This window comes from Streptomyces sp. NPDC086549, assembly GCF_044746205.1.
In the GTDB taxonomy this organism is placed as follows: domain Bacteria; phylum Actinomycetota; class Actinomycetes; order Streptomycetales; family Streptomycetaceae; genus Streptomyces.
On record NZ_JBIVBS010000014.1, the window covers coordinates 216,835 to 272,567 of the forward strand.

The following is a 55,733-nucleotide window of genomic DNA, read 5'->3' on the forward strand; positions in this document are numbered from 1 at the left end:
GGTCCCGGTTGACGTGAGGTGAGGTGCCGCCGGGCCGCCCCGGGTCTTGGGTCGTCGGGCGCCGCCCGTCATCGCCGTGGTCCGGCCCCGGGACGGGGGCCGGACCTCGGCGATGACGGGCGGCGCGCGGGACCGGACGGCGTCGACGCCTGCCGCGACTGACCGGCGCGGCAAGACCGCTGGCGCGCGGAACGACCGGCCGCCGCACCGGACGGCTCAGTGGTGTCGGCCGCGATCCGGGTGAGCAGGCATCCGGCGCAGCGGAATCCGCCGGGCTGCCCTACCGGCCGACGGAATGTCGACTGGTGGGCCCCCGATCCTGGCTGGCTGCGGTACTGATCCCCCCTCCGCGGCCGGCACGGTACCGCCTGGTCGGAGGGTGCTTCTGTGGCCGGACCTCTGCGCGAAAGTGTTTCGTAACCAAGGAATTTCCCCTCCTTGTCCCGGCTGTGAATTCCGTGCCAGTGTCCCGGTCCAGCAGGCAGGCAGTCCGCGGTGATGGCGTGCGAAAGGGTTTCGTACAGGCCGCTCAACTGCCTGGCGTATGAGTACGGCACGCCGAGAGACGAGAGGCAGACAATGCGCAGATTCCCTGGACCCGGAATGGGGTGCGCGAGCACTACGAGAACGCGGCGCGGTATCGGTGTCGCGGTCACCCTGACGGCGGCCCTGAGCCTTGCCGCGTGCGGGACCTCGGGGCCTGCCGGCTCGGCCTCGGGGTCCTCGTCCAAGGGCCTGACCATGTGGGCGCTGACGGACCAGACGATCCTCAAGGAGTCCGTGGACGCCTACAACAAGGACCACCCGGACCAGAAGATCACCCTCCGGCTGTTCGCCAACGACGACTACAAGCAGAAGCTGCGCGTGGCCTTTGGCGCGAACCAGGCCCCGGACCTCTTCTTCAGCTGGGGCGGCGGCGCGCTGGACGACTATGTCGAGGCACACAAGGTGGACGCCGTCACCGACGCCCAGGTGGACCTGCTGCGGTTCACCCCCAGCGTGCTGAAGAGCGCCACCTTCGACAGCCAGGTCTACGGCGTCCCGGCCAACGGCCTCGCACCGGTCGTCCTCTACTACAACAAGAAGGTCCTGAAGGACGCGGGGGTCCAACCCCCGAAGACGTACGACGACCTGCTCGCGGCGGTGAAGAAGCTGAAGGGCGACGGCGTCACCCCGATATCCCTCGCCGCCAACTCCAAGTGGCCGACGCTCATGTACCTGGAGTACCTGCTGGACCGCGAGGGCGGCTCCACGGTGTTCGACCGGATCGCCTCCGGTGACCCCGCCGGCTGGAAGGACCCGGCGGTCACCGCCGCCAACACCCGCCTCCAGGAACTCGCGAAGGCCGGTGCCTTCGGCGACAACGCCTCCTCCGTCAACTATGACCAGGGCGCCTCCACCGCCCTGCTCTACACCGGCAAGGCCGGCATGGAGCTGATGGGCACCTGGGAGTACGCCAACCTGGTCAAGGCCGCGCCGGACTTCGTGAAGAAGGACCTCGGCTACGTCGCGTTCCCGTCCCTGTCGGGCGGAAAGGGCGACCCGAAGAGCATCGCCGGCAACCCCTCCAACTTCCTGTCGCTGAACTCGGCGAGCAAGCACAAGTCCGCCGCGCTCACCTACCTCAAGAACTACGTCATGAACGATGACCAGATCGACGCCTACCTCGCGGCCGGCAGCGTGCCGCCGGTCAACGGGCTGGACTCGAAGCTGGCGTCCGCGAAGTCGGACGACAAGGCCTGGCTGACCTTCGTCTACAAGCTGGTGCAGAACTCACCGACCTTCCAGCTCTCCTGGGACCAGGCCCTGCCCTCGGACCAGGCCGACCCGCTGCTGACGAACGTGGACAAGTCGTTCCTGCGGCAGATCAAGCCGGAGGAGTTCGGAACGAACATGAGCAAGGCGGCGAAGTAATGGCCACCGTGGTTCGTACGTCGCGTCCGGCCGTGTCCCACAGGGCGCGGCCGGGCACGGCCCGTGGTGGGCGCCGCCGCCGTTTCAGCGGTCTGCTGATGGCCGCGCCCGCCCTGCTCCTGTTCGGCCTGTTCGCCCTGGTCCCGCTGGTCGGCGCGGTGGGGCTCAGCCTCGCCCGCTGGGACGGTCTGGGCTCCCTGGGGTGGACCGGTTTCGCCAACTGGACGACGGTCCTGACGGACGGCACCACCTGGCAGGCGGTGTGGCTCACCGTCAAGGTGATGGTGGTGAGCTGGCTGGCGCAGACTCCGCTGGCCCTGGCACTCGGTGTCTTCCAGGCCCCCCGGGGACGGCTGCGGGCGCTGTTCGCCGTGCTCTGGTTCCTGCCCCTGCTGCTGTCCGCCGTGGCGATCGGCCTGACCTGGCAGGCCCTGCTGGACCCGTCCTTCGGTATCGGCGCCACGCCCGGGCTGCACTGGCTGGCCCAGCCCCTGCTCGGTTCGCCCGACCTCGCCCTCTACACCGTCATCTTCGTGATCGCCTGGCAGTTCACGCCGTTCCACGCGCTGCTCTACCAGGCCGGGATGCGGCAGATCCCGGTCTCCCTGTACGAGGCGGCCGCGATCGACGGCGCCGGACCCATGACCCGCTTCCTCCGCATCACCCTCCCGCAGCTGAAGTACACCTTCGTCACGTCGAGCACGCTCATGCTGGTCGGCTCGCTCACCTACTTCGATCTGATCTACGTCCTCTCCGGAGGCACCGGCGGCCCCGGCACCGCGACCCGCGTGCTGCCGCTGGCCATGTACATCACGGGTTTCCAGGAGCACGACATGGGCCGGGCCAGCGCGATCGCGACGCTTCTGGTGGTCTTCGGCCTCGCGCTGTCGCTGCTCACCACCCGACTGTCCGGCTTCACCCGGATGGACAGCCAGCAGGAGGGCCTGTGAGCACCGTCGTCACGACCCTGCGCCGCACCGTCACCGGCGGTGCCACGCTCCTGTGGACCGCACTCGTCGTCGTACCCGTCTACTGGCTGGTCGTGACCAGCCTCCGGGGCAGGGGTGACTTCACCACCGACAGCCCGCTCGCCCTTCCCGGCCATCCCACCCTGGACAACTACCGGACCGTCCTGGCCGGCGACTTCACGACCTACCTGCTCAACAGCGTCGTGGTCACCGCGGCGGCGGTCGCGATCACCGTGGTCGTCGCGCTGATGGCGGCCTTCTCCATCGTCCGCTACACCAATCCCTGGTCCCGCCTCTCCTTCCGCCTCTACCTCCTGGGCCTGGCGATCCCCCTGCAAGCGGTGATCATCCCGGTCTATCTGCTGATCATCCGGCTTCACATGTACGACAGCCTGCTCGCGATCGTGCTGCCGTCGGCGGCGTTCGCGCTGCCGGTCACCGTGATGATCCTGGTCAGCTTCCTGCGCGACGTGCCGCGTTCGCTGTTCGAGGCGATGGTCGTCGACGGCGCAGGCGACTGGCGCATGCTGTTCTCCCTCGCGGCACCGATGGCCCGCCCCGCACTGGTGACGGTCGCGGTCTACGACGGCCTGCAGGTCTGGAACGGCTTCCTCTTCCCGCTGATCCTCACCCAGAGCGGCGACAAGGCCGTCCTGCCCCTGGCCCTCACGCTCTACCGCGGCCAGTTCGGCATCAACGTGCCCGCGACCATGGCCGCGGTCGTCCTCTCCACCCTTCCCATGCTGGTCGTGTTCGTCCTCGCCAGGCGCCAGTTGGTCGCCGGACTGACCGCCGGATTCTCCAAGTAGCGGACGCCGAAAGGGAGTCGGCCGGGGCGACGAGGCCGCCGGCCTCCCTCGGCATGCCCTGAACAACCCCCACGAGGAGTCGTGTATGACGACCACCACGCCGGACCACGCCGATCTCTCCCCGGCGGACGACGAACGCCCCTGGTCCGACCCCGCCCGCCCGGTCGAGGAACGCGTCGAGGCACTGTTGGCGAGGCTCACCCTGGAGGAGAAGGTCGCCCAGCTCGGCAGCGCTTGGGAGGACGTCGAGCCGGCCGGCCCCGAAGTCGCCCCCGGCACCAACCTGTTCGGCCGGGTCGGCGACCTCGACGAGACCGCCCGGCACGGCCTCGGTCAGCTCACCCGCCCCTACGGGACGCTGCCCCGCCCCGCCCTGGAACACGCCCGTCTGCTGGCCGAGCGCCAGCGGCAGATCATCGCGCAGAGCCGCTTCGCCATCCCGGCGATGGCCCACGACGAGTGCCTCACCGGCTTCACCGCCTATGGCGCCACCATCTACCCCACCTCGCTCGGTATGGCGGCCACCTTCGACCCCGCCCTGATCCGCCGGGTCGGCGCCGCCATCGGCGCCGACATGGCCGCGGCCGGAGTCCACCAGGGCCTCGCCCCGGTCGTCGACGTCATCCGCGACTACCGCTGGGGCCGCTGCGAGGAGACGTACGGCGAAGACCCGTACCTGGCCGGTGAGATGGGCGAGGCGTACGTCCTGGGCCTGCAGAGTGCCGGGGTGTACGCCACCCTCAAGCACTTCGCCGGCTACTCGGCCTCCATGGGAGGCCGTAACCATGCCCCCGTGGGCATGGGCCGGCGCGAGCTCACCGATGTCATCCTGCCGCCCTTCGAGAGGGCCGTCGCCGCCGGCGTGGGCTCGGTGATGAACTCCTACGCCGAGATCGACGGCGAGGCCCCCGCCGCGAGCCGCCGGCTGCTGACCGGCGTGCTGCGCGAGCAGTGGGGCTTCGAGGGAACCGTCGTCTCCGACTACTGGTCGCTGCCGTTCCTGGTGACAGCGCACCGGGTGGCGGCCGATCTGTCGGCCGCCGGAGCGCTGGGCCTGGCGGCGGGACTGGACGTCGAACTGCCGGACCAGCGCGGCTTCGGCCCGGCCCTGGTCGAGGCGGTACGGTGCTCCGAGGTCACCGAGGCCGAGGTCGACCGGGCCGTGCGCCGGGTGCTGCGGCAGAAGGTCGCGCTCGGGCTCCTCGACCCCGACTGGAGCCCCGAGCCGCCCGCCCTGCGCGCCGGTGAACTGGAGCTGGACAAGCCGGTGAACCGGCAACTCGCCCACGCCGTCGCTCAGTCGAGCGCGGTACTGCTGTCCAACTCCGGCGGCCTGCCCCTCCCCTCCGTCGGCCGGATCGCCCTGATCGGCCCGTGCGCCGACGACGTCCGCACGATGTTCGGCTGCTACAGCTTCCCCAACCACGTCCTCGCCGACCGCGACGACCTCGGCAACGGGGTGGAAGCGCTGTCGCTGCGCGCTGCGCTCGCCGCCGAACTGCCCGGCGTGGACTGGGCGTTCGCGCAAGGCTGCCCGATCCGCGAGGAGGATGGATCGGCCATTCCGGCTGCGGTGGAGGCGAGTCGCGCCGCCGACATGACCGTCCTGGTCGTAGGTGACAAGGCCGGCATGTTCGGCATCGGCACCTCCGGCGAGGGCTGCGACGTGGAGGACCTTCGGCTCCCTGGCGTACAGGAGGAACTGGTCGAGGCGGTGCTCGCGACGGGCCGGCCGGTGGTGCTGGTGGTCAGCAGCGGGCGGCCGTACGCCGTGGGGCGGTTCGTGGCCGATGCGGCGGCCATGGTGCAGGTCTTCCTGCCGGGGGAGGAGGGCGGTCGCGCGGTCGCCGGACTCCTCTCCGGCTCCGCGAACTTCAGCGGCAGGCTGCCGGTCCAGATCCCCAACTCGCCCGCCGGACAGCCGTACACCTACCTCCACCCACCACTGGGCGACCGGCAGAGCTGGCTGTCCAACCTGGATCCGACGCCCGCGTTCCCCTTCGGCCACGGACTGTCGTACACGACGTTCGAGATCGACGGGCTGGCGGTCGATCGTGAACTGGTGCCCACCGACGGCCGGTTCACGGTCTCGGTGCGGGTCCGGAACACCGGTGCCGTGCCCGGTGCCGAGACGGTCCAGCTGTACTACACCGACCCGGTCGCCCAGGTCACCCGGCCGGTGCGGGCACTGCTGGCGTACGCCAAGGTGCCGCTGGAACCGGGGGAGGAGACGACCGTCCGCTTCGACGTCCACACCGACCGCCTGGCCTTCACCGGCCTGGACGGCCACCGGATCGTCGAGCCGGGCGAGATCCTGTTGTACGCGGGTTCCTCCAGCCGTGCCACACCGAACGTACTGAGCGTTCAACTGGTCGGTGAGCAGCGTGATGCGACGGTCATCAGGCATCACGGAGTGCCGGTGGCGCGGACGTAGAGGTCCGCAGGACCAGCTCCGTTGCGAGTTCGATGCGGGGGGAGGCGGGCGGGCGGCCCTCGGCCACCGCCAGCAGCACCCGGGTCGCCTCGCGCCCCAGCTCCTCGAACGGCTGGCGCACCGCGCTGAGCGGCGGGGACGCCATCGCCGCCACCAGGGTGTCGTCGAAGGACATCACCGCCAGGCCGTCCGGCACACGCAGTCCGTGCTGCCGGGCGGCCTCCAGCACGCCCAGCGCCTGCGCGTCGCTGGCCGCGAAGATCGCAGTCGGGGGGCGCTCGCCGCGCAGGATGTGCCGGCTTGCGCTGAGCGCCTCGTCGTAGTCGAAGTCGGTGGAGCGCACGATCGCCGGGTCGTAGTCGATCCCGGCCTCCTCCAGCGCGGCCCGGTAGCCGTGCAGCCGCGCCGAGCCGGCCAGCGAGTGGGAGCGGCCCGCGACCATGCCGATACGGGTGTGGCCGAGGCCGAGGAGATGCTGCACGGCCTCCCGGGCGCCGCTCCAGTTGGTGACACCGATGCTCGGGATGTCGGCCGACGGCGCACTCAGCGGGTCCACCAGCACCACCGGGAGATGCTGCTCGACGATCCGCCGCTGGTCCTCCTCGGACAGCATCGAGATCACGATGACCAGCCCGGCGGCACCGAGCGCCACGCATTCCTCAAGCCACTGGGCTATGGATCGCCGGTTCGTGGTCCCGGTCACCACGTTGACGCCGAGCTCGCCGGCGGCGTCCACGATCCCGCGCACCACCTCCAGCGTGTACGGGCCCGACAGGTCCCGGAAGACCGCGATGATCTGCTGTGACGCCGGGGTCTCCTGGTCCCACGGGCGGACGTACCCGTACCGCTCCAGCAGCTCCTCGATCCGGGTCCGGGTCTTCGCGCCCACGTCGCGGCGCCGGTGCACCACCTTGGACACCGTGCTGAGCGACACGCCCGCCTCTTGGGCGATGCTCGTCAGCACGCCGTACTGCGCGTCCAGCTGTCCCTTGTCCTGAACGGTCACTGCCCTCGTTCTCCCACCGGCCCCTGACCTGGCACTCCTTCGCAAGCCAACAGCAGCGGGCGCCGGCAGACAAGCCTCCGGCACCCGCTGATGCGACCACTAACCTCTGCTCCACTGTTGGGTGGCGTTGCCCAGGCCGGTCCACAGCTCGACCTTCGAACCGTTGGACGTGCCCCAGTTGGTGACGTCGATGACCAGTCCGTTGGATCGGTTGACGATGGTCTTGTCCAGACGGAACGACCACTTCTGGCTGCTCTTGCCGTTGCAGGCCCACAGGATCAGCTGGGTGCCCGCCGTGGTGCCGTCGCCGTTCGCGGCCAGGCACTTCCCGGAGACCCGCAGCTCGCCCGCGGTGGTCTGGGTGATGCTCTGGTTGGCGTTGCCCGAGCAGTCGTAGATCTGCACCTGGACACCGGTCTGGCCGTTCGGGACGTCGAGGCAGCGGCCGGAGTAGCCGCCCTTCAGTGTGAACGTCGAGTCCGTGGGGAGCGGGTCCTGGACCAGCTGCCAGTCCTGCGAGCCGTCGGAGGTCGACGCGGCCACGGTGACGGAGCCGCCCGCGGTCGCGCCCGTCATGTAGAGGCCCGTGTTGAGCACCGAGCGGAGCTTGTAGTAGCCGCTGGTCGAGGAGGAGACCAGGGTCCATCGCTTGTCGGTGGCGCCGTCGTCGACCCACTGGGCCAGCTTCTGTCCGGCCGTCGCACTTCCGGTCCAGATGGCGACCGCGCGGCCGCCGGCCTTGTTGAGCAGGGTGATGTCGGAGCCCTTGGCCGTGGTGTGCCAGCGCTGGGTGTCGTCCGAGGCGCTCACGGCGCTCGTGACCAGGTCGGGGACGTTGCCGGTGAGGTTGGCGTCCTGCGTCTTGCCGGAAGCGGGGGCGAGTGCCTGACCGGTCAGTCGGTTGACGAGGGTGTAGTAGGCGCCGTCGGACCGGCCGAGATCGACCTCGGCGTACTTCACGGGGCCGACGCTCGTGCCGCTCCAGGACGCCTGGAGGACCAGCACGCGTCCGGTCCCGTCGACGTACTGGAGGTCGCGGCTGTACCCGGCGGCGATCGGCGTCTGGTACTGCTTCCAGGTGCCGGTGCTCAGCCCCGACTCGTTCACCCATACGCTCCCGCTGCCGGCCGCGTTGTAGACGATCCGTCCGTCGGGCATCGGGAGGAGTACCGGACTGCCGCCCGTCGACAGCGTGTTGCCCCCTGAGGGCACTGGCAATGAGGTGATCGCCGCGTCCGTGCCCGCGTAGAACTTCAGCGGGTCGTCCGCGATCCGGTACCGGACGTTCGTCCCGCCGCCCCAGTACTCATACGTCATGATCCACTTGCCGTCGGTGGTGGGCGCGACGGTCGTCATACCGGGGCGTCCGCCGCCGATCTCCGTCTTGCCGCCTCCCATGTCCACGGTCGAGCCGGGAACGTCGACGACCGGACTGCTCCAGGACGACGTGCTGGTGCCGCCCCAGGTCCGGTGCATGAGGACCTGGCCGCCGGAGTCCGTCGCCGTGTCGTTGGCGGGGTCGAGGGTCGGGGCTCCGGTGCTCGTGTTGTAGCCCGTGTAGTCGTTCTCGTCGGAGTAGTAGGCGATCAACTGTCCGTTGTGGGCCAGCAGATGCGGCTCCCACACCGGGTCGACCTGCTTGTAGGTGTTGGCGGTCGCGGTGCGGCCGAGGTTGCCCGCGCTACCGCCCTGCCAGCCACCGACGGCGATGATGTTCTGGAAACTCCAGGTCGCCCCGTCATCGGTGCTGGAGTACAGGGCCAGCGCCACGTTCTTGCGGTCGCCGTCGCTGGTCGGCGTCCAGCTGGAATTCGCCGCCTTCTGCTCCTGGTAGTAGTAGTCGTCCCCCGACACGATGCTCGCGAGAAGGAGCGTGCCTGCGCTCAGATTCCCGACGTTCTGCGGAAGAACATAGAGATACGGGTTCGTCCAATTGCTCGTGAACTTCGCGTACGCGGAGTCGGTGGACAGGTAGGCGGGCGCTTTGACATCGGCGAGCTTCGCCCAGGTCGTGCCGTAGTCGTCGCTCTTGTAGATGGGCATCGTCTGCCCCACCGGAGCGGTCTCGCTGTCCTCGAAGGTCGCCACGATGCGCCCGCTCGCCAACTGGGCCGACTTCGGGTAGAGCACGCAGGGACTCTTGTTGCAGGCAGCGGAATTCGTCGCCGTATAGAGGTTCGCGGGGCTCGGCTGATATGCCGACGCACCCGTCGCGGCGGCGATGGTGAATGCAACACCGATGCCTGTGGCTGCTGCTGCCCCGAGCACCTTTTGCATCAACGTACGCATCAAATCGGTTCCTTTGGGCGGTTCCTCTGGCGGGAATGGGCGGGACGCAAATGTGAGGACAGTATTGGGATGCGGCAGCGGCGTGTCACGGGCAGGTTTCCGAAAGTGTTTCGCGTACGGGCTGTGACCGGGTCTTGACGCGGCAACCGCGTGTGCCGCGGGGTGCCGCGGGCCGGCGTCGGCTGCCGAGGGTGCACACGAGATCTCCGTGCAGACCGAGGCCGGTTCGCTCCGGATCCGCCCGGCGGAGCCGGGGCCGGTTCCGGGAGGGCTGCCGTGCTGCCGGGGCGGCGTCAGCGTGCTGACCGGCCGTCGAGCGGGGCCGGGCGGAAACGCGTCGTCCTGCCGGGCCATGACGAGTTCGCCGGTGAAGCCGCCTCCGGTTGCCGTGTCCTTCTCCGTGCCCGATCGGTGCACTGGTGCGCCCGCAGCGGACGATCTACGCGGAAAGCGATCCGCAGCTCGCCCTCCGCCCGGCCGGGCAGTATGTCGCCGGTGAACTCGTCATCGCCCGGCCGGCAACCGGACCATGAGGACCGAGAGAGCACGAGACCAATCCCTTGTCCTCCCTTTTCCAGGTCATGGGTTTCGCTCCGGCTTCCGGACCACGGGTTTCGCTCCTCTTTCCAGGCCATGGGCTTCGCTCCGGGGACCGGCCCTCCTGGCCGCGGCCGGCCTGATCCGGCCTGCCGTCGTCCCGCCGGGACCAGCCACTCCTGGTGCGAATTCCAGACTTCATGACGGACGGTGGGCTTCACGGGAAGCGACCTGGCCGCGGGCGGCACGCCCCGAGTCCGACGGGGACATCCAGGGGTGCCTGCGTCGACGGCGCCGTCGAGCCGTACGCGGGAATCCGTGGCGACGCTCCCGACGGGAACGGGAACGGGAACGGCAACGGGAACGGCCGCGGCCCTGGCGGGGACGGCCGAGGTGCGCGGCACCTCGGCGGCACCTCCGTCGCCCGGATCGGCGATATCGGTGACATGGATCGCCGTAGTGCCGCTTCTCAGGGCTCGGGTCGTCAAGGCATCCGACAGTCTGCGGAAACTGTGAATTCATCCTGTGAGTTTGCGCTGTATTCCGTGTGATGCGATCGGGTGGGTTGTCGGCGTGCGTCCGACCGGTGTTCCTGCCGACCATGACGAGAAGGCTCCCTACGAAATCAAGCCGTCGATACCTGCTGTGAAAGCTGAGCTTGCGTCCCGCGAATTGCTGTTTCCTGGAACCGCTGTGATGCTTCCTCGGTGTTATGGCACCGCTGCCGGCGCACGCCGAGCCAATCGGCCGAAAGCGCCGACAGTCGGTTACGGGCCTGTCTTTTTCCTGCGGAGGACTGCGATGTCTGAGCGAAACGAGAACGAGATGGACGAAGCCGGCTTTTCCGGGGACGTGAGCCGCCGCTCGTTCGTCGCGGCGACGACCCTCGCGGTGGCGGCCACGGCCGTCGTGGGCAGCGCGACGACGGCCGGGGCGGCCACGAAGCCGGCGACCGGGCTGAAGGTGGGCGCCGGCAAGGCCGCGTTCACGCCCAGTGCCTCGATCCTGCCCCTGGACAACTTCACCTCGGTGCACGACGACTTGTATGCGCGGGGGTGGATCCTGCTGGTCGAGTCCGGCTCCCGCCGTGTCGCCCTGGCCGTGCTGGACCTCACCTCGATCAGTGCCGAGGCGATCGGGCTGATGCGCGAGGCCATCACCGCGGCCAGCGGCATCGCAGCGGCGAACATCATGGTCACCGTCACGCACTGCTTCTCCGCCCCGCACGTCGCGGACAGCAGCTCGTCGGCGGGTGCGGCGACGTACGTGCAGAACATTGTCACCGCCACCAAGAGCGCGGTCGCCGACGCGGTCAGGAACCTTCAGGACGCCCAGGTCGGCTACGGCCGCGGTGAGGCCGACGTCAACGTCAACCGCAACGCACTGACCGCGGACGGCTACTGGCTGGGCGTCAACGAGCAGGGCACCTCGGACCACGGCGTGTACGTCGCCCGGTTCAACGATCTCGACGGCAACCCGATCGCCGTCCTGACCAACTACAACGCGCAGTCCTGTGTGATGCAGGACTCCGTCATGAGCGACGGCAGCCTGCCGATCACCGCCGACCTGGCCGGCGCCGCCACCGCGCACGTGGAGAGCGAGTACCCCGGCGCCATCGGTTTCTGGCTCGTCGGCGCCTGCGGCGACCAGTTCCCGGCCTACCGCTCGAAGCGGTACACGATCGACAAGAGCGGGGCGTGGACCTACGGCGTCGACCTGCACGACGCCGGCTTCGCACTGCTGACCGCGCAGGGCGAGCGCCTGGGCAACGAGATCGTGCGGGTGTCCCAGGCCATCACCAGGTACGAGAGCGGCAAGGACGTCACGCTGCGTCTGCTCACCGACGACGTCACCACCACCGAGATGGAGACCGACCATCCCACGGGCCCGGTGAAGACCGCGACCTACACCCCCACCGACACCGTCGAGGTGCCGATCTGGATCTTCCAGGTCGGCAAGGGCGTGTTCGCCGGCGTGGAGCCGGAACTGTCCACCAGCACGGCGAACGCCATCCGCAAGGCGTCCCCGTTCGCCAGCACCTTCGTCATGTCGATGTTCGAGGGAGCCGCCAAGAACATGCCCGACCGCTGGAACTACGACAACTTCACCTACGAGGCACGGGACGGCTTCTACGTCGAGGGCACCGCCGAGAAGGTCGCGGCGCGGATCGAACGCCTCGTCAAGGCCCTGAACTGACACCTCCGGAGGGATACGCGAGGGGCGTCGGCCGCCGTCGGGGACGACTGTCGCGTCGTCGACGGAGGCGTTCGCACCGGCCGGCTCCCGTTGCCCGGCCGGCTTGGGGCACGGACGTCGTGCACGCCAGTCACTGGATGCCGTCCCCCGACGTCCTGCTGCCCCCCGTTCACCTTAGAACCGGCTGGGGCGTTGAGCCGCCGCAGGTCGGTGGCGATGCCGATCTTCGCGGCGAGGCAGAGGGCACCGATGGCAAGGTCGCGCCACATCGCCATGGCGCGGTGTGCGAAGCGGGTTCGCAGCCGGGCGGCATCCTCGCCGAGCGCCACGTCTCGGACGCGGTGCAGGGCTTCGATGTCCCAGTGGCCGCGGATCCAGGAGACGATCTGGGCTCCGGTGGCTTCACCAGGTTCCAGGCTGGTGACCGGGTAGACCCGCTCGTGAGTCTGCCGGTCCCCAGGTCCTTTCTCCGACGCACGACTTGGAGGGCCTGGCGGGCGTGGGGCTGGTCGATGTGCGCGAACGCGGCGGACTTCGCGCAAGTCACCAGCGGGTAAACAGCATCATCCCGCCCGGCGGGCGCCGTCCGGACCGCGCTGCACGCGGTCCGGGGCGTCATGCACCACTTCGGCGGAGCAACCGGCCCGGCCAACCCGGGCCCGGGCACCTCTACGACGAGACCGTGCCGGTCGGACTCCCCGAGGACTGAGTGAGCCGGTCAGAAGCCTGCCGCACGGGCCGCCGAGTACACCTCGGCGGCCACGTCATTCAGTTCCTGCGCGTCGCGCGCGGCCCACGAGAGGTCGACCAGGAACTCGTCGAGACCGATCTCCACATACCCCATCAGATCGGTGACGATCTGTTCGACGTCGCCCTGGAAGGGCCGGCGGTCCGGCCCCTCGTACCGTTTGGCGGTGTAGTCAGGGTTCACACGCACCACCGTCCGCAGCGGCCGGGTGCGGCCCCGCTCGGCGGCGAGATCCTGCAACCGGCGCCAGCTCGCGGCCACCTGATCGGGGCCGTCGGCGTACGGCAGCCAGCCGTCGGCGCGGTCGACGAGCCGGCGCATCGCGCGCGGGGTGTTGGCAGGCACCAGGATCGGGATCGGCCGGGCCGGCTTCGGCCCGACAACGGCCGAGGCGATCTTCGTGATCCGGCCGTCCTCGTAGACCACCGGGTCGGGGCCCCAGACCGCCCGGCACGCCTCGAACACCTCGTCCATGACCTTGCCGCGCTCCTCGAACGGGCGCACCCCGGCGGCCGCGTACTCGTCGAGGGACCAGCCGCTGCCGAGGCCCGCGATCACCCGGCCGCCGCTCGCCGCGTCCAGGGTCGCCAGGGACTTGGCCAGCTGGAAGGGGATGTGCAGCGGTGCCGCCAGTACGGCGGTGCCCAGCTCGACCCGCTCGGTGGCCGCCGCCGCGAGCGTCAGTGTGACCAGCGGCTCGGCCACGCCCCGGTAGGCGTCGGGCCAGGGCAGGCCCGGAACTCCGTACAGGGGCTGGGTCTGGGGTTCCGGGAACAGGGCCCGTTCGTACACCCAGAGGCTGTCGTATCCGATGTCCTCGGCGGCGCGTGCCACGTCGGGCACGTCCCTGCCGAGGTCGTACTGCCGATTCTGCGGGAGACCGATTCCGAGCCGGGTCGTCATTCCGGTGCGCTCCTCTGTAATTGGTTGCGCAATCAAGTTAAAGCTATCTCGATGGGGTTGGGGCGAGACTCGGCGGAGGTTGACCTGAACGGATCCGTCAGTCTCAGATCCTCGCGGATGCGTTCCTCCAGTGAGACGAGGAGGTGGCCCACGCGGCAGGACTCGTCCTCCCGGTCGACCGGTTCGCAGTCGTCAGTGGTTGGACAGCATGCGCAGCATGTCGGTGTACTCGCCGCGGGCTTCGGCGAATCTCACCGGTTCGACCGCCTTGACGAGGATCTCATCCGGTTGCTCGTTGGAGCCGAGGATGCTCATGACCTCATCGAGATAGGCGTCGAGGGGCATGGCGGTCTCAGAGTCCTCCTGCCCCATCAAGGCGGTGCGCACCGCCGGGGGCACCAGCTCCAGGACCTCGATGCGAGTGTCCGCCAGCTGGACGCGCAGGCTCTCGGTGAAGGAGTGGATGGCGGCCTTGGTGGCGTTGTAGGTCGGGGTGATCGGCAGGGGGACGAAGGCCAGCCCGGAGGACACTGTCATGATCGTCGCCTGAGGCCGGGTGGCGAGGTGTTCGGTCAGAGCGGCCACGAGGCGGATGGGGCCGAGGAGGTTGGTCGCCACCGTCGCCTCTGCCGTGGCAAGGAAACCACCGCTGTGAAGATCTTCCGGCAGCATCATGCCAGCCATCGCGACCAGGACATTGAGGTCGGGAAAGCGTTGCAGCAGTCGCGCGGTAGCGTCCTGGACGGCGACCGGGTCGGTGACGTCGAGCACGACGGACTCGACGCCGGGGTTCTCCGAGACGATCCGTGCCAGCCTGCCCTCGCGGCGCCCGGAAACGATGACCCGGTTGCCTGCCGCGTGCAGCCGCAGCGCGAGGCCGAGCCCGATGCCGGACGTCGCTCCGGCGACGAAGACGGTGTTGCCTGTGGCATTCAAGGGGTTCTCCGACTGGGGTTGGTGATGAGAGGCAGCGGATGGGGGGAATGACGGTCTTGCACCTGCTGGGAGGAAAGCCGCACAGCCCGGTTCACGCCGGCGTGCCGGCAGTCGAGCTCGGTGGTTGATGCGCGGGTCAGGGCTTGTTGACGGCCGAGGCCCAGTCGAAGTCCACGCCCATGTCGTGGTACATCTTCGAGTACCCGACGAAGCAGTTGAACGTCTTGACCTTGCCGTTCTTCAGGTACCAGAAGTCGGCAGTCGGCGCGTCGACCTTGTGGCCGTTCCCCTTGACGAAGCCGCCCGTCGGCGCCGGGAGTTGCCCGTCGAACGTGCCCTGGATCGACAGCTCAATGCTGATCACGTCGCCGTTCACGGTGATGCGCTTGAGGTCACGGTGCACATTGGAGAAGAGGCCCTTCATGTAGGGCAGCACGTTGCCGAGCGCCTTCCCCCGATAGGCCTGGCCGGCGACCATGTCGTTGAAGACGCCGTCCTTCGTGAAGCTGTTGACGAACGTCGGGACGTCGATGTGACTGCCCTCCGCCACGTAGTAATCGTGCAGGACGACCGCGAGGTTGGCCTTCTCGTGCTTGGTCAGGTGGCGGTCGGTGAGAGGCAGCTTCGCCAGTTGGCGTGCGGTCAGGGTCGGGGCGGCCGTGTTGCTGTGGACCGCCGCCCTGGTGTGGGCGGGGCTTGCGGCCTGTGACGGCACAGCGGCGATGGAGAGACCGCCCAGGACCGCCACTGCGATCGCGGCGGTGATCGACTTCGGGCTGAGCAGCTTCATGAGGTGTTCCTCCAGGTTGGTTCTCAGGATCCGAGATCCGCCGCAACGGTCTCTCGTGCGCTGTTAGTAATTCAAATGCACGATTAACTTTATGAATGGCCCTGTAGGCTGTCAAGCCACTGTTTGAATTCTGTGCTCGCGCAGCCGTCATGGCTGGTCAGGGGCGACTGTTGACAATGTATTCAAGCATCTGCTTGAGTACATTGCATGACACGGGTGGACAAGACGGACCTGCGCCGGGAGGCCGGTCAGCGCACGCGCGACGGGCTGCAGACGGCCGCCCTGGAGTTGCTCGCGCAACGAGGCCAGGAGGGCGTGACGCTCCGCGAGATCACAGATCGCGCCGGGGCCAACGTCGCCGCGGTGAGTTACCACTTCGGGTCGCTGAAGGCGCTGTGCGACACCGCGATCGAGCACGCGCTGGAACGGTATCTGGACGCGCAACTCCTGGAGCTCGATTCCCTACCCTCCACCGCGACACTCCATGACGTGGCGGCGGCGTTCGCCCGGCCGATGGTGCGCGCACTGGCGGGCGGCGGACAGGACCTGGCCGTGATGCGGACCGTGGCGCGCGTCGGCATCGAGCCGCCCCAGGGGTGGGACCGGCTGGGCGGCAAGTTCGACCGGAGTCGCCGGGGGGCGGTCCGGGTGCTGGCACCGAACCTGCCAGGAGTCGACGAGGAGGAACTGATCTTCCGTACGCGGTGCGCGGCCGGCCTGCTGAACTGGCTCGCGCTGGCGCCCATCGGCACCGAGTTGGCCGCCCTGTCCGCCGAGCAGATCGAGCGTCAGCTGGTCCCCGTGGTGGCCGGAGCGTTCCGCGGGGACGCAGCCGTCGGCCGCTGACCGGGCCAAAGGCCAGCGGAATCCAGACAACTCAAACGACTGCCTGCCAAGGAGCGGGTGGCACCTCCCTCGCCCAACTCCGCTGCGACGGCGCGGGAAAGCCGGGCCGCGGTGATCAGGGCTGTTGCAACGTTTCGTGATTTTGGCTCGTTGCTGATCAGATGAGGCCGAGGAGGTCCAGTGGGCGGCGGAAGGGTTCGCAGGACATCTCGAGGAGTCCGGCTGCGATGTTTGTGTGGCCCACCGCGCGGAGCTGGCTGATCGCGAAGCTGTTGCAGGGTGGCCATGTTCTGCGGTCCGTGGTCGGTGCGGACTTTCGAGGCGTCCTCGGCGAAGGTGGTGTCGCAGACGAAGTGGAGCCGGTTCTCGATCTTCCAGTGGCCGCAGATCAGCCGCGCGAACTCGGCGGGTGTGGCTTGTTACGCGGTGAGACTGGTGACGACTCCTGTCAGGGCCAATTGCAGCGCGTCGCGGGCGAAGAGGCCGTCCGGAATCTCGCTCGGGGAACCTGATCGCCGCCGACGTACAAGCTCCGCTTGCCGGACAGGGATTGCCACGTCCTTGGCCTGGGCCTGGACGATCCGGCAGAGGTCGGGCTCGATGATCGTGAGGGGCGATGCCGATCCGGGTCGGCCGGGCGGAGCCCCGGCTCAGGCAGACAGCCGAGCTCGACCATCTGCTGCACAGTTCGGGGGAGTGGAGACGAGGATGCCCGGGTCCCCGGCCTGAGCGGCCCCGGGCAGACCCTCCTGCGCGCCGCTGGGCGGCGAAGTACGGCAGGACACGGCGGCCGGGAAAGGCACCGGTCAGCCACAGGGTGAGGGTGACGGCCGGGTTGAGGTGGTCACCGGAGTGACGGCCCCATGGGCAGGACAGCGCCCACGAGAGCGCCGCCCCGACGCTCACGGCCACGGCCGCGAGCTGGAGGTGCGGTTGCGGCAGGGCCTGGCTGATGGGGGAGGCCATCACCCAGCGGACGACGGTGACCAGGACGAACAGCACGCCGCCAGTGAGGACTCCACGGCGGCCGCGGCCCTGGCGGTCGTGCCGCCCGGGGTCGCGGACCGCCTCGCGGTGCCGGCTCCACCGGTGCCGCCGTCGGACGCCGTGCCCGTGGCCCACCGGGCGGACACACGGGACGAGGCCAGCATCGTCAGCCCCAGGTCATCTCGCCGGTGGCAACCTTGGTGCCCAGGTCCAGGGCCACCAGCAGGCCCAGGTCCGGGTGGCGCTCCAGGATCGCGGCCTTCAGCGCCTCGGAGTCGTTGCCGCTCTTGGCCAGCTCCTCTTCGAACTCGGCCAGGTAGGTGCGGGTGTAGGCGATCACGGAGGCGTCGGTGGCGGAGTCGGCGGAGCGGTGGCCGGCCACCACGAAGCGCGGGGCGAGCCGCTCCATCTCGGCGAGCGTCTCGGCCCAGGCGGCCCGCTCGCGCGGCGTTGGGGTGTCGGCGGTCCACACGTGCAGGCCGGCGAAGAGCAGAACCCCGCCCACGACCGCGCGGTCCTCGGGCTGCCACAGGTACTCGGTGCGCCAGACCAGGTCGGGGTGGCCGCCGCGGAGCTCGAAGTCGTGGCCCTCGATGCTGACGCGGTCCCCGTCCAGCACGTCGGGGATGATCACCTTGGTGGGCAGGTTCTTGCCCAGGTGCGCCCAGGTCTTGAGCTTGCCTTCCCAGCTGCTCTTGATCCGCTCCACGGTGGTGGCGGTGGAGACGATCCGCACCTCCGGGAACGCCTGGCGAATCACTTCCAGGCCGAAGTAGTAGTCAGGGTCGGAGGTGGTGACCACGACGGTGGTCAGCTCCTTGCCGCTGTCGATGATGTCCGCCAGGACCCGGTGCTGCTCGGCCAGTGTGAACTGGCCGTCGACCAGTAGGGCTTCGCGCTCGCCGGTGATCAGGACGGACGACTTGTGCAGGCCGGTGTCGCCGGCGGTGTGGACGGTGTACGTCAGGGTGGACGACATGGGAGTACCGCCTTTCAAAGTGTTGTGAGGGGTGGGTTCAGGCGGCCGTGGCAGCGGCAAGGTGCTGGTTCAGGGCGCGGGTGAGCATGTCGGCCGAGGAGGCCGGGCCGCCCAGATGGTCGGTGCCGTGTGCGGTGTGCAGCAGCAGCGTCGGGTAGCCGTCGACATTCAGACGACGCACATCGATGAAGTCGGCCTCCGCCTCGGCACGGGCGGCGGGCGAGGCGAACGCGGCTGCCACCGCCTCGGCGTCCAGCCCCAGCTCGGCGGCGAGGTCCCGGTAGACCGCGGCGCCGGAAAGGCTGCGGCCGTCGACGTACCAGGCACGTTGCATCGCGGCGGCGGCATCCAGGGCGTTCACGCCCGGCTGGCTGCGCAGCGCGACCAGGCCCGTGGCAGCATCGGCGGAGTCCATCACGACCGTGCCGTGGGCCAGCGCGGCACGGTAGCCGCCGCCGAAAGTGATGCCGGTCAGCTCGGTGATGCGCTCGTTGGCGCCCGGGATGTGCGGGTAGGCCGACACCGGCAAGGCGCGCGAGCCGGTGAACAGGCCGCCGGACAGCACCCGCAGCTCGATCCGGTCCGCGTTGGCGGCGGCGAACTCGTGCAGGGCAGGGCCGAAGCCGTAGCACCAGCCGCAGTAGGCATCGAAGGCGTAGGTCAGTCGAATGCGCTCCACGGAGCTCATCACGTATCGTCCTTTCCAGATTCCGTCACCCGGCTCCCTGGCTCTGCCGGGCTGACACGCTCAAAGCCATGGTCAGAACGCGGGCACACCCGGATACGCAGGCGACTCTCTATGGTGAAAAACCTGACAGCCTGGCGAGTCCCCCTCGATGTAAGTCCCGCCAGACGGCCGCCGTCCCGCCCCGGGCTCTCTGCCTTCGCAGGACGGATCAATCGCCCGCAGGACTGATCAGGAACGGCTGCCCGGGTACATCGAAGTCGTCCGACCGCAACGCGTGAAAAGGCGAGTCGAGGTGGCCCAGGTGACCGCGACGGGATGTCGGTCATCTGTCGGGGCAGTCTGTCCGATGGCGGCGGCTCGTCGGGGGGTTGGCATCTTCCAGAGACGGCCGGCGCTCACCGGGCGGCCCCGGCCCCGAGGCGCCACCATGTACACCCCCGTCAGGATCATCGGTGCCGACTGGGCAGGGCGGCCCCGTCGGCGTGAACAGAGTCACCGCCAGGTCCCGCCCCGACCTGGCGGTCCGGTCCGAGGACCCGTGGTCACGCCGCGGCTTCTGCCTTGGTGCGCAGGTGTCCCCGGGCCATGAGGCGGTCGAGCCGTCGCTGCTCCGCGGCCGCCCAGTGGCCCACCCGCTCGGGGTCGAGGGGCGTGCCGTGGCCGACGTGGAGCTTGGTGGGGCCGAGGGCCAGCATCTCGCGCAGGCTCGCCAGGTTGGCGAGCCGGTCGTCGTGGAAGGGCGGGTTGGCGGGTCGCCCCTTGACGAAGCCCATCAACGGGGTGGCCACGAGGTCTCCGGCCACCAGGTCGCCGTCGTCGGTGAGGACGGAGACGGAGCCGGCGGTGTGGCCCGGAGTGGGCATGATGCGGGCCTCGACACCGAAGTCCGACAAGTGGGTCTCGCCACGGATGAGCACGTCCGGTTCGAACGGCTCGGCGGTTTCGCGCACCATCGAGGTGCGGGCGAAGAGCCGCCCGAGCAGCCCATTGGGCAGGTACGGCTCACTGACCCGGCCCGCTCGGTAGATGCCGAGGTCGGCGATGTGGCCGGCGATCGGTGCGCCGGTGAGTCGGCTGAGTTCTGCGGCGGAGCCGAAGTGGTCGATGTGTCCATGGGTGACGACGATCAGGCGGACGTCCTTGGGGTCCACGCCGTGGGAGGCGACCTGGTCGTGCATCAGCCGACCGCTGCCGGGTGTTCCGGCGTCGACGATGATCGGTTGCCTGCCCAGCAGCGGATAAGCATTGACGGCGTGCCGACCGAGCACGGGAATGGCGATGACCTTGGTCGGAGACATTGAGGAACTCCTCAACAGGCATGGGGGAGTGGCTGGGCCGCCGGGCGATGAGGCGGGGACGCGGTTGGCCCGCAACGGACATCCCTCACAGCATCCTGAACATTGATCAGATGCCCGCTGAGCCCTCGGAGGGGCGGGCGGCCTGTGCTTCCGTGCCCAGGCCGCCCGACGCGATCAGCTGAAGAACGGGTCGTCCACGACGTGGACCCAGCCGCCGCCCGGCTGGCGTCGGAGGATCTCGGTGGTGGTGGAGACCACCGGCTCCGGTCCGGCTCCGATGAGGGTGGCGTGGTTCGACACCAGGGCGACGTCGCCGACCTGTCGGATCTCGCGCGGTTCGAGCCTGAGGCGGGCACCGCTGCCGACCATCTGCTGCATGGCCGTGCGGATGGCGTCCGTGCCCACCAGGTGGGTTCCGGGAGTGGGTACGAAGTGGGCGTCCGGCTCGTAGAGCGACACCAAACCCTCGACGTCGCCGGCCTCCAGGTACTCCATGAACAAGGTCCCCACCTGCTGGGGCGTCTCGGCACGGCGCCGGGCGGTGACGCCGACCGGCTTGTCGCCCCAGCCGGCCGCGTCGATCAGGTCGTACCAGTTGGGATAGGCGCCGTAGGGCAGGTGGCGACGCAGCAGGTCCCCGATGAAGTTCGTCGGGGACGCCTTGTGGGGCTTGGCCACGGCCTGGGTGATGATGAGGTCGCTGAACCCGTGGGCCAGGTCCTGACGCGGCAGCAGGGCGTGCACTTCGTCGGCGAGGCCGGCCGGAAGGCTCTCACGCTGGATTCCGAGGATGTCGGTGGCGATACCCAAGTGGGCCAGCGCCACCTCCGTGCCCTTCCGTGACGCGATGCCGTCCGTGGTGTGCAGAGCGATGGCGTCCCAGGCGACGGCGATACGCTCTTCCTCGACACCCTGCTCGCGGAGGAATGCCGCTGCGAGGTCGGCGCCGTCGACCTCGAAGCGCTGGTCGCCGTTGCTGCCCTCCTCGCTCAGTCCCAAGTCGTGCAGGACGCAAGCGACGAACAGCAGCTCGTCGTCGTAGTCGGTACCGGCGCGCAGACCCTGGTTCTGGGCATGGGCGCGGGCGAAGACGTAGCTGCGGACGCAGTGATCGTGAATGAAGGCAGGCGTGGCCTGTGCCGCAAAGGCGAATGTGTCCCGGGCGAGGCTCGTGTCGGGGAGGCCGAGCTGCTCGAAGACGGACAGGTCTGCTTCGGTGGTCATGATGTGTCTCCTTCTTTTGGGCCCCGGTCCGGGGCAGATCGGCACGGTGGCCGGGCGGCACGCTCACGCGTGCCGGGTATGGGGGGTGCGGCTGCACGCCGTGTGGAGTGACAGCCGATCGCCACACGGGGGGATGTGCGGCAGGAGTGCTGCGCTTACAGCTGGGCGACGAACGCGCCGATGTGCGCGGCCACCTGGTCGGGCACCTCAAGGGGCGAGAGGTGGCCGGTGTCCTTCAGGACGGTCAGCGTGGCGGTCGGGATCAGCGGCAGCAGGTGGTCGGCGAGCACGGTCGGCGGGTCGACCTTGTCGTGGCTGCCCGCGAGAACCAGCACCGGCACCGCGATGGCCGAGACGCCGGCCGACACGTCCTGTACCAGGCCCTGGCGCGGCCACTCGAGACGGGCCTCGTCGCCGCCGCGCAGGCTGTCCTCGACCACCTGCCGACGCAGCTCGGGAGTCAGCCCGCCGTTGGTCAGCATCAGGTCGATGCTCTGCAGAACCGTCTCCTGGCTGTCGTAGGCGTGGGAAACCGTCTCCTGCACCTGCTCGGTCACCCCGATCGGCGCGGGCGGCGCGGGCGCCACGAGGACGACTCCCTTCAGACCGGCGGGCTTGCGTGCGGCCAGTATCTGGGCCACCTTGCCGCCCATGGAGTGCCCGACGAGCACGTAGCGGGAGTGCCCGAGGGCGTCGATGACACGCTGCGCGTCGTCCGCGAGCTGCTCCAGGTCGTAAGGTCCCGGCACGCTCGTGGAGTCGCCCCATCCACGCTGGTCGTAGGCCACGAAGCCCTGCCCGGGGTCCAGACGCCGCAGCACCGGGATCCAGGTGCGCCGTGAGCCTCCCCAGTAGTGCAGGAAGATCAGCGCCGGGCCGTCACCCTCGCGGACGTGGGCGTACACCTGGCCGCCCTGCACGTCGAAGAAGCGGCCCACCACATTCTGCAAAGTCATTGCCGGCTCCTCGTCCACGGCCGGGGCTCTCGGACCGCTCCACCGGTGTGTGGAGTCGGCTGCCCCGCGCTCGCTCTTCGATCCTGCTCCGGAACCTCCCTTCCAGGCCACGGCTCATCTGCCACCATGCGCATCTTTTGGGCCAGAACGGTTCGGGTGAGCCACTGCTTTCCGGTCACACGATAAGCGGCTAGACCAGGGAATTTATCCCGGAAACAGCCCTGGGTCAGGGCACGGCGACTCCCTGGCCCTCCCTGCACCATTGATGTCAGACGTAATATTGCGGCCATGAACAAGCATCGGGTCATGGTCCTGGCGGTCGACGGCGTGCTGCCCATGGATCTGGGGATCCCCACGCAGATCTTCAACGCCCGTCCGAACACCCCCTACGAGCTCACCGTGTGCGGCGACACCGAGGAGGCCGTGACCACGAGCTCCGGTTTCACCCTCGGGCTGACCGCGGGTCTCGAGGCGCTCGCCGAAGCGGACACGATCATCGTCCCGGGCTTCGAGGACTTCCGGCGCCCTCCGCGCCCACGGGTGAGGGCTGCTCTCAAGCTCGCCGGCCGCGCCGGGATACGCATCGCTTCCATCTGCACCGGCGCCTTCGCCGTCGCCTCGGCCGGACTGCTCGACGGCCGCACGGTCACCACCCATTGGGCCAGCGCGGATGACCTCGAAGAGCTCTACCCCCGCCTGCGCGTCGACCGCAACGTCCTCTACATCGACAACGACACCATCCTGACCTCCGCGGGCTTCACGGCCGGCATCGACCTGTGTCTGCACCTGGTCCGCAAAGACCTCGGCGCAGCCGTCGCGAACGACATCGCCAGGGACATCGTCGCCGCCCCGCACCGCGACGGTGGACAGGCCCAATACATCAACAGGAGCCTCCCGACCCCCCAGGCCACCACGCTCGCCGACACCCGTGAATGGGCCCTGCTCCACCTCGAAGAAGACCTCACCATCCCCCACCTCGCCGACCATGCCGGCGTCTCCCCACGCACCCTGACCCGCCTATGGCGCCAGGAAACCGGCGTCAGCCCCCACCAATGGCTCCTGACCGCCCGCATCAACCGTGCGCGAGAACTCCTGGAGGCCACCGACCTCCAGGTGGAGCAGATCGCCGTCCGGTGCGGACTCGGCAGCGGCGCCAACATGCGCGCCCGCTTCCGTGACACCGTCGGCAATACCCCCACGGCCTATCGCCGCGCCTTCCAGCACCAGGCCGCCTGACAGCGAAGGCCGGACTGCGCGGTCACACAGTCCGTCGACCCAGGCGCGCGTCCGCCCCGGCAGTGTCCAGGGCAGAAAGATCGCCTCACGGTAGGGCGTCGAGGCCGTCCGGCCGATCCAGGACGCCATCGAACAACGGGTGCGCGGCCTGCTCGCCGAACTCGGCATCTCGGCATCCGCGTGACCGCAGCGCGGGGCACGGTCAGGCCACGAGGCTCATGCCGTCCGGTGAACCGACGCCAATTTGCCCATCGGTGTGCTGTTGTGCCGTCACACCTCGGATTGCTGTGCCGTGGGGCGGATGACGGCGAAGTCGCTGTGGGCTTCCAGGCCTGTGCGCAGGGATGCGTTCTCCGTGGTGAGGCGCCGGATGTGGTCTTCGTAGATGTGCAGGTGGCGGGTGAGGTTTTCCTTGTCCCGCCCCAGGCGGGCGATGGTGGCGCGGTCGGTGGTGGTGTCGCGTGGGCGTGGCGGGGCAGCGGAGTCGAGGGGCTGCTGTGTTTGCAGGCGGGTGATCTGGCCAGGGAAGTCGCGGTAGAGGGTCTGGCGGTTGACCTGCAGGTGGCGGGTGAAAGCGGAGACGGTGGCCCGTGGTCAGTCCTCGGCTTCTCGCAGCAGGGTGTCGACCGCGGCTTCGACGGCTTGCGCGGTCAGGCTGTGCCGTCCCATGTGGAGCCCTCGGAGGCATTCGCCGGAAGAGTCTTGTTGAGGAAGGTGCCGATCTCGTCGCGGCGGCGGGCCAGGCGGTCACGTACGAGTGGCAGTGGATCTTCACCCCCAGGCTCCGGCAGCGCCGGCTCGCCTCCTGGAAGACGTACTTCCACGTGTGCAGCGTCAGCGGCATGCCCTCCTCGGATAACCACAGGGCTGCCGGTTCAAGCCCTCTGGCCGTATGGATCAGAAGTCGGCGGCGCTCCGGCGGCCGCAACTCCTCGATTCCCCGCCACCGGCCCTGCCAGTGCACCCGTGGGCGGACCGGGTCCTCGATAACCAGGGCGTTTCGGATGCGCTCGTACCGGCCTGTGATCCGGGCCCGTTCGACCGCTTCCGCCCGGTCGATCTCGATGTAGTCCATGACCGAGCGCAGCGTGCTGTCGGGCACATACACATCGCGGGCCGATCCGTACTTCGCCGCCGGAAGCCAATAGCGGTAGTAAGCGCGCGAACCATCCCGGTCGGGCACCTCATACAGCGTCAGGGATGCCTGCTCCTCCAACCGTGGCCCCGTACAACCGGAGAGGGCACGTGATCGACACCAGCGACATCGGCCTCTTCCTCGGCCTGGACGTCGGCACGGGCGAACACCACGCCACCGCCATCACCCCCACCGGGAAGAAGGCCTTCGACAAGCGGCTCGCCAACAGCGAGCCCGAACTCCGCGAGGTCTTCGGCAAATTGCAGGCCAAACTCGGCACCGTGCTCGTCGTGGTCGACCAGCCGGCCTCCATCGGCCCCCTGCCCATCGCTGCTCCCTGGTGAGGGTGACCCGCAAATATGAGCAAAGCATGACCAAACACCACCACTTCTTGCGGAATCGGCGGGGAGCACGGCCCTCTTGCCAACGCGCTGACCAGCGAAGACGTCGACGCCCAGAGGCACGGACGATTCGGACAGCCGACAGTGAATCTGCAGGTCAAGGCACGCTTTGCGTATCTAGGCAAGCGGACTTCTGCGGAACCCCGGAACCGGCGGGCCCGTCTGAGAGGTGTCAGCGCGTATCGATCGCCGCCTCGGCTGCTGCCTTGATCCGGGCGCCGAAGGCCTCGGCGTCCTTGCGGGCGGCGACGAGTGCGAGGCCGACGAGGAGCTTGCCCAGCCCGTGGCCTTCCAGAACGTTGAAGATACGGACCCGGGTCCTGCCGCCGGCCAGCGGCTCCAGGTCGTAGCCTCCTTCGCGTACCGTCACGCTGTTCTTCGACACCTCGGCCCACCGCACCTTCACCGGGGCCTCGAGGACGGTGATGCGGAACTCCCTGGCGGTCTTCATCCCGGCGTCCTTGACTGTGCTCCGGAAGACCGTACCCACGGTGGTCGGGGCGTCGGGAACCCGCTCGATCCTGAGCACGCGGGGGCTGAACTGCGGATCGTTGCGTCCATCGGCGAGGTAGCCGAACACTGCCTCAACAGGCCGATCGACCTCGACCGTCGCTTCAAACTTTCCTGACATGGACACTCCTCATCGCTTGAGCCGCAACGCGCCCGCGGCCCCTTCGGAAAACGTCGGCCAGACCGCTGGGCCGACGGGGGTACTGCTCAGTGCACGCGCGAAGGAAGGCAGGGGCCACGCCGCCCGTCCTGTCGTGGCGGCGCCTCGACCGTACGGCGCCACCAGGCGTGTCGCCAGGCGAGCGGCACTGCGAGGGCGCGGCCCCGACTCAGCTCCAAGTCCTCGCGGCAGGTTGCTTACTTGAAGGTGAAACGTGGCCGGGCCGGAGGGAAGTTCCACGGTTTCGCCCTACGGCACGTCCTGCATGATGGCGTGGTCTGCCAGCGAACTCGGAGCGGATTACTACGACCGGCATGTCCGGTTCCGCGGTTCCCGATGACAAGGCTCGCGACGATCGGCTCAGTCTTCGGCGGCTGCACGGAGAGTGCCGTCGACGAACTTTGCCCCCAGGTGTTGCAGGACGGCCTGACTGTCCCGGACGGCATGGGCGCCGGCTTCTGGAGCACCGGCCTGCCGGTGCCGTGAAGGTCCGCAACCACCAGCTCACGAACCGGGCGATCGCATCTGCTTCGTCCTGGCCGCCGCGGTCGCTACCCGCGAGATCCTAGGGATCTGGGCCGGCGGCGACGGCGCCAAGCGTCGGCTGCAGGTTTTCGCCGAGCGGCGAGCGATGCGGTGGCCGCGGGTCGTCCCCACCGGTGCCGCACCTTTTCAAAGGTGGGGTCGGCGCTTGTGCTCCACCGTGAGAAAGGCCAGCTCGGTCGGTCCGTCGTTGTACAGATCGTGAAGGATGTACTCGCCGTCGGGGAAGGTGAAGTGGCGGGTATCGCCGGCCCGGTAAGAGACCCGTCGGGTCGTACCGTCGTCGGTGTGCTGCACGCTGGACCCGTCGGTGAGGGCGGTCCAGAAGTAGTCGAGAACATGCCGGTGGGCAGGTACTCGTCCGCCTGGGGCCAGTCGGATGCTCCATACCTTCACCTCGTCGGTTTCCGACAGCAGGACGGAGCCGACCTGGTGGTTGTGGGCGTTGTCGACGAACTCCTGTCGAAGCTGCGGGCTCCATCCGTCGAAGTTCTCCGCGATGAGTTCACCGGCCAGCGGTGACGTGCGCGGTTGAGTCATCTCGGTCATGTGTCCTCTGCTGGGCGTTGATGGTGATGTCTTCGTTGGCCACATCCGCCTCTATGTGCCGCATGTGACTTCGTTGGGCGGTGCGGCTCCTCTCCGGCCGATCCGGCCGGAGGCGCGCCTTGGTGGAACCCGCTGGTTGCCTCGGATCCGCCTATGGCGAACGGGCGCCGACCCCTCCTGTGACCCGCCACGACCATACGGCGTACATGGCCGATGTACAGGTGAACATGTACAGAGTATAGTTGTCAACCATGAAGAAGACTGCGAGCGATGGGCGGACGCGCGAGAGGCTCACTCGCGAGGCCATCGCTGACGGTGCTGTGGCGCTGGCGGATGCCGAGGGCCTGGAGGCGGTCACCATCCGCCGCCTCGCCAAGGATCACGGCGTGTCGCCGATGGCGTTGTACTGGCACTTCAAGGAGAAGGATCAACTCCTGGATGGCATTGCCGAACGCCTTTTCACTGGCGTCGACCTGCCGCCAGTGAGTGCGGAGCCTTGGCCTGAGCAGCTGCGAGGGGTGCTGGAGGCACTTCTGGCCGCCCTGCGACCCCACCCGGCGGTGGCCGGGCTGGTGACCACTCGCATTCTCACCTCGGAGGCGGGTCTGAACGTTGCCGAGCGCACCCTCTCCCATCTGAGGCAGGCCGGGTTCTCGCCGGAGCATGCCGCCGAGATCGGCAGTTACCTCCTGAGCGCGGTCGTCACCCTCGTTACGAGCGAGCCCGGCCAGCGGCACGGCGACGACGAGGAGGCCCATGAGGATGCCATCCGCGTCAGGGCGGCCTCGCTCGGCGCACTGTCCCCGCGCCGCTACCCCAATATCGTCGCCTCAGCCGGCGCCCTGGCGGCCTGCGCGAGCCCAGATGCCTACTACAGCCTGGGCCTGGACATGCTGATCACGGGCATCAGCGGAATCGCCACCGAGCCCGCGAAGGCCGAGGCTGAGGCGGCTTCCTGACAACGGCGCGCCACGCAGCGTGCTGCCGGGCCGTTCCGCCGGTGCCGGGCGGGGCCTGCGTCGGTGCGATCCCGCTCCAGAGGTGCGCGTAGCGCGGCAGCCCAACCTCCTTGCGTGGTGGCATTCTTGCCGCGCCGACCGCTCAACGGGGTCGGGCTGCCGGCCGCCCCGTTGCCGCACCCGGCTTCCGATGAACGGCGCCTGGTCATCTGCGGGCGGTGGCTGAGCGCTCCGCGCGGGCCTCTTGGGCGGCCAGGTCGGCCTCGGGCTTTCCGGGGGACACGCGCGCCGTCGTCGAGCTGCCGGCTCGGCTCCCAGGCGCCGACCGCGGTTCCACGATCGGCGCCCGGGCCAGAGGGCTGTGCCCGCCCACCTTGCCTCCATGGCGCCTGCCAGGTGGGCTCATCAAAGCTCACCTTGCGGTGGGCCCGGACCGCGACCGTCAACGCGATGAACTCGGTACATGCTCCATGGGCCACGCCGGTAGCGGGTGTGTCTCCGACTCCAGGGGAGCACCGCCACCCGCACGCCGGGGCGCCGAGCCGTACTTCATACATGTGTCAACTGTCCTGTGTTCGGCGGGCGATGGTGAATGGCGCCGGGTGGTCCCAGCGGACCCCTGCGGTCGCTCCCCGTCCGGACCTTGGCCGGATGCCGAGCGACTGGGCACCGGCCACACGGGCACCGCCCGGTCCGAAGGTCGACCGATGCGAGGCGTCGGCCGGAATGCGTGATCGCAAGCCGAACCCGGCTGCCGACAAGTAGACGCGCTTCGTGTCGCCCGCAAGGAGCAGGATCGGCGAAACCGAGTCGCCCGGTCAGCCTCCTGTCCGATCAACCCGGCCTCTCAGGCCGACCGAGCCAGGGTCGAACATTAGTAAATGTACTTTGTACATGTATGCTGTATGGGTACGTGGCAGTTCTGCCGATTCTGGAGGCGAGCCATGCGACGAAGCCCCTGAGTCAACTTGGCCGTTCCGGCTCCAGCCCATGTCATCGTGGTGCTTCACGTGACGATCGTGAAAGTCGGACGGTCCCGCTACCAGGCGGACCTGAACTTCTCCGCCGACGGTCTGCAGTGGGTGATCAGTACCTGCACCCGGTTTTTCGGCGGCTCCCTGCAGCTGAGGGGGCTGCGGACCTGCTGGGATCCCGGCGGGGCTTCGCCCTCCCCAACGTTCTGGTGACTCCGACCTCTCTCAAGCTCGCACCCAGCGCGGAGCAGATCGCCGAGGCCGCAGCGACAGCCTGACGAGACGGTCCAGCGGTCCCAAGGGCTGCGCCGATCCCGCCCAGGGAAACGTCGCCCCCAACCATCGCAGCCGCTTCCTCCGGGTGCCAGCAGCCATGACGTGCCGTGACAACGGCCGGGAACTTGGGGCTCGCCTCTGTTCAAGGCACAAGACAACGCCACCCCAACCAGGAGGACCTCCTCATGTACGACGCCGACCCTGCACACGCCGCCGCACTGCTGAGGCACTTCGCCGACCTCCGCGACGGCACCCACGGAGACGCGGTCTCCCGTCGGGACAAGGAAGAGCTCTTCGCCGCCACGGTTGAGCTGCTCGACCCCTACGCCCGCCAGGCACTTGATGAGGTCAACGCCCACCTGCTCCTCGGGGCCGGGGAGGTCATCGCCACCGGCGCCCGGAAATCCAAAGGCGGCACAGAAGCGATCTGGGCGCTGACCTGGCCCGAGCAGCGGGTCGCAGGCGTCAACCCGATCATCCTCCATGCCTTCTACGGCACCGGATTCCACCACCCGCACCTGCGCGGCGGCACCGTGGGAGACTGGCCGCTGAACGCGTTCACACCCGAGCAGGCGGCCGCAGAATTCCCCACGCTGCGTGCCATCGCCTCCGCTGAGCTGCACAATCTCGTCTTCCAGCGCGACTACCGGATCATCCCGGCCACCATTCGCGGGCGCGCCTCATGAGCCTGCGCCTGTCGATCCTCGACCAGTCCCCGATCCCGGCCGGCGGAGCACCGGCTGAGGCGCTCACCGCCACCCGCCAGCTCGCCCGGAGCGCCGACGGCCTCGGATACCACCGCTTCTGGGTCGCCGAACACCACGGCGCTGCAAGCTTCGCCGGAACCGCCCCAGAGATCATGGTTGCCAGCCTCCTCGAGCACACCCGCCGACTGCGTATCGGCTCGGGCGGTGTGCTCCTGCCGCGTTACGAGCCGCTCAAGGTCGCCGAAGTCTTCCGCGTCCTGGGGGCACTCCACCCGGGGCGCGTCGACCTCGGCATCGGTCGGGCGGGGGGCATCGCGCGGGACTTTCCGCACAGGTTCGCCGAAGTCATCGATCTCCTCGGCAAGCCCTACCCCGGCTACACCCCGCCGGCCGTCTGGCTGCTCGGTGCCGGCAGCGGATCCGCCCGGCTCGCCGGCGCCCTCGGAACCCGCTACGCCTTTGCTCACTTCCTGAGCCCACGGCTGAGTACAGCCGCACTGGACGCATTCCAGGACAGTACGCGGCATGCCCCCGCACAGAGCGCACTCGCGGTACGGGCGGTCGTAGCGGAGACCGAAGCCAAGGCCCGAGAGCTGACCGCCGGCTTCCTGCTCTGGCGCAGTCGCAAGGACCTCGGCCATAACGAACCGTTCCCCTCGTCCACCACGGTGCGCAGCCATAGATGGAGCGTTGAGGAACACGCGCGAGCCTGCCGCAGCAGCCAGCAGCTGGTGGCCGGCACCCCCAAACAGGTCAAGGCTGAGCTCACCCGACTCGCCCATGCCCACCGGGTCGACGAGATCATCGTCAACACGCTCACCCACGACCCGGTCGACCGGCTGCGCTCGTACGAGCTTCTGGCGGAGGCCTTCCAGCTCGCCCCGGCTTAGGTACCCACCGCCGTCATGTCGGCCAGAGGACACAGGGAACGTCTGATGTACAGGCGCTCATCGAGTCACATCACGGCGGTCGGCCCATGCCTGCTCGACCCAGTGCCTTCGTAGGTGAGAGCGGAGAGCGAACATCGATGGGGCCCGGCAACGGTTCTTGATCGAAGTGTCCAGAGTTGTCGATCCGAACTGGCAGCACCCGGAGGACTCGGCTGGGGCGTGTCGGCATCGACGGACAGCATCCGGGCTGTGGACTTGAGACCGGAGCTTTCCGGATGCGGCCCGACCTGGAGAAGGCGCTGGCGGCGGCACGCCAGTCCAAGGAGCCCGCGCCCGAGGGGCCGGTCATCTTCACCAGCCACGAGCTCACGCACCTGGCCCGCGACGCTGCCGAGCCGATGACGCCGTCCGCCCAACTCCCGTGCGACGGCGTCCAGCTCGAACTCCTCACCGGCCCGCTCACCGGCATCTACGACCCCAATGGCAGGGGCGCGATGTTCTTCGCGGTGCTCTCCGTCGTCAGTCATCGTGTTGAGCTGGGCGAGGGTGTCGACTCCGGGACGGGGACGAGCTGGTTGCGGCGCAACCGCCCGATCTGGCCCTCGACCCCGCCCTTCTCGTGGGCGCCGCGGATTTCGGGCCGGCAGTAGAAGGCATCCAGGCCGCAAGTGCGAGCGGAACGCGGTCCAGCGCTCCGCCTCCCCTCGCTGCCGGGAGAAAGACCAGAACCCGGGCGACCGCAACCCGGAGGTTGTCGTTGCGGACCTTCCCGGTCGGCACCCGGCCCAGCACGGGGAAAGCGTGGAGGTGGCCCTCGAAGAATGTCTCCTGACGGCCGACGTGAAGATCAGGTGGACTGCCTCACCCGAGCGGGACTGCCGGAACGCGAACAGGCAGCAGGTCACCGGCTCGCCGGTCAACCTCGCCGTCACGTCCCCGAAGTCGATCTCCGACTCCGCCCCGGGCTGGTGGCCCTGTGGGGACGAACGCCTCCACCACACCCCGGTCGGCCTGGACCCGGATCCCCCGGCGGCGCGTGGCCACATACCCGCGGACCACCTGATACGAGATCTTGTCCGCACGGTCTCCCCGTGCTGCCGCATGATGCTCCTCGCACAAATGCCTTCCGGCCAGGAACGAGGGACACCCCTTGTCGCTCCGGGCCGGAAGGCAATGTGCTGGCCTGCTCGGGATCACGGCGGCCGGCCATGACGTGTCAGGGCACCTCGGTCATGTGGTCGGCTGTCCGGGGTTGACGGTGGAGCCCTTGGGCCCCCAGATACGGCGGTACGAACCGTGGACGAGCTCGTCGAGCAGCGACGGGCCCTGCGGCGCCCAGCCCAGTTCGGTGCGCGCCTTGGTCGAGTCCACCCGGCTGTTGCTGCCCAGGCCGGCGGCCGGCAAGAAGCCGAGGGCCTGGGCGAACTCCTCCTCGGTGGCCGAGACGGCGCTCCCGAAGCCGAACAGTTTCGCGATGGCCTCCGCGATGCGACGGAAGTCGCACTCGTCGGCGGCGAGGTTGTAGACGCTGCCGGCGGGGGCGTGTTCCAGCGCGAGCAGGTAGGCGTCGGCCAGGTCATCGAGATAGACGTTGCCGTACCGGTTCAGGCCGCGGCCGAGGTAGCGGCTCACGCCGTCGCGCAGGGAGGCGTGGAGCATCATGGGAAGCTGCTCGCTGCCGCCGTAGCCGTAGATCATGGAGGGGCGCAGCACGATGGTGTGCTCGCCGGCCTGTGCGGCTTCCTGCATCATGACGTCCAGGCTGTAGCGGGGCGCCAGCGGGGGGATGGGGGTGTAACCGTCGTCCTCGGTGTGGACGATGCCGGTGGGCTCTCCCCCGGCGAGGTCGGTGTAGATGCCGGTGCCGCTGGTCCTGATGAAGCGCTTTCCGGTGCCGGCGATGGCCTTCAGCAGAGTGGCGGTGGACGCGGGGTGGTCGGCGCTCGCGGTCTCGATGACAGCGTCCGCGCCTTCCACCGCAGCGTGGAGCGAGTCCGCGTCGTCGAGTGCACCGTGCACGGGCTCGATGCCGGCCCTGGTCAGTGTGCGTATGCCGAGTTCGTTGCGGACCAGGCCGGTGACGTCGTGCCGAGCGGTGAGCAGTCGCTGGGCGACCGCCCGGCCGATGTAGCCGGTCGCGCCGGTGATGAGTACCTTCATGATCGTCTCTCTTGGTGGGGGGTGGAGTGCGATGGGACAGGGGGTGTCCCGCACGGTCGGCGCCTACTGGAAGTAACTCACCGTACGCGCAGGGTCTTGAGGGTGCGCAGTGACGCGGTGAGCAGTTCGGCGTAGCCGGCCTTGCTCATCCGGGCTGGGGGGTCGAAGCCGAGCAGGTGCTGGCTGGACACGTTCTGGGGTTCCGTGTACTTGAGGAGGCCTGCCCGGCCGTGGCGGCGTCCGAGGCCGGAGTCCTTCATGCCGCCCATCGGGGCGCCCTGGGAGGCGTATGCGGAGGCGTAGCCCTCGTTGATGTTCACGGTGCCCGCTTCGATTCGGGCGGCGATCCGGCGGGCTCGGCGGACGTCGCGGCTGAAGACGCTGGCATTGAGCCCGTAGACGGAGTCGTTGGCAGCGCGCACCGCCTCCTCCTCGCTCTCGAACGGGTAGACGGACACCACCGGCCCGAATGTCTCGTCCCGCCACAGCGGCACCTCAGGGGTGACGCCGGTGAGCACGGTCGGCTCGTAGAAGAAGGGGCCGAGGTCCGGACGTGCCCGGCCGCCCGCCACGACGGTCGCACCTGCGGCGCGGGCCTCCTCGACCTGGCTGCTGATCCGGTCCAACTGCCCCTGGGAGGTGAGTGAGCCCATGTCAGCCGTGAAGTCCAGCTGCGCCCCCAGCTTCATGGCCCGGACGCGTGCGCCGAAGCGTGTGACGAACTGCTCGTACAGCGAAGAGTGGACGTAGATGCGCTCGACCGATACGCACAGCTGTCCGGAGCTTGCGAAGCAGGCTCGAACGGCGGCCTCCACGGTGTGGTCGAGGTCGGCATCGGCCAGCACCAGGAGCGGGTTCTTGCCGCCGAGTTCGAGGGAGCAGCCGATCAGGCGTCGACCGGCCTGTTCGGCGATCGTGCGGCCGACGGCCGTGGAGCCGGTGAAGCCGATGAAGTCGGCGTGCTCCATCATGGGCCCCCCAACCACTTTCGAGCGCCCCAACACCACCTGCCACAGGTCTGCGGGAAGGCCCAGCTCCTGGAGCAGCGCGCGGGGCCAGAGGCTGGACAGCGCGGTCTGGTTGTCGGGCTTGTGGACCACCGCGTTGCCGGCCAGCAGGGCCGGGATCACGTCCATGCCGAGGGCAAGGGGGTAGTTCCACGGCGTGATGATGCCTACGACGCCCTTCGGGTGAGGTGTCTCGACCGCCTGGGTGAGCAGGGGGAAGGCTCCTTGCCTGCGATGGGGCCGCAGGACCTTCGGGGCCTGCCGGGCGGCGTACAGGGTCGACGACGCCGCTTCCATCAGTTCCTCGAAGGCGTGGTGGCGAGCCTTGCCGTTCTCCCACTGGAGCAGATCGAGGATCTCGTTCCGGCGGGACAGCATGAGGTCATGGAGCCGCAGGAAGGGCTCAGCTCTGCGACGTGCCGGCAGGGCCGCCCAACTGCGCTGGGCCTCGCGCGCAGCGGCGAAGGCAGCTGCAACATCCGCCGCCGTGGACTGAGGGAGAACGGCGAGCGTGTCGCCGGTGAACGGGGCCGTCGTGGCCACGGGCTCGCCGCTGGCCACGACTCCTGCCGTCAGCCTCCGGACCAGTGGGGCATCCGGCCGTCCCGCGCCGACAGCGGAAGTACTCCTTCGACTCTCCAAGGACTGTCTCATCGGTCACCTCCAAACAGGATTCCGTCCATGCCATGGCGTTTGCACCGACACGGTGCACCATGCGATGTACATGGACGTTGTACAGGCAAACATGTACAACGTACAGGCGTCAAGCGAAAGGCGGCGCTTTGCGGGGGAGGCTCGATCGCGAGGCCGTCGCCAGCGCTGCGGTGGCAGCGGGGACGGCCGGTGGCCGGACGCCCTGAAGTGCGGGATGAGGGGCGGCCTTGTTGGTCGCGGGGGCGGAGTTCATGGTCGCGATGAACGCCGACCGGATCTTGGTCCGAGTGCAGACCTTCGCGGTGGGGATCGGGTCGCGCCGGACACGCTATGACCGGCCGCGCGCCAGGATCGCCCCCACCGCCTTGACAGCCGTACGCCGTACATGTTCACCTGTACGGCGTTCATGTACGTTGTACAGTTCATAAGGATGGGACATCAAATGACCGAGAACCGAGCGGGAGGCAGGCTCAATGCGCTGTCCAACCCGCTGACCCTGCGAAGTGGCATCACGCTGCCGAACCGGCTTGCGAAGGCCGCGACCAGTGAGCATCTGGCGGACCGTCACGGGGCGCCCACCAATCAGCTCATCACGGCCTACCGGGCACTGGCGCTCTCCGGCACCGGGTTGTTGATCAGCGGCAACGTGATGGTCGACGGTGCGGCGCTCGAAGCGCCGCGCAACGTGGTCATCGAGGACGGTCGACACCATGAGGAACTGCGCCGTTGGGCCTCTGTGACCGAGGGCACCGACGCTAAGTTCGTCCTTCAACTGTCACACCCTGGGCGGCAGACGATGCGCGGCAACGCCTTGCCCGGGCGTCGGCAGGACGTTGTGAGCTCCTCCGCGGTGCCCCTCGGCGTGGGCGGCAACGCGTTGTTCCGGTCGCCTCGCGCGCTGTCCGACGCGGAAGTCACCGCGATCATCGGCCGCTTCGCCCGCGCCGCCAAGGTCGCCGCCGATGCCGGCTTCCACGGCGTAGAGATCCATGCCGCACACGGCTACCTGTTCAACCAGTTCCTGTCGCCGCTGGTCAACCAGCGCACCGACCGCTGGGGCGGCTCGCTGGAGAACCGCATGCGGCTGCTCATCGAGACGGTGCGCGAGGTCCGGGCGGCAACCTCGGACCAGTTCCTGATCGTGGTCAAGCTGAATTCCGCCGACTTCCAGCGTGGTGGCTTCGACTCCGAGGACTCCCTGGCCGTCGCCCGGGCCCTGGAGGAGGAGGGCATCGACCTGTTGGAGATCTCCGGCGGAACGTTCGAGAGCGCCGCCATGGTCTCGGGCGCGCCGCAGCGGGAGTCGACCCGTAAACGGGAGGCCTACTTCCTTGAGTTCGCTGAGCGATTCTCCCAGGAGGTGTCGGTGCCACTCATGCTGACGGGCGGATTCCGCAGCCGGCAAGGCATGAACGACGCGCTGGACAGCGGTGCGGTCGACGTCGTCGGACTGGCACGCCCCATCACCTACGAGCCGGACCTGCCGCAGCGTCTCCTGGACGGAACCGCCGAGAAGAGCCTGGTGACGCCGAAGACCCTCGGCCACAAGAACATCGACGACCTCCTCAACAGCGCCTGGCACCAGCAGCAGATCGCCCGCCTGGGCCGTGGCAAGGCCGTTCGCCCCGATCGTGGTCCCGCCATCGCCCTCGTCATCGCGCTCCTCACCACGGCCCGGGACCTCGTGCTGCCTCAGCTGGCGCCAAGCTGACCGCAAAATCCCCCCGGCTCACGTGCCGCGGCGAGCCGCCCGGAATCGCTGACCTCGCCCTCAAGGAGAACACCATGGATCTGCAACTGACCGACAAGGTAGTGGTCGTCACCGGCGCCGCCTCAGGCATCGGGCAAGCCATCGCCCGTCTGCTCACCGAGGAAGGAGCCGTCGTGGCCGGTGTCGACCGCAATCCGGTCGGCACCGGTCTCTGAGCCAGCTCCTCATGCGCCCCGCGCGCCATTGATCACTCGGCCTGCCCGCGGGCGGCACTGCCCGCACATGTGTCCTGCTGTACACCCCGGACAAACCACGACGGGCGCGCCACGCTGAAAAGCCGGGCGAGGTTCCCAACTGCAGAGCGAATGGCGACGTGAGCGCTACAGCCATGCACTGACGTGGCGTGCATGCGCGTCACGCAGCTGCGCAGGTCAGGTCCAATCCGCTGCTCCGCCGGACCACCCCGGCCCAGCCCGCCGCCCCGGCCAGGACACTCGCTGACGGCACCGTGGGCGCCGCCTCCACGCGTACGCGGACCTCCAGCCCACTGGCACCCGCTCAGCAGACCTTCGCCGTCTCGGCCACCGCAGTCAGGATTCTCCAGGCTGATGTGTGTCTCACGAGACACACCAACGCCCACCCGCGGGGGTGGGCGCACGGGGTTGAGTGCGGGATCGGTCAGTTCTGGCAGGGGTCCCTCTGGGTTGGCGAGAGGTCCCTGCCCTGGGTCATGCCCGCGACTATGAGCGGCTCGTGCAGCACTCGGAGGCGCTCATATCCCGGGCCGCCATCAGTGCCTGTTTCACATTCCGTGGACCTTGTAGGGGTATAGCCGCAGTGGGCCCAAAAGGGACCGTGGGGTGATCTTGAAGTCGAACGGCGGGTGGTCGGTCTCGGTGAGCTCGGGTTCCGGCCGAAGTCCCGTGTTCGGGTGTAGGTGTCTGCGTTGCTGGCTAGCGTGATCGTCGTCTACCTGCCGTACGACGAGAGGACTGCAGGTGCCCGAGTTGGAAACGGGAGTTCGCCCGTGATCTGGGAAGGGGGCGTTCGTGAGGATCGGGTCCGTGAAGCGGCCTGAACATGTTGCTGTCATCGGAGTGGGCATCCTCGGAGCCAGCGTGGGCTGGAACCTGTCCCGGCACGGCGCCAAGGTGATCTTCATCGACGCAGGCCAGCCAGGCGAAGGCGTCACCAACTGGTCTTTCTCGTGGGTCAACGCCAGCAACAAGACCGCGCGCAAGTCCTACTTCGACCTGAACGTCGCGGGCATGGCAGCCTACCGTGAGCTCGCCAGGGCCATCGGGCCAGACTCATGGTGGTATCCCAGCGGCCACCTGCGCTGGGCAGACGATCCCGCAGCGGAAGCGAAGCTCCTGAAAACAGCCGAACTGCTGGCTGGCTGGGACTACCGGGTCGAGGTGTACACGGGGGCCGAGGTGCGCCGCCGCCTCGAACCTGCTCTCACGATGCCCGGCGAGATTCCGGTCTTGTTCTACCCCGACGAAGCCTGGGTGCACGGACGTCATCTCGTCGGCCGCCTGGTCGGCCAGGCCGTCGCATCCGGCGCCGAGCTCCGGTCCGGCACCGCAGTCTGTGACATCGGCACCGGTGCCGACGGGAGCATCCGGGCAGTTGCGCTATCCGATGGGAGCCATCTCGACGTCGACATCGTCGTGAACGCAGCGGGCCCCAGCGCCTCTCACGTCGCCGGGCTCATCGCACGGCACTTGCCGATGCGCCGGGAACCCGGCGTCGTCACCCGGATCGGCTGTGCTCAGGTCCCGGTTCACCGGGCGATGCACGCGCCTCACATCGAGATCCGCCCTGACGGAGACGCTTCGGTGGTCCTCCACAGCCGCGAGATCGACGCACTCATCGACACAGGCGAAGATCCAGCGCAACTCGCACGGCTGCTCCACGAATCGGCGCGGCAGGTCGTTCCCGAGCTCGGCAACTCCCGCATTGCGCAGGCACGGGTAGCCGACCGGCCCATCCCAGTCGACGGATTCCCCTCGGTGGGAGCAGTGCCGTCTGTGCCGGGCTACTACGAGGCCGTTACCCACAGCGGTATCACGCTCGCGCCGGTAATCGGCCAGCTGCTTGCTTCGGAGATCCTCAGCGGGAAGAGAGATGACATGCTTGCGGACTTCCGCCCGGAGCGGTTCCCCCCGTGACAGCCCGGGCAAGCGCCACCACACAGCGTCTGCCGGTCAGACCCCTTCCTTCCGTACGAGCCCCACCAGCACGGCAACCAGCGGATCAAGGACCGCCAAGCTGACGAAGAAGATCTGCAAGGCAACCTGCTGAAACGACGCATAGGCATGTATCCCGCCCCGGGCCACGTCGAGAAGGTGAGCACAGGTTCCCTCGACGAATCCGATCACGTACACCGCGAGAACCCATCGCGCCCACACCGGCTGCCCGCCCCACTGTTCCCGCAGCTCAAGCCCCACCGGGCCACCACTTTGTCGGTAATGGTGGAGATGGTCTGCTTGGACACCTCCGCGCCATACACCTCAGCCAGATGAGCCGAGATCTCCCCGTGTGTGAAGCCCTTCGCGGACAACGACAGCACCATCTCATCAGCGCCGGTCAGGCGGCGCTGGCGCTTATTGACGATCTGCGGCTCGAAGCTGCCGGCAGTGTCACGCGGCACCTTCACCTCAACCGGCCCGACTTCACCTCAACCGGCCCGACTTCGGTCAGCACGGTCTTCGCCCGGGTGCCGTTACGGCTGTTGCCATTGTTCTTCCCGGCCGGATCGTGCTTCTCATAGCCGACAAGGTCGGTGATCCCGCCCTCCAGGGCGGACTCCAGGACCCGCTTGGTCAGCATCTGCAACAGCCCGCCCTCGCCGGTCAGTTGCAATCCTTCGCTGCGGGCCCGCTCGACCAGCATCGTGACGAGCTGCTCGTCTGACGCGGCCGACGGCAGCGCATCACCGGTCGACACTTTCGCGGACTCGCGCCCGATCGTCGACTTGCTCACTTGACGTCTCTCCCTTGATCAGCAGATCCGCCGTTGATCAGACACTCTCCGCCAATATGCCCATGCGGGGTACGGCTATGGCGGGCCTGTCCGTGAGGCTCTGTCGGCTCTCTGTTCGGAGACGGAAGCCAGCAGTCAGGCGGCGAAGGTGCGGCGATATTTCGACGGGCTGGTCCTGGTCATCGCGGTGAAGTGGATTCGCAATGACTCCGCGGAGCCGAAGCCGCATTGGTGGGCGATGTCGTCGATGCCGAGGCGAGTGGTCTCGAGGAGTTCGCGCGCGCAGGCTACGCGTTGCACGGCCACCCAGTTCATGACGCTCGTTCCGGTCACGGCCCGGAATCTGCGGCGCAGGGTTCGTGTGCTCATGTGGCTGTGCCGGCTGACCGACTCCAGGGTGAGCGGCTCGTCGAGGTGTTCCAGGATCCAGGTGATCACGTCGGTGATCTCGGAGTCGCCGCCGGGCGGGACGTGCTCGATGAACTGGGCCTGTCCTCCTTCGCGGTGGGGCGGGCTGACCAGGAAGCGGGCCATCGTGTTCGCGGCGGCCTGACCATGGTCGAGCCGCAGGAGATGCAGGCACAGGTCGGTTCCGGCGAGGACACCCGCGGAGGTGAAGACGCCGGTGTCCTCGACGTAGAGCTCCGCTTCGCTGACCTTGACCGACGGGTGGCGGTCTCGCAGCAGGCCGGCCCAGTGCCAGTGGGTGGTGGCGCTGCGGCCGTCCAGGATCCCGGCCGCAGCCAGGGCGAAGGCGCCCGTGCAGATCGACACCATCCGGCTTCCCCGGTTGTATGCGTCACGCAGCCGTTCGACCAGCTCGGCGTCCGGAGACTCGGTGGGGTCTTGCACTCCGGCGACGATCACGGTGTCCGCCGTGTCCAGCCGGTCGAGCGGCTCGACCTCGCGGGGCACCAGCGGGTTTTCCGCGGGAACCGCACTCACCAAGGTCAGCTCGTAGGGGGCGCCGCCGGGCCAGCAGGCGGTCACGTAGTCCGGCCAGTGGCCGAACACCTGCTGGGGAACGGCTACGTCCAACAGGACGTAGTCCGGCTGCACCACCACTGCGACCTTGGCCGGATCTTTGGGATTAATGTCCATCTGGCCATCGTAACGGTGGTATCGGTCTTTCTAGGCTGGGCGCATCACGCCGATCACGATCAGTGAGGAGATGCGCAACATGTACGCAGTAGTCGAGACGTGGACACCGAAGCCCGCGTTCTTCGCCGCCGACGAGGAGGCGCGGAACGACTTGTTCGCAGGGATTCAGGAAGCCATGAAGCAGCTCGCGGAAATCGGAGTCGTGACGCTCGGCTGGGGCAGGGTGGAACCGGCCGCGCATTCCGCGTCCTATGAGTGGTTTGCGGTCTGGCAGGCCCCTTCGAGGGAACTGGCCGACGGGTTCCTGGGCGGTGTCGAGCGCTCCGGCTGGTACACCTACTTCGAGCAGTCCAACGTCGTGGGTGAGCTGCGGCCGGCCGAGGCGGTCATCGCCGGGCACCTGGCACTGGAGGCTGAGGTCAAGTGAGCGTGCTCGAGAATCTGCCGGAGGAGATCGGAGGGTGGCCGCGTACGGCGGCTACGGAGGCCGCGGTTGCCTTCACTGCCGAGCACTCTCCGGAATGGCTGCTCAACCATACTGTCCGCAGTTACTTCTACGCTCGTAGTATCGCCACCGCCAGGAACCTCGTTGCCGGGGTGGACTACGACGACGAGACGCTCTTTCTCGCCACGGTGCTGCACGACATCGGTCTGACCGACGCGGGGCAGGGTCCGAACCGGTTCGAGGTGGACGGTGCGTTCCGGGCCGCTCGATTCGCCCGGGAGCACGGGCTGTCCGATGCCGCCGCCGACCAGATCTGGGATGCGGTGGCGCTGCACACCTCGCCGGGGATCGCGCCCCACAAGCATCTGCTCGGCGCTCTCGCGCATTTCGGTATCGGTGCCGACATGTTCGCTTTCGGTGTCGAGGAGGTGGACCGGGCGGTGCTGGACGCGGCGCACGAGGCGTTTCCGTATCTGGATCTGCGGAACAAGATCCATGCGCAGGTGGTCCATCAGATCGACGAGCAGCCGTCGAAGTGGGCGCCGGTGTCGTTCGTCGACATCGTGTATCGCAAGCACCGCCCGGACAATCCGTTCCCCGGGCTGGACGAGCTGGCCGCGGCCCCGGTGCGTCCGGACTGACGACGTCTCGCGGTGGCTGCGGTCGAATGCCGTGGCCGTTTGACGGCGGGCAGCTGTGACGAAGAAGACGCGGAGCCGGGCACCCCGTGTGCCTGGCTCCGCGCCTGTGTTGACCCGGCATCGCGTCCCGGGCCTTTGAGAGTCGGCGTCCCGGCTGCAAGGAAAGCCAGAGCGGTCGCGATGCGGGGACCGATGTCGGTCGGGCGCGGCGCCGAGTTCTTCGGGTAGGGCCTTCACGGCTGCGCCGAGGGTGGCGGTCATGCGGGAGGCCTTCGCTTCGCCCGCCGCTCGTGCCGAGGCGGAGGCCGACTTCCTCGAGGTGCGCCGTCTCGGCGCCGATGCCTACCCGACGCTGCTGCACACCGCCCACGGCACCGACCGCCTCGGCCGACGCGCTCACCCCTGCCCTGGACCAGCACGTGGCCACCACCACGGCCGCCTGAAGCCACCCCTCAGCACTCTGTGAACGAAAGCGCACCCATGCCCGCCCTGCCCCAGAACGTCCACGCCGCCGGTGACACCGGTCTGAACAATGCGTCCCTCCTGATCACCGGCGAGCGCGACGCGCCGCTCCTGGACGACGGCCAGCTCACCCTCGCCGAGCAGCACCAGCCCCTTGCGTTCACCATCGGCAGCGGCAAGAAGCCAACCACCGTGGCGGGCACGACCGGCTCCCCGGACCACTGTCTGAAAGAAGCGCTGCTCGAGCGGTGTCCCGATCTGGGCCTGCTGGTGCTTCTGGACCTGGGCACCAGGGCCGCCATCGGCGTGACGGCCCGGGGTTGACCGTGTCCACGATTGCCTGTGTACCTGCGCGGCGGACTACTGGTGCCACCGCCTGGGTGGCGATGGTCGCGGAGTTCGTCCTTACCGGCGGTGTCCTGTTCGTCGTGGTGACCGCTGTCCGCTGGGTGATGGCATCGCCACTCAGCCGGGCCCTGCCAAAACCGCATCTTCAGCTTGCGGTCGTGGCGGTGATTGTCGGCGCGGCGCTCGCGGGGGCGCTGTCCTCTCCATGGGGCCGCTATTCCGGCGGACATCTCAACCCGGCGGTGACCTTCGGCCTGTGGCTGACCGGGGCCTTCCCCGGCCGCCGGGTTCCGGCGTACTTCGCCGCCCAGCTCACCGGTTCCGTGGCGGGTACCGGCCTGGCCCGCCTCGTGTGGGGCCCGGTCCTCGCGGACCGGATGGCCTACGCCGCGGTTGAACCCGCTCCTTCCTGCTCGCCTACCTTGCTGTTCAGCGTCGAAGCCGTGTCTACCGCCGCTGTCCTCACCGTCACCCTGCTGCTGATGTCCCGTCGCGCGTGGACACGCTGGATCCCGCTGGCTCGCCCCGCCGCTACCGCTGGGGTCATGATTGCCCTCGGTACCCTCACTGGCGGGTCCGCCAATCCCGCCCGCCAGTTCGGCCCCGCCCTGTGGGCCCACCGGCCGGGTGATTGGTCACATCTGTGGCTCTATCTGGTGGCACCCCTTGCAGGCGCGGCCCTCACCGGTGGGGTCGCCCGGTACCAGGCATATGGCCCTGTCCATCCTCCGAAGAGCGGCGGCGGTCGGTCGCGCGAGAGGCGATCGGAGAGTGGCCGATGAACTGATGGAAGAACTTGCTGAAGTTGGTGGCGCTGGTGGAGCCTAGCTGCGCCGCGATACAGGAGGCCGGCGGGTCGCCGTGTGCCAGGAGGCGTTTGGCTTCCAGGACGGCCCGCCGGTCGATGATTTTGTCGCCCCTGCCCCGGCTCCGGTCAGCGCGGCCCTGGAGAGGGCGCGGGGTGAGTAGCCCATGCCCGGGGCGTAGTCCTCCACGCGGCGGGTGCGGGTGAATTCGCGTTCGACCGCGTCACGCGAAAGGCCGTGGAACAACGTAACCGGGGCGATGTTCGCGACCGGCATCTCGCACGACTGCCGGGCAAGTCGGCGAACCGAGCAGGCCACGGCTCGCACCGATTCGGAAGCCCGCAAGAGGTCATTGGTGGTCTTGCGGCATGTCACCGCGCCCGCTCAGGGGTCCGGAGTGCACCGGGGCGTGCTGAGCTGAGGGGTTCGGCCACTCGGTTCGAACTCAGTCCGTATGGGGATCTTGCGTTCCTGACTGTCATGACCGCCCGAATTGCCTGGAGACCAAGCGGTCATCCCGCCGGGCTGCCGGGCGATTACCGTATTCGGTAGCTGCCTGCGACCTGTGTGAGGGTCGGCCTCGTTGCTTGCGCTGGCCTCGTGGTCAGTGGCTTCAAGACGAAGGAAGCTCGTCGCCGGTGTGGTCAGCCGTGGCTGCGATCATTGGTGGATGGCTGGTTTTGGAAGCCCGGATGTTGTCGACGTCAGCTATGACAATCCGGATCAGCCCCGACTGGGGCTGGAGGTCATGTCCTTCGCGACGCTGCGTGAGCGGCTGTCGCCGTCTGTCGCGGCGGCGCCCAGTCGTCCGGACTTCCATCAGCTGACCCTGGTCACCCGTGGCGAGGGTACCGCGTTGATCGACTTTGTGGGTTACCCGTGCGCTCCGGGGACTCTGCTGCATTTGCGTCCTGGTCAGGTGCAGCGTTTCCCTGCGGGTCCTCAGGGGGGCATTGCGGACCTTGATGCGACCTTGGTGGTGTTCACGCCTGCGTTTCCACCGCCGGTGCCTGCCAGTGCAGCCGTCATCGACGAGGGGCTCAGTCCTGCCGCCTTCTCACTGTCTGCGGTGGAGTACCGGGCCATGTCGGTGGCGGTGGCTGAGATAGCGGCGGAATACGCCACGCTGGCCGAGCGGGACGCCGCGCAGGCGGAACTCACTGTGGAACTGCTGCGGCAGCTTCTTGCTGCGCTGCTGGTGCGCATTGCCCGGCTGCCGCATCCTGGTGAATGGAATCCCGCGGCGGGGGGCGAGGTGTTCCGGGCCTTCCGTGGCGAGCTGGAACGCGCGTTCGCCACGAGGCGCCGTGCTGCCGAGTATGCCGCGCACCTCGGTTACTCGCCGCGGACGCTTACGCGAGCCTGTCTGGCCGCTACGGGCCGTACCGCGAAGGATCTCATCGACGACCGTGTCGCCCTGGAGGCCAAGCGGCTGCTGGTTCATACCGGCCTTCCTGTCGCGTCCGTCGGGCGCATGCTGGGTTTCACGGAACCCACCAATTTCGGGAAGTTCTTCGAGCGGACGGTGGGTGCCACTCCCGGGGCGTTCCGTGCCACGCAGCGCTGACAGCCCCCGTCCGCTGGGACAGCCAGAGGCATCTGCCGTGGGGCGGAGACCACGCCGAGCCCGGGCTGTCTGAGGCGTACGCCTTGAGCGAATCGGCGAGTCCATTTTCGACCATGGCGCGTCTCTTGCATACCTCGCCCGCGCTGCTCGCATCGCGCATTGTTTAGCAAGCAGTCAGCGCGTCATCCGCTTCCGGCCAGGCCTCTGACTGCCTGGTGAGGCCGGGAAGAAGGGAGAAAACAACCATGCCGTACGCAGATGTCAACGGTGCCCGCCTCTACTTCGAGGACAGTGGTGGTGAGGGCCCGGTCGTGGTCTTCAGCCACGGCAACCTCATGGACCATGACATGTGGGTGCATCAGATCCAGGTCCTGGCGGGGGACTTTCGGGTCGTCGTGTGGGACGAGCGGCTGCACGGCCGGACCGAGGACGACGGTAAGACCTACACCTACTGGGACTCGGCTGCCGACTTGATCGGGCTGCTGGATCACCTGGGCGTGCGGGAGGCGGCGTTGGTGGGGCATTCGCAGGGTGGCTTTCTGTCGATGCGGGCCGCTTTGCTGGCGCCTGAGCGGGTCAAAGCCCTGGTGCTGATCGACACGACGTCGGTCGCCTGGCCGCTCGAGGCGCTGGCGCAGATGCGTGGTGTGTCGGAGGGATTCCGCGGCGCGGGTCCGGAGGCAGTGGCCCCGGTCTTGCTGGGGATGCTGCTGGGACAGCCCGCGATCCACGATCAGTGGCTGGCGAAGTGGCGGGCGCAGCCGCGTGAACGGCTCGCCGACGCGGTGCAGGTGCTGATGGGGGTGGATGACATCACCGGCCGGCTCGGCGAGATCACGGTGCCGGCCTTGGTCGTCCATGGCGACGCGGACCAGCCGATCCCGTACCCGTTGGGCCAGACACTGGCCGGGAAGCTCCCCGGTGCCCAGGAGCTGGTCACCGTGACCGGGGCCGGACACACGCCGAACCTCACTCATCCCGACCGCGTCAACCCGGCGTTGGCCGACTTCCTTCGCCGGTACACCTGACGGTCCCACGCCCCCCATGTGTCGAGCCCGCGGCGGCGGTCAGCACGGCGCCGCTGTGCTCTGCCGGCGGAGCATTCTGGCGGGCATGCATACGCGGGTCTCAGCACCCGCCATTTCAACTGTTCAACGATCTGCACGACATCCAATTCTGGAAGGAACGACCATGTCGACTCCCATCACCGACCCGGCGCAGCTCCCCCCGGCCTTCGAGAAGGCCATGAACTCCGGGAATCTTGATGAGGTCATGAGCCTGCTCGCGCCCGGTGCCGTCATGCGTACCATCACCGGTGAGACCGTCACCGGTCAGGCGCTTCGCGACTACACGGCTGGGTCGATCGCCGGCAACGCCCAGCTGTCCAACGGCCCGTCGCGCGTTGTGGCCGGTGCCGACATCGCGCTGATCAGCGAGGAGTGGACCCTCGAGATCACCACTCCCGACGGCAACCGGAAGAAGGCCACCGGCACCACTGCCAATGTCGCCCGCCGTGGTCAGGACGGCACCTGGCGCATGGCCATTCTCAACCCCCTCGGTACCGCCTGAGCGTCCGTCGGCGGCCGGGCTCCCCGGAACCCGGCCACCCCCCTCAGCCAACCGGCGCCCGGCCCTGGTCCTCCTCCACCACTGGGGTGGCTCGCACCGCACCTGGCGGCCGGTCATCGAACAGCTCGGCTGCGGCGAATTCGTCGTGGTGGGCCCCTCGATGGGCGGCAAGGTGGCCCAAGTGCTCGCCTCCCGCCGGACTGAAGGGCGTGGTACTCATCGCACCCGCCCCGCCGGCTCCGGTCGGTGTACCAGGTCGCCTCTCACATCAGCGCGTTCGTCGCCCGCGTCTCACTTCGACATGAGTGAGCGGGACCTGTGTGATCGGTGGGGTGTGTGAGAGTTCATGTGCTTCGTGGCCGAGCTGAACCGATGTCGAGCGGGCTGCATGCCGTGCACCGGGCGAAGCGTTCGGGCCAGGGCGGGATCGTTCTGATCACGGGCGAGGCCGGCATCGGAAAGACCGTGGTCCTCGACGCGGTGCGCGCGGAGGCCGCCTCCGCCGGGTTCATGGTGGGGGCGAGCAAGGCGGACGAGGTCGATCACGTTTCGCAGGGCGCGCCGGTTCTCCTCGCCCTGGGATCTGGTCGGTCTGTACGCCCCGCGGTCCGGAGAACGCTCCATCACCCATTCATGCGAGAGACGAGCGGCCGATTGATCATCGACGCTGGATTCAGAACCGGTGCCCGTGCGAAGCCGGACGCGGCTGGACGGGCGCCCTGGTGAACGCTCGTGGTGGCTCACGGCGCTGGAACGGCATCCCAGGTGTGACCGCGCTCCTCAGGTACCCAGCACCGGGGACCCAGGCACGCTCCAGTGAGAGGTGGATGCGATGGAAGGGACAGCTCCGATGGCGCTGAACTACTTCCAGGCGCCGACCAGAAAGGTGACCGCCGCCAACGGAATGGAGTACGCGTACCGTGAGGTCGGCGAGGGCGGAGTGCCCCTGGTTCTGTTGGCGTACTTCAGGGGCAACCTCGACAACTGGACCCGGCGCTGGTGAACGCGCGGTGGGCTGCGGGGTCGGCGCTGCTTTTGACGGGCCCGGCGGTGTGCTGGTGAGCGCAGCGCGCGATCCGTACCCACTGGGCGTCAGCCAACGGTGCACCGTGATGAACGATCCGATGATCCGAAGAAGCGTCCCAGGGTCCGGCTCGGAGGCTTCCTCGGACTGCGCGACGGCCTCACGGGCAGCAAGTCCCGCCCTTCGTACGGTGACATCCAGCTCGGGTTTGCCGACAGCGGATACGCCTCCACCGCCGCCTTCGAGGCCAAGCAGAGTGGCTCCCGATCCCACTGCCGAAACAGTGTCTCGCCGCGCGCGAACCTCTCAGTTGGAGGTCTCGGCCCGGTCGAGATCCGGGGCAGATGCGGCGCCCCCGGATCGGGCCTTCCGCGGCAACATCATGAGGCCGACCACGACGGCCCAGATGCCGATGAGTGAGGCCAGCGGAAACAGCGCGTCGAAGCGGTCGGTGAACGCGATCGTGGCGGACGCCAGCGAGTAGGCCAACCCGCCGACGAGGCCGAGCGCGAGTGTGATCGGGTTGCCGATGGTGCGCGTGAGGCCGCCGGCGACGGCGAGGGCTGCAATGCCCAGGCCCCACAGCGGATCGACGATCGTCTCGTTCCACGTCTGCGCCTGGTAGATGAACGTTTTCTCGCCACCGGCGATCCCGTCCGCATCGAGGGCGGCGAACAGGTGTAGCGTCATCCCGATCGTGGCGACGACGGCGATGACGGAGACGGCGCCGGTCACTGTGGCCATGCCGGTGCCGAGACCGCCACGGCGCCGGAACGCGAGGATCGCGGTCGCGAAGCACGCCATCGCGGCCAGCAGCAGCGCGTGCGAGGGGTACCACATCGAGCCGACGAGCATTTCGTGGAGCTGGGAGACCTTCGATCCCCGACCACTGTCACCGGGGTGGATGGCGCCGCCTGCGAAGAAGGTGACCCCGCCCAGCGCGAGGAGGGGCCCGACGACCCGTTCGGGGCGTCCGGCGCGGGACAGTTGGGTGCGGACCCGAGTCGACGTGCTCATGGTGGCTCCTTCGGCCGGGACGAATCGGTGGTTCCACCGTGTCTCTCCCCGGGGCTCCGGGATACGGTGCGCACCCTGCACTTCGACCAGGGGCAACCCTCATCCGTGAGCGTTGCTGCTGTGCCAGCATGGCTGTATGTCAGCGGCCACGGAGGCGCACGACCAGGTCCCACCGACGGTCCGCGAAGCCGGGGCGGCACTGGTGGCGCTGGTGGTTGCGACCCTCGTCGGCTACGGCTGGTACCTCGGCTTCCACCTGGAGAACGTGCACAACGGGCTGATCGGCGCCTCCTTCACCGCGGTGGGCCTGTACGTCGTGCGGATGCGGCCGCGGCACCCGGAGGGCTGGCTGTTCGTCGCGACCGGCGTGCTGCACGCGGTGATGTTCTTCGGTCGCCAGTACGGCCTGCACAGCGGCACCCTGGCCGGGGCCTCCTGGCTCGGCTGGGTCGGGGTGTGGCCGTTGCCGCTGGCGATCGCGCTGGCCGGGTGGACGTTCATGGCGTTCCCCGACGGGCGGCTCCCGTCACCATGGTGGCGGTTCGCCGTGGTCGCGATGATGGCGGTCGCGGCCGTACTCGCGGTGGTGTCGGCGCTGTGGCCGGTGGAGTACGACCGGGTGGGACTGGCTGCTCCGCACCCGCTGGATGTGCCGGGCGGCGAGGCGGCGGACCGCGTCTGGGGATACGCGCAATACAGCTATCTACTCTTCCAGGTGCTGTGGACTGTCGCGATCGTGGTGCGTATCCGCCGCGCTCGTGGCGACGAGGCGCGCCAGATGCGCTGGCTTGTGTTCGCGGTGGTCGCGGCGATCCTGTTGCTGGTGGCCGGCTTGCTGGCGTTCGGCAGCCCCGTTCCGGGCCTGCTCGCGCTCCCGCTGATCCCGGTCGCCGCCGGATTTGCGATTCTCAAGTTCCGGCTCTACGACATCGACCCGGTCATCAACAAGTCCCTTGTCGTCGGGGCCATGCTGCTGCTGATCACGGCCGCGTACGTGGCGATCGTGGTCGGTGCGGGAGCCGTGGTTCCGGCCGACGAACGAGCGCTGGCACTGGTCACGACGGCCGTCGTCGCGGTCGCGTTCGAGCCGCTGCGGCGGCGGGCCCAGCGCTTGGCGGATCGTCTCGTGTACGGGCATCGCGCGACGCCGTACGAAGCGCTGTCCCGGTTGTCGGCCCACCTCGAGGACCCGCCGCAGGAGTTGCTCGACGCCGTCGCGGCCACGGTCGCCGGAGGGGTCGGCGCCACCGAGGTTGTCGTGTGGGTGGGCGACGAGCAGTGTCTTGTGCCGCAGGGCCGGTGGCCGGCTGCGACGGTCGATGCGGGCCCGGCAGCGCTCGCCGGGCTGGGCGGGGCGCGCCGACTGGTCCGGCCCGTCGTCCACCGCGGTACCGTGCGCGGCGCGATCACGGTCCGCAAGCCGACGGGGGAGTCGCTCAGCGCCACGGAGGTCCGTCTGCTGTCGGACCTGGCCGCGCAGACCGGGCTGATCATCGGGCAGCAGCAACAGGCGCAGGAGATCCAGGCGGCGGCTCGCCGGATCGTCACCGCCGAGGACGCGGCCCGCCGACGCATCGAGCGCGACCTTCACGACGGTGCACAGCAGCGACTGGTCACCCTGGGGCTGGAATTGGGCGCTCTGGCCAAGCAGGCGGAGGCAAGCGGAGCGGCGATGGCGGATCGGGTGAAACACGCGCGGGCACAATTACTGGAGGCCACTGCCGAACTGCGTGAGCTGGCCCGTGGCCTGCACCCGATGGTGCTGGCCCAGTCGGGTCTCGAGCCCGCGCTCGCCGCGCTCGCGGACCGGTCGGCGATCCCGGTGCGCCTGCACGTGGCCGACGCCGGTCGCCTGCCGCGCGCGGTCGAGGCGACGGCGTACTACGTGGTGAGCGAGGCGCTCACCAACGCCGCCCGCCACTCGGGCGCGAGCGTGCTCGTCGTCGACGTGGCCCCGGTCGACGGCGGGCTGTGCGTGGAGGTCACCGACGACGGTCGCGGCGGCGCACGCCCAGGAACGGGAACGGGGCTGCAGGGGCTGGCGGATCGCCTCGCCGCACTCGGTGGTGACCTCCAGGTCGACAGCCCTTCCGGCGGCGGGACCCGGGTCAGGGCGGTGCTGCCGTGCGAGTGATCGTCGCCGACGACGCGCTGCTCTTCCGCGAGGGGATGGCTCGCATCCTCGCTGAGGAGGGCTTCGACGTGGTGGCCCAGGCCCGGAACAGTGCGGAGCTGGTCGGCCTCGTCCGTCGCGACCCGCCGGACGTGGTCATCACCGACCTGCGGATGCCGCCGGGCTTCGCGGACGAGGGCATCGAGGCCGCGGCCGAGATCCGCTGCTTCGCGCCGCAGGTCGGGCTGATGCTGTTGTCGCAGTACGTCGAGGTGCATCACGCGCTACGGCTCATAGAAGAGTTCGACGGTGCGGTCGGCTACCTGCTCAAGGACCGGGTGTCCGACCTCGGTGCCTTCGCGGTCGACGTACGACGCGTCGCCGGTGGCGAGGTCGTGATCGACGCCGAACTCGTGTCCAGGCTGGTCGGCCGACGACGGGAACGTGACCCGCTCGCCGAACTCACCGACCGCGAGCGGGAGGTGCTGGCGCTGATGGCCCAGGGACTGACCAACGCCGCGTTGTCCGAGGAGCTGGTCCTGAGCCCCAAGACGATCGAGGGCTACGTACGCAGCGTCTTCACCAAGCTCGGCCTGGAGCAGAGCGAGCGCGAGCACCGGCGGGTGCAGGCGGTGCTCCAGTTCCTGCGTTGGCAGTGACCCCTTTCCAAATCTGTCCGCTGTCTCCGTTCGGTGGATCATGGTCGGTAGTGGCTGTGCCGAGCTGTGGCCTGCTGGTGTCGCTGGGATGGCCCCACCCCCGAAGTCTTCCTGGTCAGTCCAATGCCCCTGACCGAACTGGTAAGTCGCCTGCCGTGGCGCCCAGCGGACGGGTGAGAACGAAGGCGGTCCAGAACAGCAGTACGTTCGGCACCGCGGGCACCTTCATCAGCGCCGCGAGCACGGCGAGCAGCCCGGTCACGAGCAGCGCGCCGCCGGCGTAGCCGAGACCGGAACTGTCGGACAGGAAGTCACCCATCGACGTGCCGAGCGTGTTGGAGACGAGGATTGCCGATCCCTGGTGCTCTTCTCGGCCGGACCAGGTCATGGTCCTGATCCTGCTCGCCGCCGGCCGCCCCGGACGTCTGGTGTGGCCGCCCCGATGCACTGGGCGCTGTGGCGCCGGTGTTCAGCGTCTTCCCGGGCGCACCGACGCTTCGGTGATTGTCGCCTCGGCGATTGGAGGCGGCGCTCCGGGCCGTGGTATCCGCCTGGTGCGGGCCGTGACCAGGGCGAGCAGTGCGGGCGCGGCGGCGGATATCAGGCCGCCGAGGATCAGGCTGTAGCGGGCACCGAAGGAGTCGGAGGCCCAGCCGACCATGGGAGCCCCAAGCGGGGTGCCTCCCAGCAGGACGAGGAAGTAGACGGACATGACTCGGCCGCGCATCCCAGGGTCGACGCTGAGCTGGGTGAGTGCGTTGGCGGTGGTGGTCACTGTCACAGCGAGCAGGCCGGTGGGAACGAGCAGGACGAGGAAGGTGACGTAGCCGGGCGCCAGTCCGACGGCCGCCTCCAAGACCCCGAAGGCGACGGCCGCGACGATCAGCCGTCCCGAGGTGGGGGGCCGTCGGAGGGCGGCGCCCAGCAGGGCACCGATCAGGCCGCCGGTGGCGAACGCAGCGGACAGGCAGCCGAAGGCGACGGAACCGGTGTGGAAGACGGTGGCGGCGACCAGGGCGATGGTGACCTGGAAGTTGAGTCCGAAGGTGCCGACGAAGCCGACGACGGCGATCGGCAGGAACAGGTCCGGAGTGGCCGCGATATGGCGGAAGGCGTCGGCCACCCGCGTCCTTTGAGGCCGGCTCCTGTTGGAGGAACGAAGTTGTTCGGCGCGGATGGTGACCAGCCCGTAGAGCACGGCCAGGTACGAGGCCGCGTTGGCCAGGAAGACCGGGCCGGCCCCTGCGCCTGCGACTGCCAGGCCCGCCAGGGCGGGGCCCAGGATGCGGGCGACGTTGTACTGGGCGGAGTTCAGGCTGATGGCGGCCGGGGCAGCGTCGCGTTCGACGAGTTCGGAGATGAAGGCGTTGCGGGCGGGCTGATCAAGGGCGGTGGCGGTGCCGAGAGCGACGGCCAACGCACACAGGGACGCCGTGGTGATCGTTCCGGAGATGGTCAGGAGGCCCAGGAGCAGTGACTGCAGGCCCATGGTGGTCTGGGTGATCAGCAGAAGCCGTCGTTTGGGGAAGCGATCGGCGATGATGCCACCGGTCAGGCCGAACAGGGTCTGGGGCAGGAACTGCAGGGCGGTCAGCAGTCCGACGGCGCTGCCGCGGTTGCCGGTGAGGTGCAGGACGAGCAGGTCCTGCGCGGCCCGCTGCATCCAGGTGCCGGTGTTGGAGACCAGCTGCCCGATCAGGTAGCGGTGGAGGCAGCGGGTGCCGGGAGTGGCCGGCTCGGTGCTCGCGGCCGTGGTGCGGGAGGCGCTCACGGCACGCTGGCCGGGACGGGTGCCTCGTCCAGGTGGTGGAAGGCCGGCGCGGGGTGCATGAGGAAGTCGTGGTGCGAGATGTTCCATGCGTAGGCGTCGGCCATGGCGAACGCGATCCGGTCGCCCGAGCGCAACTGTCGTACGGGAATGCGACGGGCAAGGACGTCCTTGGGTGTGCACAGCTGGCCGACGAGGGTCACCGGTTCTCGCCGTGCCTCCGGGCGCGGCCAGGGGCGGGGCCAGGTGTCGGCGGGGATGATCTGGAAGGGCTGGTTGTGCTGTTTCGCCGCGGGGGTGCGCAGGTGGTGGGTGCCGCCGCGCACGACGGCGAAGGCTTCGCCGTGGCTGCGTTTCACATCCAGGACTTCTGTGACGTACCAGCCGCAGTAGGCGGTGACCGAGCGGCCAGGCTCGATCCGTACGGTCAGGCCCTGCCGGCGGGCCAGCAGCCGGTGCAGTCCGGTGCCGAATGCCGCCCAGTCGAACAGCTGATCTGGATGGGCGTAGTCGACGCCCATCCCGCCGCCGACGTTGACCTCTGCCAGGTTGATGCGACGGGCCTCGGCCCAGCCGTGAGCCCACTTCAGGACGTCCTCGGCCAGGTCGAGGTGGCCGGGGGCCTGGATGCCGCTTGCGAGGTGAACGTGCAGGCCACGCAGTCTCAGGCGTCGGTCGGTGGCGATGACGGCCAGACAGTTGTCGAGCTGGGCGGGTTCCAGCCCGAAGGGCCCGGGGCGCCCTCCCATGGTCAGGGCCACCGGCCCAGGGGTGAGGGCCAGGTTGACGCGCAGCAGAATGTCGATGGATCGGTCGCCCAGCACGGTCGTCAGCACCCGCAGTTCGTGTTCACTCTCGACATGCAGACGGGACACGCCCGCGTCGACGGCCCGGGCGAGTTCGGCGGGGGTCTTCCCAGGGCCTCCGAATGCGATCGGCATGTCCGGGAAGTGGCTGCGCACATGGCTCAGTTCTCCGCCGGAGGCGACCTCGAAGCCGTCGACATGGTCGGCGAGCACCCGCAGCAGGCGGGGGTCGGCGTTGGCCTTGGCCGCGTACAGCAGCTCGACCCGCTCGGGCAGTGCGGCCCGGATGGTGCGGGCGTGGTCGCGCAGGCTGCGCAGGTCGTATACGTAGGCGGGCAGGTCGTCGATGGGCAGTCGGCTGATGTGGGCGAGTACTTCGCGGTTCACAGGGGCACCTCGCGGGGGAAGTCTTCGCCCAGCGGGCTGGGCAGCGGGATGTAGGTGGCGTGCCGGTCGGCCTGGCGGGACCAGCGCAGCATCAGGTTGGCCTTGGCGGGCAGCGGTACGCCGGACAGCAGGGCGCGCAGCCGCGGCGGATCACCGAGGCTGCGGGAGCAGGCATTGAGGTGGTCGCGGGCGAGACTCCACAGCGCGGGTTCCAGCCGGGGGTCCGTGTCGGCCAGGGAGCCGAGCATCTCCGCGGTGTGGTTGACCAACAGGCAATACGCGACGCGGTTCCAACCGTGCTCGGCGTCGTAGGTGAGCGAATCACGTACCGCCGTGGGCAGTTCGGCGAGCGCTTCACCGTGTTGTCCGGCGAGGAGCTTGGTGCCTTCCAGGTCGCGGAAGAGCAGCTGAGCCGGGGTGCCGTCTTCGCGCACTCCGACGACCACGTTCTGCAGGTGCGGCTCCAGCACGACGCCGTGCTCGAAGTACGCCGTCAGCACCGGCGGCAGCAGCAGGCTCAGGTAGGCGTCCCACCACGTCAGCGGATCCCCCGAGCCGCGGGCGAGCAGCTGTGAGATCTGGGCCGGGCTGGTGGGATGCTCGTCGGCCACCGCCGCACACAGCAGCGGCGTCACCCCGGGCAGCAGGTGGGTGCGCAGACCCGATCGCACGATCATGCCGAACCCCTCCACCAGGCCGGCCTGGCCGCCGACGTCCAGCGTGCGATAGCCGGGCTCGGCCAGCAGCGCGCAGCCCGGGAACCGGTTGGCGAGCTGCGCGAAAACCGGCCGGAGCAGGTTGTTCAGGGCAACGGCTGCGGACAGTTCGTAGGCGGAGTTCTTGCGAACGCAGTTGGTGATCCGGACGTTCAGGCTGAACTTCAGGAACACGTCGGCGTCCGGCTGGTAGAGGGTGCGCACCGACGCCGTTGGCGCGAATTCCGGTCCCATGACGCCGCAGTCCGTGATGTCCCCCGTGGCGATCGCCTCGCGCAGTTCGCGGTCGCCGCGCAGCAGCTCGTACTGCCAGGGGTGCACCGGCAGTGTCACGAAGCCGGGATCGGCGGGCGGCAGCAGCGCTTCCAGGTCGCTCAGGTCGCCCTCCTCCCGGATGAGTTCGCGGCGTACGGCCAGGTGGCGCAGCGGAAAGCGGGCGCCTGTCTCCGGGCCGTACGTGAGCCACCCGTCGGCGGCGCCTGTACGGGCCTTGGGCGTGGGGTGGAAGCGGTGACCGTAGATCAGGGACTGCTCCGAGTCCAGAAAGCTCGGTGCCGAAGGCCGGTGGTCGCCGCGGTGTTCCAGGATGGTGCGGATGGTTCCGTGGCTGTCGGTGACCTGGGGCAGGAACTCTTCGTTGGCGGCGCCGGTGCGCAGCTGCAGTTCGTCGTGGATGTGGCCGGCCAACTCGTGCCAGCTGACGGTGGTCCAGGTGGTGCCGTCGCGTCGCTCGACCGGGCCGTTGAAGCGGTGGGCGCCGATGAGTGAGACGCGTCTGAGGGCGATGCGCAGCAGGAGGTCGAGACGGGGCAGGCGTAGCAGCAGGTGCTCACCGTCGACGGTGACCTGGTGCTCGGGCGCGGAGACCTCACGGATCAGACAGTTGAGCAGGGTGTGGGTGGTGACGGCGTCGGCGGTCAGTGAGGGACTACTGGT

General features: G+C 68.8%; 50 protein-coding genes and 4 pseudogenes (1 of these 54 running past the window's edge). 30 read left to right on the forward strand and 24 right to left on the reverse strand.

The window, feature by feature from the left end:
* Positions 1-741 precede the first annotated feature (741 nt).
* From ACIPSA_RS36195 to ACIPSA_RS36210, 4 genes are all read left to right on the forward strand, one after another.
* Positions 742-1,914 (forward strand): extracellular solute-binding protein, encoded by a 1,173-nt coding sequence (locus ACIPSA_RS36195; RefSeq protein WP_402642509.1) that lies wholly within the window; start codon positions 742-744, stop codon positions 1,912-1,914.
* Positions 1,915-2,012: 98 nt separating this feature from the next.
* Positions 2,013-2,864 carry a carbohydrate ABC transporter permease gene (locus ACIPSA_RS36200; protein WP_402642723.1) on the forward strand — a complete coding sequence of 284 codons (852 nt, stop codon included), beginning with the start codon at positions 2,013-2,015 and terminating at the stop codon, positions 2,862-2,864.
* Positions 2,861-3,691 carry a carbohydrate ABC transporter permease gene (locus tag ACIPSA_RS36205; RefSeq protein ID WP_402642511.1) on the forward strand — a complete coding sequence of 277 codons (831 nt, stop codon included), beginning with the start codon at positions 2,861-2,863 and terminating at the stop codon, positions 3,689-3,691. The genes ACIPSA_RS36200 and ACIPSA_RS36205 overlap by 4 nt, the downstream gene beginning before the upstream one ends.
* Positions 3,692-3,776: 85 nt before the next feature.
* On the forward strand, positions 3,777-6,125 hold the full coding sequence (locus ACIPSA_RS36210; RefSeq protein ID WP_402642513.1) for a glycoside hydrolase family 3 N-terminal domain-containing protein: 2,349 nt from the start codon (positions 3,777-3,779) through the stop codon (positions 6,123-6,125).
* Here ACIPSA_RS36210 and ACIPSA_RS36215 read toward each other — a convergent pair.
* Together ACIPSA_RS36215 and ACIPSA_RS36220 are read right to left on the reverse strand one after the other, a co-directional pair.
* Entirely contained in the window at positions 6,091-7,131 is a 1,041-nt protein-coding gene (locus ACIPSA_RS36215) for a LacI family DNA-binding transcriptional regulator (protein WP_402642516.1), read from the reverse strand. The two genes, ACIPSA_RS36210 and ACIPSA_RS36215, sit on opposite strands and share 35 nt — an antisense overlap.
* A 99-nt stretch (positions 7,132-7,230) precedes the next feature.
* Positions 7,231-9,408 carry an RICIN domain-containing protein gene (locus tag ACIPSA_RS36220; protein ID WP_402642724.1) on the reverse strand — a complete coding sequence of 726 codons (2,178 nt, stop codon included), beginning with the start codon at positions 9,406-9,408 and terminating at the stop codon, positions 7,231-7,233.
* Positions 9,409-10,758: 1,350 nt separating this feature from the next.
* Here ACIPSA_RS36220 and ACIPSA_RS36225 point away from each other — a divergent pair.
* Complete coding sequence (locus tag ACIPSA_RS36225) at positions 10,759-12,153, forward strand: hypothetical protein (RefSeq protein ID WP_402642518.1); 1,395 nt, start codon at positions 10,759-10,761, stop codon at positions 12,151-12,153.
* A 718-nt stretch (positions 12,154-12,871) separates the two neighbouring features.
* Here the strand turns inward: ACIPSA_RS36225 and ACIPSA_RS36230 are convergent.
* The 3 genes from ACIPSA_RS36230 to ACIPSA_RS36240 form a co-directional block, all read right to left on the reverse strand.
* Positions 12,872-13,804, reverse strand: a complete 933-nt coding sequence (locus ACIPSA_RS36230; protein WP_402642520.1) for an LLM class F420-dependent oxidoreductase — start codon at positions 13,802-13,804, stop codon at positions 12,872-12,874.
* A gap of 192 nt (positions 13,805-13,996) precedes the next feature.
* Positions 13,997-14,740: an SDR family oxidoreductase gene (locus tag ACIPSA_RS36235; protein WP_402642522.1), complete on the reverse strand. Its 744-nt coding sequence runs from the start codon at positions 14,738-14,740 to the stop codon at positions 13,997-13,999.
* 136 nt (positions 14,741-14,876) lie between these two features.
* Complete coding sequence (locus ACIPSA_RS36240) at positions 14,877-15,530, reverse strand: nuclear transport factor 2 family protein (protein ID WP_402642525.1); 654 nt, start codon at positions 15,528-15,530, stop codon at positions 14,877-14,879.
* Positions 15,531-15,737: 207 nt separating this feature from the next.
* Here ACIPSA_RS36240 and ACIPSA_RS36245 point away from each other — a divergent pair, with 207 nt between their 5' ends.
* Positions 15,738-16,376 carry a TetR/AcrR family transcriptional regulator gene (locus ACIPSA_RS36245; RefSeq protein ID WP_402642527.1) on the forward strand — a complete coding sequence of 213 codons (639 nt, stop codon included), beginning with the start codon at positions 15,738-15,740 and terminating at the stop codon, positions 16,374-16,376.
* Positions 16,377-17,147: 771 nt separating this feature from the next.
* On the opposite strand, the pseudogene ACIPSA_RS36250 reads toward ACIPSA_RS36245, so the two are convergent.
* The 6 genes and pseudogenes from ACIPSA_RS36250 to ACIPSA_RS36275 all read right to left on the reverse strand — a co-directional run.
* Positions 17,148-17,498, reverse strand: a pseudogene (locus ACIPSA_RS36250) (aquaporin); the annotation flags it as partial.
* A gap of 31 nt (positions 17,499-17,529) precedes the next feature.
* Positions 17,530-18,342: an MBL fold metallo-hydrolase gene (locus ACIPSA_RS36255; protein WP_402642529.1), complete on the reverse strand. Its 813-nt coding sequence runs from the start codon at positions 18,340-18,342 to the stop codon at positions 17,530-17,532.
* A 37-nt stretch (positions 18,343-18,379) separates the two neighbouring features.
* On the reverse strand, positions 18,380-19,030 hold the full coding sequence (locus ACIPSA_RS36260; protein WP_402642532.1) for a DsbA family protein: 651 nt from the start codon (positions 19,028-19,030) through the stop codon (positions 18,380-18,382).
* 542 nt (positions 19,031-19,572) lie between these two features.
* Positions 19,573-20,328, reverse strand: a complete 756-nt coding sequence (locus ACIPSA_RS36265) for an MBL fold metallo-hydrolase (RefSeq protein WP_402642534.1) — start codon at positions 20,326-20,328, stop codon at positions 19,573-19,575.
* Between the two features lie 174 nt (positions 20,329-20,502).
* Positions 20,503-21,552 (reverse strand): SgcJ/EcaC family oxidoreductase, encoded by a 1,050-nt coding sequence (locus ACIPSA_RS36270; RefSeq protein ID WP_402642536.1) that lies wholly within the window; start codon positions 21,550-21,552, stop codon positions 20,503-20,505.
* A gap of 155 nt (positions 21,553-21,707) precedes the next feature.
* A complete protein-coding gene (locus ACIPSA_RS36275; protein WP_402642538.1) occupies positions 21,708-22,508 on the reverse strand; it encodes an alpha/beta fold hydrolase in 801 nt (266 codons plus the stop codon).
* Between the two features lie 288 nt (positions 22,509-22,796).
* Between ACIPSA_RS36275 and ACIPSA_RS36280 the strand changes: the two genes are divergently transcribed.
* Complete coding sequence (locus ACIPSA_RS36280; protein WP_402642540.1) at positions 22,797-23,744, forward strand: GlxA family transcriptional regulator; 948 nt, start codon at positions 22,797-22,799, stop codon at positions 23,742-23,744.
* A gap of 1,200 nt (positions 23,745-24,944) precedes the next feature.
* Positions 24,945-25,208: pseudogene (locus ACIPSA_RS36285) on the forward strand (transposase); the annotation flags it as partial.
* A gap of 244 nt (positions 25,209-25,452) precedes the next feature.
* On the opposite strand, the gene ACIPSA_RS36290 reads toward ACIPSA_RS36285, so the two are convergent.
* Entirely contained in the window at positions 25,453-25,911 is a 459-nt protein-coding gene (locus ACIPSA_RS36290; RefSeq protein WP_402642543.1) for an SRPBCC family protein, read from the reverse strand.
* A gap of 375 nt (positions 25,912-26,286) precedes the next feature.
* On the opposite strand from ACIPSA_RS36290, the gene ACIPSA_RS36295 reads away from it, so the two are divergent.
* Entirely contained in the window at positions 26,287-26,436 is a 150-nt protein-coding gene (locus ACIPSA_RS36295; RefSeq protein WP_402642545.1) for a hypothetical protein, read from the forward strand.
* Between the two features lie 186 nt (positions 26,437-26,622).
* On the opposite strand, the gene ACIPSA_RS36300 is transcribed toward ACIPSA_RS36295, so the two are convergent.
* Positions 26,623-27,042 (reverse strand): hypothetical protein, encoded by a 420-nt coding sequence (locus ACIPSA_RS36300; protein WP_402642547.1) that lies wholly within the window; start codon positions 27,040-27,042, stop codon positions 26,623-26,625.
* 251 nt (positions 27,043-27,293) lie between these two features.
* Between ACIPSA_RS36300 and ACIPSA_RS36305 the strand changes: the two genes are divergently transcribed.
* The 5 genes from ACIPSA_RS36305 to ACIPSA_RS36325 all read left to right on the forward strand — a co-directional run bounded on the left by ACIPSA_RS36305 (position 27,294) and on the right by ACIPSA_RS36325 (position 31,498).
* On the forward strand, positions 27,294-28,001 hold the full coding sequence (locus ACIPSA_RS36305) for a TetR/AcrR family transcriptional regulator (RefSeq protein ID WP_402642549.1): 708 nt from the start codon (positions 27,294-27,296) through the stop codon (positions 27,999-28,001).
* A gap of 1,010 nt (positions 28,002-29,011) precedes the next feature.
* A complete protein-coding gene (locus ACIPSA_RS36310) occupies positions 29,012-29,188 on the forward strand; it encodes a hypothetical protein (protein ID WP_402642551.1) in 177 nt (58 codons plus the stop codon).
* A 248-nt stretch (positions 29,189-29,436) separates the two neighbouring features.
* Positions 29,437-29,937 carry a hypothetical protein gene (locus ACIPSA_RS36315; protein WP_402642552.1) on the forward strand — a complete coding sequence of 167 codons (501 nt, stop codon included), beginning with the start codon at positions 29,437-29,439 and terminating at the stop codon, positions 29,935-29,937.
* On the forward strand, positions 29,934-30,848 hold the full coding sequence (locus ACIPSA_RS36320; RefSeq protein ID WP_402642555.1) for an MsnO8 family LLM class oxidoreductase: 915 nt from the start codon (positions 29,934-29,936) through the stop codon (positions 30,846-30,848). Before ACIPSA_RS36315 ends, ACIPSA_RS36320 begins: the two co-directional genes overlap by 4 nt.
* Positions 30,849-31,123: 275 nt before the next feature.
* Entirely contained in the window at positions 31,124-31,498 is a 375-nt protein-coding gene (locus tag ACIPSA_RS36325) for a hypothetical protein (RefSeq protein WP_402642557.1), read from the forward strand.
* 580 nt (positions 31,499-32,078) lie between these two features.
* Here the strand turns inward: ACIPSA_RS36325 and ACIPSA_RS36330 are convergent.
* Together ACIPSA_RS36330 and ACIPSA_RS36335 are read right to left on the reverse strand one after the other, a co-directional pair.
* Entirely contained in the window at positions 32,079-33,008 is a 930-nt protein-coding gene (locus ACIPSA_RS36330; protein WP_402642559.1) for an NAD-dependent epimerase/dehydratase family protein, read from the reverse strand.
* Positions 33,009-33,085: 77 nt separating this feature from the next.
* Entirely contained in the window at positions 33,086-34,669 is a 1,584-nt protein-coding gene (locus tag ACIPSA_RS36335) for a succinic semialdehyde dehydrogenase (protein WP_402642562.1), read from the reverse strand.
* A gap of 442 nt (positions 34,670-35,111) precedes the next feature.
* On the opposite strand from ACIPSA_RS36335, the gene ACIPSA_RS36340 reads away from it, so the two are divergent.
* From ACIPSA_RS36340 to ACIPSA_RS36355, 4 genes and pseudogenes are all read left to right on the forward strand, one after another.
* Positions 35,112-36,380 carry an NADH:flavin oxidoreductase/NADH oxidase family protein gene (locus ACIPSA_RS36340; protein ID WP_402642564.1) on the forward strand — a complete coding sequence of 423 codons (1,269 nt, stop codon included), beginning with the start codon at positions 35,112-35,114 and terminating at the stop codon, positions 36,378-36,380.
* 74 nt (positions 36,381-36,454) lie between these two features.
* Complete coding sequence (locus ACIPSA_RS36345) at positions 36,455-36,595, forward strand: SDR family NAD(P)-dependent oxidoreductase (protein ID WP_402642567.1); 141 nt, start codon at positions 36,455-36,457, stop codon at positions 36,593-36,595.
* Positions 36,596-37,080: 485 nt separating this feature from the next.
* A pseudogene (locus ACIPSA_RS36350) lies at positions 37,081-37,175 on the forward strand (IS5/IS1182 family transposase); the annotation flags it as partial.
* A gap of 269 nt (positions 37,176-37,444) precedes the next feature.
* Positions 37,445-38,554 (forward strand): NAD(P)/FAD-dependent oxidoreductase, encoded by a 1,110-nt coding sequence (locus ACIPSA_RS36355; protein WP_402642569.1) that lies wholly within the window; start codon positions 37,445-37,447, stop codon positions 38,552-38,554.
* A 36-nt stretch (positions 38,555-38,590) separates the two neighbouring features.
* Here ACIPSA_RS36355 and ACIPSA_RS36360 read toward each other — a convergent pair whose 3' ends face one another.
* The 3 genes and pseudogenes from ACIPSA_RS36360 to ACIPSA_RS36370 all read right to left on the reverse strand — a co-directional run bounded on the left by ACIPSA_RS36360 (position 38,591) and on the right by ACIPSA_RS36370 (position 40,469).
* Positions 38,591-38,833 (reverse strand): hypothetical protein, encoded by a 243-nt coding sequence (locus tag ACIPSA_RS36360; protein ID WP_402642748.1) that lies wholly within the window; start codon positions 38,831-38,833, stop codon positions 38,591-38,593.
* A gap of 5 nt (positions 38,834-38,838) precedes the next feature.
* Positions 38,839-39,278, reverse strand: a pseudogene (locus ACIPSA_RS36365) (transposase); the annotation flags it as partial.
* Positions 39,279-39,503: 225 nt separating this feature from the next.
* Complete coding sequence (locus ACIPSA_RS36370; protein WP_402642571.1) at positions 39,504-40,469, reverse strand: GlxA family transcriptional regulator; 966 nt, start codon at positions 40,467-40,469, stop codon at positions 39,504-39,506.
* A gap of 79 nt (positions 40,470-40,548) precedes the next feature.
* Here ACIPSA_RS36370 and ACIPSA_RS36375 point away from each other — a divergent pair, with 79 nt between their 5' ends.
* The 5 genes from ACIPSA_RS36375 to ACIPSA_RS36395 all read left to right on the forward strand — a co-directional run bounded on the left by ACIPSA_RS36375 (position 40,549) and on the right by ACIPSA_RS36395 (position 43,147).
* Positions 40,549-40,896, forward strand: a complete 348-nt coding sequence (locus tag ACIPSA_RS36375; RefSeq protein WP_402642573.1) for a DUF6616 family protein — start codon at positions 40,549-40,551, stop codon at positions 40,894-40,896.
* Entirely contained in the window at positions 40,893-41,555 is a 663-nt protein-coding gene (locus tag ACIPSA_RS36380; protein WP_402642576.1) for an HD domain-containing protein, read from the forward strand. Before ACIPSA_RS36375 ends, ACIPSA_RS36380 begins: the two co-directional genes overlap by 4 nt.
* A 259-nt stretch (positions 41,556-41,814) precedes the next feature.
* On the forward strand, positions 41,815-42,021 hold the full coding sequence (locus ACIPSA_RS36385; RefSeq protein WP_402642579.1) for a hypothetical protein: 207 nt from the start codon (positions 41,815-41,817) through the stop codon (positions 42,019-42,021).
* A 14-nt stretch (positions 42,022-42,035) separates the two neighbouring features.
* Positions 42,036-42,341, forward strand: coding sequence for a hypothetical protein (locus ACIPSA_RS36390; protein WP_402642582.1), 306 nt, complete (start codon positions 42,036-42,038; stop codon positions 42,339-42,341).
* 62 nt (positions 42,342-42,403) lie between these two features.
* Entirely contained in the window at positions 42,404-43,147 is a 744-nt protein-coding gene (locus tag ACIPSA_RS36395; RefSeq protein WP_402642726.1) for an MIP/aquaporin family protein, read from the forward strand.
* Here ACIPSA_RS36395 and ACIPSA_RS36400 read toward each other — a convergent pair.
* A complete protein-coding gene (locus ACIPSA_RS36400; protein WP_402642729.1) occupies positions 43,047-43,379 on the reverse strand; it encodes a helix-turn-helix domain-containing protein in 333 nt (110 codons plus the stop codon). The genes ACIPSA_RS36395 and ACIPSA_RS36400 overlap by 101 nt on opposite strands.
* A 462-nt stretch (positions 43,380-43,841) precedes the next feature.
* Between ACIPSA_RS36400 and ACIPSA_RS36405 the strand changes: the two genes are divergently transcribed.
* The 5 genes from ACIPSA_RS36405 (at position 43,842) to ACIPSA_RS36425 (ending at position 47,310) form a co-directional block, all read left to right on the forward strand.
* Positions 43,842-44,738, forward strand: a complete 897-nt coding sequence (locus ACIPSA_RS36405; RefSeq protein WP_402642585.1) for a helix-turn-helix transcriptional regulator — start codon at positions 43,842-43,844, stop codon at positions 44,736-44,738.
* 311 nt (positions 44,739-45,049) lie between these two features.
* Entirely contained in the window at positions 45,050-45,766 is a 717-nt protein-coding gene (locus ACIPSA_RS36410; RefSeq protein WP_402642588.1) for an alpha/beta fold hydrolase, read from the forward strand.
* 163 nt (positions 45,767-45,929) lie between these two features.
* The gene (locus ACIPSA_RS36415) at positions 45,930-46,307 is read left to right on the forward strand and encodes a YybH family protein (RefSeq protein WP_402642590.1); all 378 of its coding nucleotides are present in this window, start codon (positions 45,930-45,932) and stop codon (positions 46,305-46,307) included.
* Positions 46,308-46,655: 348 nt separating this feature from the next.
* The gene (locus ACIPSA_RS36420; RefSeq protein WP_402642591.1) at positions 46,656-47,033 is read left to right on the forward strand and encodes an ATP-binding protein; all 378 of its coding nucleotides are present in this window, start codon (positions 46,656-46,658) and stop codon (positions 47,031-47,033) included.
* Positions 47,034-47,139: 106 nt separating this feature from the next.
* Complete coding sequence (locus ACIPSA_RS36425; RefSeq protein ID WP_402642593.1) at positions 47,140-47,310, forward strand: hypothetical protein; 171 nt, start codon at positions 47,140-47,142, stop codon at positions 47,308-47,310.
* Between the two features lie 327 nt (positions 47,311-47,637).
* On the opposite strand, the gene ACIPSA_RS36430 is transcribed toward ACIPSA_RS36425, so the two are convergent.
* Positions 47,638-48,348: a hypothetical protein gene (locus tag ACIPSA_RS36430; protein WP_402642595.1), complete on the reverse strand. Its 711-nt coding sequence runs from the start codon at positions 48,346-48,348 to the stop codon at positions 47,638-47,640.
* Between the two features lie 136 nt (positions 48,349-48,484).
* Between ACIPSA_RS36430 and ACIPSA_RS36435 the strand changes: the two genes are divergently transcribed.
* Both ACIPSA_RS36435 and ACIPSA_RS36440 read left to right on the forward strand, forming a co-directional pair.
* Positions 48,485-50,482, forward strand: a complete 1,998-nt coding sequence (locus tag ACIPSA_RS36435) for an ATP-binding protein (protein WP_402642597.1) — start codon at positions 48,485-48,487, stop codon at positions 50,480-50,482.
* Positions 50,473-51,120, forward strand: a complete 648-nt coding sequence (locus ACIPSA_RS36440; RefSeq protein WP_402642599.1) for a response regulator — start codon at positions 50,473-50,475, stop codon at positions 51,118-51,120. The genes ACIPSA_RS36435 and ACIPSA_RS36440 overlap by 10 nt, the downstream gene beginning before the upstream one ends.
* 115 nt (positions 51,121-51,235) lie before the next feature.
* On the opposite strand, the gene ACIPSA_RS36445 is transcribed toward ACIPSA_RS36440, so the two are convergent.
* The 4 genes from ACIPSA_RS36445 to ACIPSA_RS36460 form a co-directional block, all read right to left on the reverse strand.
* Positions 51,236-51,508 carry a hypothetical protein gene (locus tag ACIPSA_RS36445; RefSeq protein WP_402642602.1) on the reverse strand — a complete coding sequence of 91 codons (273 nt, stop codon included), beginning with the start codon at positions 51,506-51,508 and terminating at the stop codon, positions 51,236-51,238.
* Positions 51,509-51,589: 81 nt separating this feature from the next.
* Positions 51,590-52,891 carry an MFS transporter gene (locus ACIPSA_RS36450; RefSeq protein ID WP_402642605.1) on the reverse strand — a complete coding sequence of 434 codons (1,302 nt, stop codon included), beginning with the start codon at positions 52,889-52,891 and terminating at the stop codon, positions 51,590-51,592.
* The gene (locus ACIPSA_RS36455; RefSeq protein WP_402642607.1) at positions 52,888-54,081 is read right to left on the reverse strand and encodes a type III PLP-dependent enzyme; all 1,194 of its coding nucleotides are present in this window, start codon (positions 54,079-54,081) and stop codon (positions 52,888-52,890) included. Before ACIPSA_RS36455 ends, ACIPSA_RS36450 begins: the two co-directional genes overlap by 4 nt.
* Positions 54,078-55,733, reverse strand: partial view of an IucA/IucC family protein gene (locus ACIPSA_RS36460; protein WP_402642609.1) — the 3' portion only. The gene runs 18 nt beyond the window's last position; only the last 1,656 of its 1,674 coding nucleotides appear in the window; the start codon falls outside the window, past its right edge; its stop codon occupies positions 54,078-54,080. The genes ACIPSA_RS36455 and ACIPSA_RS36460 overlap by 4 nt, the downstream gene beginning before the upstream one ends.

What these genes read in the sequence shown, in the direction of transcription:
- ACIPSA_RS36220 (WP_402642724.1), bottom strand. Translation starts at nt 9,408, where the DNA reads ATGCAAAAGGTGCTCGGGGCAGCAGCAGCCACAGGCATCGGTGTTGCA.
- ACIPSA_RS36225 (WP_402642518.1), top strand. Translation starts at nt 10,759, where the DNA reads ATGTCTGAGCGAAACGAGAACGAGATGGACGAAGCCGGCTTTTCCGGG.
- ACIPSA_RS36255 (WP_402642529.1), bottom strand. Translation starts at nt 18,342, where the DNA reads ATGTCGTCCACCCTGACGTACACCGTCCACACCGCCGGCGACACCGGC.
- ACIPSA_RS36275 (WP_402642538.1), bottom strand. Translation starts at nt 22,508, where the DNA reads ATGACTTTGCAGAATGTGGTGGGCCGCTTCTTCGACGTGCAGGGCGGC.
- ACIPSA_RS36265 (WP_402642534.1), bottom strand. Translation starts at nt 20,328, where the DNA reads ATGTCTCCGACCAAGGTCATCGCCATTCCCGTGCTCGGTCGGCACGCC.
- ACIPSA_RS36375 (WP_402642573.1), top strand. Translation starts at nt 40,549, where the DNA reads ATGTACGCAGTAGTCGAGACGTGGACACCGAAGCCCGCGTTCTTCGCC.
- ACIPSA_RS36405 (WP_402642585.1), top strand. Translation starts at nt 43,842, where the DNA reads ATGGCTGGTTTTGGAAGCCCGGATGTTGTCGACGTCAGCTATGACAAT.
- ACIPSA_RS36260 (WP_402642532.1), bottom strand. Translation starts at nt 19,030, where the DNA reads ATGAGCTCCGTGGAGCGCATTCGACTGACCTACGCCTTCGATGCCTAC.
- ACIPSA_RS36330 (WP_402642559.1), bottom strand. Translation starts at nt 33,008, where the DNA reads ATGAAGGTACTCATCACCGGCGCGACCGGCTACATCGGCCGGGCGGTC.
- ACIPSA_RS36280 (WP_402642540.1), top strand. Translation starts at nt 22,797, where the DNA reads ATGAACAAGCATCGGGTCATGGTCCTGGCGGTCGACGGCGTGCTGCCC.
- ACIPSA_RS36385 (WP_402642579.1), top strand. Translation starts at nt 41,815, where the DNA reads ATGCGGGAGGCCTTCGCTTCGCCCGCCGCTCGTGCCGAGGCGGAGGCC.
- ACIPSA_RS36395 (WP_402642726.1), top strand. Translation starts at nt 42,404, where the DNA reads ATGGTCGCGGAGTTCGTCCTTACCGGCGGTGTCCTGTTCGTCGTGGTG.
- ACIPSA_RS36240 (WP_402642525.1), bottom strand. Translation starts at nt 15,530, where the DNA reads ATGAAGCTGCTCAGCCCGAAGTCGATCACCGCCGCGATCGCAGTGGCG.
- ACIPSA_RS36340 (WP_402642564.1), top strand. Translation starts at nt 35,112, where the DNA reads ATGACCGAGAACCGAGCGGGAGGCAGGCTCAATGCGCTGTCCAACCCG.
- ACIPSA_RS36425 (WP_402642593.1), top strand. Translation starts at nt 47,140, where the DNA reads ATGGAAGGGACAGCTCCGATGGCGCTGAACTACTTCCAGGCGCCGACC.
- ACIPSA_RS36345 (WP_402642567.1), top strand. Translation starts at nt 36,455, where the DNA reads ATGGATCTGCAACTGACCGACAAGGTAGTGGTCGTCACCGGCGCCGCC.
- ACIPSA_RS36230 (WP_402642520.1), bottom strand. Translation starts at nt 13,804, where the DNA reads ATGACGACCCGGCTCGGAATCGGTCTCCCGCAGAATCGGCAGTACGAC.
- ACIPSA_RS36290 (WP_402642543.1), bottom strand. Translation starts at nt 25,911, where the DNA reads ATGTCAGGAAAGTTTGAAGCGACGGTCGAGGTCGATCGGCCTGTTGAG.
- ACIPSA_RS36270 (WP_402642536.1), bottom strand. Translation starts at nt 21,552, where the DNA reads ATGACCACCGAAGCAGACCTGTCCGTCTTCGAGCAGCTCGGCCTCCCC.
- ACIPSA_RS36435 (WP_402642597.1), top strand. Translation starts at nt 48,485, where the DNA reads ATGTCAGCGGCCACGGAGGCGCACGACCAGGTCCCACCGACGGTCCGC.
- ACIPSA_RS36390 (WP_402642582.1), top strand. Translation starts at nt 42,036, where the DNA reads ATGCCCGCCCTGCCCCAGAACGTCCACGCCGCCGGTGACACCGGTCTG.
- ACIPSA_RS36245 (WP_402642527.1), top strand. Translation starts at nt 15,738, where the DNA reads ATGACACGGGTGGACAAGACGGACCTGCGCCGGGAGGCCGGTCAGCGC.
- ACIPSA_RS36315 (WP_402642552.1), top strand. Translation starts at nt 29,437, where the DNA reads ATGTACGACGCCGACCCTGCACACGCCGCCGCACTGCTGAGGCACTTC.
- ACIPSA_RS36300 (WP_402642547.1), bottom strand. Translation starts at nt 27,042, where the DNA reads ATGACCGAGATGACTCAACCGCGCACGTCACCGCTGGCCGGTGAACTC.
- ACIPSA_RS36305 (WP_402642549.1), top strand. Translation starts at nt 27,294, where the DNA reads ATGAAGAAGACTGCGAGCGATGGGCGGACGCGCGAGAGGCTCACTCGC.
- ACIPSA_RS36335 (WP_402642562.1), bottom strand. Translation starts at nt 34,669, where the DNA reads ATGAGACAGTCCTTGGAGAGTCGAAGGAGTACTTCCGCTGTCGGCGCG.
- ACIPSA_RS36430 (WP_402642595.1), bottom strand. Translation starts at nt 48,348, where the DNA reads ATGAGCACGTCGACTCGGGTCCGCACCCAACTGTCCCGCGCCGGACGC.
- ACIPSA_RS36325 (WP_402642557.1), top strand. Translation starts at nt 31,124, where the DNA reads ATGCGGCCCGACCTGGAGAAGGCGCTGGCGGCGGCACGCCAGTCCAAG.
- ACIPSA_RS36415 (WP_402642590.1), top strand. Translation starts at nt 45,930, where the DNA reads ATGTCGACTCCCATCACCGACCCGGCGCAGCTCCCCCCGGCCTTCGAG.
- ACIPSA_RS36195 (WP_402642509.1), top strand. Translation starts at nt 742, where the DNA reads ATGTGGGCGCTGACGGACCAGACGATCCTCAAGGAGTCCGTGGACGCC.
- ACIPSA_RS36200 (WP_402642723.1), top strand. Translation starts at nt 2,013, where the DNA reads ATGGCCGCGCCCGCCCTGCTCCTGTTCGGCCTGTTCGCCCTGGTCCCG.
- ACIPSA_RS36445 (WP_402642602.1), bottom strand. Translation starts at nt 51,508, where the DNA reads ATGACCTGGTCCGGCCGAGAAGAGCACCAGGGATCGGCAATCCTCGTC.
- ACIPSA_RS36320 (WP_402642555.1), top strand. Translation starts at nt 29,934, where the DNA reads ATGAGCCTGCGCCTGTCGATCCTCGACCAGTCCCCGATCCCGGCCGGC.
- ACIPSA_RS36370 (WP_402642571.1), bottom strand. Translation starts at nt 40,469, where the DNA reads ATGGACATTAATCCCAAAGATCCGGCCAAGGTCGCAGTGGTGGTGCAG.
- ACIPSA_RS36210 (WP_402642513.1), top strand. Translation starts at nt 3,777, where the DNA reads ATGACGACCACCACGCCGGACCACGCCGATCTCTCCCCGGCGGACGAC.
- ACIPSA_RS36295 (WP_402642545.1), top strand. Translation starts at nt 26,287, where the DNA reads ATGACAAGGCTCGCGACGATCGGCTCAGTCTTCGGCGGCTGCACGGAG.